Genomic DNA, 55,811 nt, shown 5'->3' with positions numbered 1-55,811 from the left:
CCTCATTCAGCTGCTGCGAGGCACCGGCCAGGCCCACCGGCTGGAATCGACCATCGGCAACATCGCCGGTGTGCTCCTGGCCGTGATGGGGTCCGGCTGGGTTGCAGCGGACCGGCTGGCCGGTACCGACGGCAGTCCGGCGGGCCTGACCATGGCGGCCGCCGGCATCGTGGCGGCCCTGGCCGCCAGCCTTATTCCAGTGCCGGACCGGATCGCAGCACCGCTGGGCGTCGCCGCGGGCGCCCTCGCCGGGGCGCTGGCCGGGGTCCTGCAGCCCGAGGCCGATGTTCCCGCGTTGTCAGCAGCCCTGATGGGTGCCGTGGGCGCCGCCGTGATCATGGCAGTGCGCCGGCTGGTCCTCTCCCGCGACATCACCACCCGCCGGGGCCGGCTCGCCCTGGCCCTGGCGCCGATTCTCGCGCTGGGCTCCGTGGTGTATTTCCTGGCCCGGCTCCTCGTACCCTGACCCCTGCCGGATTGCCGCGCGTTCCGGTTTCCCGGCACGGGGATGTCATGGGAGATGTCATGCGGGATGCCACCGGGATGTCATGGAAGGAAACGCCCGCGGCTGCGGGTTAGGATGTAGCTATGGATCCGCTCTTAGCCCTCGAAATCTTCTTTCTCGTTCTGCTCGGCATCACCGGCGTCGGCATGGCAGCATTCGCCGGCCTAGTCGTCAGCCGCCTGTATAAAGGGCAGAAGTAACCCCCTCTCAGCAACCCGAAGGAACAGGTCAGCGCCATGCCCATGGAGATTCCCACCGATCTGACCCCTGAACTCGTGCCGTTGTCCTGGCTGCTTGGCACCTGGGAAGGCTCCGGCCGGCTCGGGGAGGGCGAGGCAGACTCCGAGTACTTCTCGCAGCGTGTCACCTTCAGCCAGAACGGCCTGCCGTACCTGAAGTATGAGGCCGAAAGCTGGCTCACCGACGAGGAAGGCACCGTTCTGCGGCCACTCGCGGTCGAGACCGGCTTCTGGGCGCTGGACCGCCCGCTGAACGACGCCGACGGCGGCCCCGGGCTCACCCCCGCGGACATCGTCCCGGCCCTGCGCAGCGCCGACGAGGTTGAAAAACTCCGCAACGACACCGGCGGCTTCGACATCACGGCCACCATCGTCCATCCCGGCGGCATCGCTGAGCTGTACTACGGCCAAATCAAGGGCCCGCAGATCTCTCTGACCACCGACATGGTGATGCGCGGCGTGAATTCCAAGGAATACACAGCCGCCACGCGCATCTTCGGGCTAGTCAACGGGGACCTGTACTGGCGCTGGGACGTGGCCGAAGGCGGCAACGCCCTGACGGCCCATGCGTCCGCCATCCTCAAGAAAAACTCCTGAGACACCTTTTGCCCGGCGGAATAGCCGCACCCGCAAGGACGTTGCACCCGTTATGACTTATCGAAGCCCCCTCCTGTCCCGCCACGGTGCGGTGGAAGCCGGAGGCCTGGATGCCGGCGTCGCCGCACACTACGGCGATCCCCTGCGCGAACAGCGGGAACTGGCCCGCGGCAACGCCGTCGTCGACCTGTCCCACCGCGGAGTGGTCACCGTCAGCGGCCCGGACCGGCTGAGCTGGCTGAACACGCTCTCCTCGCAGAACGTCAGCAGCCTGCAGCCCGGAATGAGCTCGGAACTGCTGCTGCTGAGCGTCCAGGGACGGATCGAGCATGACGCCCGGATCCTCGACGACGGCGACACCGCCTGGCTGATCGTGGAAGCGGCGGAAGCTCCGGTCCTGTCCGCCTGGCTCGAACGGATGAAGTTCATGCTTCGGGTGGAAGTGGCGGATGCCAGCGCCGAGTGGGCCGTGGCAGCCTCGGTGGCACCGGTCCCGGCGTGGGAGCAGTACCTGTGCTGGACTGATCCCTGGCCGAACATCGGGCCCGGAGGCTTTGCCTATACCGGGGTGCCGGAGGATGCCCATCCCGGCCGCGACCGCCCCTGGCACGAGTACCTGATTCCTGCCGCCGAGCTGGAACCGGCCGTGGAGGCCTCCGGCCGGACGCTGGCCGGCACCATGGCTTCCGAGGCCCTGCGGATAGCCGCGTGGCGCCCGCGGCTCGGCGCCGAGACCGACGACAAGACGATTCCGCACGAGCTGGACCTGATCCGGACTGCGGTGCACCTGGCCAAGGGCTGCTACAAGGGCCAGGAGACCGTGGCCCGGGTGCACAACCTTGGCCACCCGCCGCGCCGCCTCGTGTTCCTGCAGCTGGACGGCTCCCAGCACACCCTGCCGGCGCCCGGCAGCGAAGTGCTGCTGGGGGAGCGGAAGGTGGGCACCGTGACCTCAGTGGCCCAGCACTATGAGATGGGCGCGGTGGCGTTGGCCGTGGTGAAGCGGTCAGCGGATCCTGCCGCCCCGCTGATGGTGAACGACGGCGGCGAGCCCTACGCCGCCGCACAGGAGATCATCGTGGCGCCCGACGCCGGGCAGGTCGTCGGCCGGGCCGGCGGCTTCCTTCGCCCGCCACGGGCATAGCCGCATCCAGCGGCAAAGACGTCAGACCAACACACCCTTCAGAGGAGATCCATGATGACCCCGGAACCCCGTCCAGAGATTGACGACGACATCATTGAACTGGCGGGTCTGGTGTTCGACGCTGCGCGGGCCGGCGATACGGACGGGATCCGGAGTTTTCTGGACGCCGGCGTGCCGGTGAATCTCACCAACGGCTCCGGTGACACCCTGGTGATGCTGGCGTCCTACCATGGCCACGAGAACCTGACTGCCCTGCTGGTGGAACGGGGCGCCGATGTGAATACGCAGAATGACCGGGGCCAGACCCCGCTGGCGGGTGCTGTATTCAAGGGCTACACCGGGATCTTCCGCATCCTGCTGGAAGGCGGAGCGGACCCGGACGCCGGCTCACCCAGTGCACGTGATACGGCAGGCTTCTTCAAGCGGCAGGAAATGCTGGATCTGCTGCCATAACCCCGGCCGGGGCGGCGCCTAGGCGGAGAGCTGGACCTCGGAACGGATGCCGGCGGCGACAAATCCGGCGCCGGCAGCGGTCCTGGCAGCGCCAATGTTGTCCAGCGGTGCCCGGTACTGCGGAATCAGGCCTTCCGCCATGGCCTCTTCGACTGCGACTGAGGTGGCGTAGCGTCCCAGGCCCCGGCGCCTCGCGTCCGGCGCGGTGAGCGTACTGATGTCCGCGAGTATCCCGTCCCGGATGCTGTAACCGGCTCCGGCCAGCGGCACCGGTTCCTCAGCGCTGTCATCCACCACGATGAACAGCGTTTCCTTGCCGGACAAGCCGGCTGCAGCGACGTCGTCGGGCGGGCACCGGCGCTCCAGCTGCACCGCGAGCGCCTGGTCCTCGGCCACCGCGACTTCGTCGGCAGGCTCCACCGGCCCGGGGAAGGAATCGGCGAAACAAAGGCGCTCCGAGCCGACGGTACGCCCGCCGTACTCCATCGAGAGGCTGGCGAGCGCGGTGTGCCGGCTGAGCTCCTCGGTGCTCTTGCCGCGGGCGCGGTCCGCCGCCCACTCGGGCCCGCAGAACACCTCCCGGCCGAACAGCCGCACAAAGGACACCCGCCGCGACTGTTCCTGCACACTGTAAATGCGGCTGCCTCTCCCGGTTTCGGCAAGCGCATCATCGGCCAGGCCGAGGCGGCGGGACCAGGCGAGCTGGATGATCGCAATCGTTCCCGGATCCAAGTTCATACGTTCCAAACTACACCGGAGCGCTCCCCGGCCCGCGAAGTCAGCCGAAGAGGATGGAGGCTTCGTCGTAGCGGTGCTTGGGGACCGTTTTCAGGTTGTCCAGCGCCTTTTCAAAGCCCACGTGGACGATGTCGGTGCCGTTCAGGGCCACCATGGTGCCCCAGAGCTTGTCGATGACGGAGTCGATGGCGGCCATGCCCAGCCGGGTGGCCAGCACGCGGTCATACGCCGTCGGAACTCCGCCGCGCTGGATGTGTCCCAGCACCGTGGCGCGGGTCTCGATCCCGGTTCGGGCCTCGATTTCCGGGGCAAGCAGTTCGCCGATGCCGCCCAGCCGCGGCCGGCCGAAGGCATCCAGGCCGCGTTCGGAGTGCGGGGATTCCATGTCGGTGGTCACGAATCCTTCGGCGACGACAACGAGCGGTGCACGGCCGCGGTCACGGGCCTGAGTGACCCATTCGGCGATCTGGTCCAGGCTCTGCGGGTTCTCCGGGATCAGGATGGCGTGGGCGCCGGCTGCCATCCCCGAGTGCAGTGCAATCCAGCCCACGTGGCGGCCCATGACCTCGGCCACCATGCAGCGGTGGTGGGATTCACCGGTGGTCCGCAGCCGGTCGATCGCCTCGGTGGCGATCTGCACGGCGGTATCAAAACCGAAGGTGTAATCGGTGGCATCCAGATCGTTGTCCACAGTCTTGGGCACGCCGACAATGTTCAGGCCGGCATCGGTGAGCCGCTGCGCCGCTGCGAGGGTGCCTTCGCCGCCGATCGCGATGATCGCGTCGATTCCCAACCGGTCCATTGTCGCCTTGATCTTCTCCGGACCGCCGTTGGGGCCATCGAAGGGATTGGTCCGGGAGGTTCCCAGAATGGTTCCGCCCTGCTTGGAAATGCCGCGGACACTGGCGCGGGGCAGATCGATGATGTCGCCGTCGACCACGCCGCGCCAGCCGTCCAGGAACCCAACGAACTCCTGACCATGGATCTTGATCCCCTTCAGGACGGCTCCGCGGATGACTGCGTTGAGTCCGGGGCAGTCGCCCCCACTGGTTAGGATGCCGATCTTCATGATTAACCTCTGGTTCCGTTGCGGGGCTGGTGGATCCTCAGCCTCGATTCTAGCCACCCCCGCCCGCCGGCCACTGCAGGACGGTGCTCTGCGGAGCCGCGGAGCCGGGAATGGGCAGCTAGCGCCTGTTGATCAGGCGTTCCAGGGCAATGCTGCCGTCGGTCTTCGGCAGCAGCAGCCAGGCGGCGAGGTAGGTCCAGACACCCACAAACGGCAGGAGGAAGCTGAGCAGGACGGCTATCCGGACCACGGCGACATCCCAGCCGAAGTGCTGGGCGACGCCGGCGCAAACGCCGCCTGCCCAGCCGTTGGTCCTGCGGACGGGGGAGGAATGCAGAATGCTAAAGAATCGGTTCATGGTTTCAGCTTGCCTCTTCGAATCGAAGTTGGAGGGCGGTTCCGCCCGGGGTGAAAAAGTTACTGCGCTCCGCTGTTCCGTCCCCCGTTTCGTCCGCTGTTCCGTCCCCCGTAGGCGCTGACCGCGCCGCCGACGAGCAGGGCTGCGCCGGTGCCGAGCGTCAGCCCGAGCAGGACGACCAGCGGGTCGAACGCTATGTCGGTCAGCAGCCAGGCCAGGACCAGGAGGCCGGCGGCCGTGAGGAGCAGGCCCCACACTATGGTGCTGGTCCGCGGACGAATACGGATATCCGGTGGAGGTGGTGACGGTGGGGATGCGCCGCTGGACGCTGCCACTGAAGCTTTGACCCAGGCCGCCCGGGCCGCGCTTGTTAACGCAGCACAGCACGCGGGCGGACCGGTCTCCGTCTATGTGGAGTGCACGGCGGACCGCGCCGAGATTTTCATCCGCGACCGCGGGACAGGTTTTGATCCGGACACAGTGCCCCCGGACCGGACCGGCTCGGCGTGCGTGAGTCCATTGTGGGACGCATGAGGCGCAACGGGGGCACCGCCCTCATCCGCAGCGGACCGGAGGGGACGGAAGTGCGGCTGGCGCTGCCGCTGTCCCTGCCCGGGGCGGAAGCGGGCACCAACACCAACCAGGCATCGGAGCATCCATGACAAGCACCACCACCATCACCGGCGAAGGCATCAATGTTGTAGTCGTTGATGACCACGCCATCTTCCGGTCCGGGCTGAAAGCGGACCTGGACGGCAGACTGCGGGTTGTCGCGGAAGCGGACACCGTGGAGTCGGCGATCGCCGCGATCCGCGCCCACCGCCCCGCCGTCGTCCTCTTGGATGTGCACCTGCCCGGCGGGGACGGCGGCGGCGGCGCGGAAGTGATCGCCGGCTGCCGGGATCTGCTGGGCAGCACCCGTTTCCTGGCACTCAGTGTTTCGGACTCGGCGGAAGACGTGGTGACGGTCATCCGCGCCGGTGCCCGCGGCTACGTCACCAAAACCATTTCGGGAGCGGAGATCTCCGACGCCGTGGTCCGGGTTGCCGGGGGAGACGCTGTGTTCTCACCGCGGCTGGCGGGATTTGTCCTGGACGCGTTCGGCACCGGCACCGTGGCCGCAGTCGATGACGAGTTGGACCGGTTGTCGGCCCGGGAACTGGAGGTGATGCGGCTGATCGCCCGCGGCTACAGCTACAAGGAAGTGGCCCGGGAACTTTTCATCTCCGTAAAAACGGTTGAAACCCACGTGTCCGCGGTACTGCGCAAGCTCCAGCTATCCAGCAGGCATGAGATCAGCCGGTGGGCCGCCGACCGCCGGCTGCTCTAGGGCAGCAGGCGGCCGGGAGGAGCACACGGTGCAGCTACTGGGCCCGGCCCAGAAATTCCTGCAGCCGGGACATGCCTGCCGCCAGGTCCTCGTCGCCGAGGGCGTACGACAGGCGGAGGTAGCCCGACGGCCCGAATGCCTCACCGGGGACCACCGCCACCTCCACCGTCTCCAGGATCAGTGCGGCCAGCTCCGCTGAGGTCTGCGGCCGCACCGGCCCGTTGCTGCCCGGGAATTCCCGCCCGAGGAGTCCGCGGACATCGGCGTAGGCATAGAAGGCGCCCTCCGGCATGGGGCAGACGACCCCGTCAATCGAGTTCAGCGCCGAGACCATGGCCTTGCGGCGGCGGTCGAAGGCAGTCTTCATGTCCTCGACGGCGGTCAGCGGCCCCGACACTGCGGCCAGCGCTGCCATCTGGGAGACGTTGGCAACGTTGGAGGACAGGTGCGACTGGAGGTTGGTGGCCGCCTTGATGACGTCGGCGGCGGCGATCATCCAACCCACGCGCCAGCCGGTCATGGCGTAGGTCTTGGCCACGCCGTTGAGCACAACCACCCTGTCGCCCAGCTCGGGCGCGGCGGTCGCGATGGAGGTGAACTCCACGCCGTCGTACGTCAGGTGCTCGTAAATTTCGTCGGTGACCACCCACAGGCCCTGCTCGGCTGCCCACCGGCCGATCGCCGCGACCTGCTCGGCGGGGTAGACGGCGCCGGTGGGGTTGGAGGGGGAGCAGAAGAGCAGCAGCTTGGTCTTGTCGGTGCGGGCGGCCTCGAGCTGCTCCACGGTCACCATGTAGCCCTGCTCGGGGCCGGCGAAAACCTCGACGGGAACCCCGCCGGCGAGCCGGATGGCCTCGGGGTAGGTGGTCCAGTACGGGGCGGGCAACAGGACCTCGTCGCCGGGATTCAAGAGGGTGGCGAAGGCCTCGTAGACGGCCTGCTTGCCGCCGTTGGTAACCAGGATCTGCGACGGCTCCACTGAGTAGCCCGAGTCACGCAGGGTTTTCGCCGCGATGGCCGTCTTCAGCTCCGGCAGGCCGCCGGCGGGGGAGTAGCGGTGGAAACGGGGGGTCCGGGCGGCCTCGACGGCGGCGTCGACAATGTACTCCGGGGTGGGGAAGTCCGGTTCGCCGGCCCCGAAGCCGATCACGGGGCGTCCGGCGGCCTTGAGGGCCTTCGCCTTGGCATCTACGGCAAGAGTGGCGGATTCTGCGATGGAGGCGATGCGCTCTGAAATACGGCCGGTGGAAGGCATGACGTTCCCGTCTGTGGTTGCGGTGGCGTGTTCCCTCCCAGTTTAGGTGCAGGGGCAGGTCCCGGCCGTTTCTTGCGGTCGGGGCGGCGCCGGAATCAGCGCGGAAAGAGCGCCGGAAGGTCGGCGCAGCGCGCCGCGATTCGGCGGGATCCGGCCGGGAAAATGACGCCGCAGCGCACCCCGGGCGGCCCGGTTCGACGGAACCGGAAACATTGAGTAGACTAGACCTTCGGTGTTGAAGTCTCGACACTGGTTCGTGCCCGTCGCCGGTTCGCTGACGAGGGGCATTACCGGTAGAGTTGATTTCCTCCATAGGGTAGTGGCGCAATTGGTAGCGCAGCGGTCTCCAAAACCGCAGGTTGCAGGTTCGAGTCCTGTCTGCCCTGCGCACGGCTGTCATCACGACAGCTCAGCAGTCCTTCATGAAGCAGCAGTCCCAGCACGCGCTGCGACTGTGAACCGAACAGATGAGTGAGGCGAAAGGTGACCGAGACAGCTGCCAGCAGCTCCAAGGGACACCCCTCCAGCGGGCCCAAGAAGCGCGGCTTCTTCGCGGCCATAACGCTCTTTCTGCGTCAGGTTGTTGCTGAACTGAAAAAGGTGGTTACCCCCACCCGCAAGGAACTGCTGAGATACACCCTCGTGGTCCTGGCCTTTGTGGTCGTGATGATCGTTATCGTGACAGTTCTGGATTTTGTCTTTGGTGCAGGAGCACTGTGGATCTTCGGTGAAGGCAGCGGCGAGAGCTAGCGCCCTGCCTGTGTTCCGCCCCAAGGGCAGGAACCGCAGGCCTTTGAGCTAGTGACAAACCCCATAGAGCTCTGAAGAAGAAAGCAGGAATCTACGTGTCCGAGCAAGAACTCGAATCACAGATCAATGACGAAACCGCTGATCTGGATGCCGAGGATGAAACGACCGCAGCGGACGCCGCCGAGGCCACCGCTGAGGGCGATGTGACGGCAGAAGACGCCGATACCGCCGATGAGGCCGTGAACTCTGATTCCGCAGACTCCGAAGACTCAGTCTCCGACGACTCCGCATCTGAAGGCTCCGCAGAAGATGATTCTGCAGAAGAGCCCGAGGAAGATCCCGCAGAGGCCTTCAAGGCCAAGCTGCGCCGCCAGGAGGGTGACTGGTACGTCATCCACTCCTACGCAGGTTACGAAAACCGCGTCAAGGCAAACCTCGAGACCCGCATCCAGACCCTGGACATGGAAGAGAACATCTTCGAAATCCAGGTTCCGATGGAGGAAGTCGTCGAGATCAAGAACACGACCCGCAAGATCGTCAACCGGGTGCGCATCCCCGGTTACGTTCTGGTCCGCATGGAACTGACCGACGCGTCCTGGGGCGTTGTCCGGCACACTCCCGGCGTCACCGGCTTCGTGGGCAACGCCCACAACCCGGTGCCGCTGAGCCTCAAAGAGGTTTACTCCATGCTGGAGCACACAGTGGTTTCCCCGAAGACCGAAGCCGGCAAGCCCGCGCAGGAGTCTTCGAACTACGCAGTGGACTTCGAGGTCGGCGAGCCCGTAACGGTCAACGAAGGCCCGTTCGAGACGCTCCAGGCCACGATCTCCGAGATCAAGCCCGAGTCCCAGCAGCTGGTGGTCCTCGTGACCATCTTCGAGCGCGAGACTCCGGTGACCCTTGGCTTCGGCCAGGTCACGAAGCTGCAGTAGCACAAAGACTTCGTTGTCTGCAGGTCCGCTTTACCCTGCCGGCAGCGTCCGGCCGCCACGCCATGGCGGCCACCAACCCGGACGGACGCTCCTGTTCCCCGGGAACATAATTTAGAGAAGGACCCTTTCATGGCCCCCAAGAAAAAGGTCACCGGCCTCATCAAGCTGCAGATCAACGCAGGTGCCGCCAACCCGGCTCCTCCGATTGGTCCGGCACTTGGCCAGCACGGTGTCAACATCATGGAATTCTGCAAGGCGTACAACGCTGCAACGGAATCCCAGCGCGGCAACGTCATCCCCGTGGAAATCACGGTCTACGAAGACCGTTCCTTCACCTTCATCACGAAGACTCCTCCGGCTGCCCAGCTGATCAAGAAGGCTGCCGGCGTCGCCAAGGGTTCCGCAACCCCGCACACCACCAAGGTTGCCAACCTGACGCAGGCCCAGGTCGAAGAGATCGCCACCATGAAGATGGAAGACCTCAACGCCAACGACGTGAAGGCTGCCGCCAAGATCATCGCCGGCACCGCCCGCTCCATGGGTATCACCGTAGAAGGCTAATCAGCCCGCACTTCCGGAAAGCGGGTCCGCCCGCCGACCAAACATTTACACTCATAAAAAGCTGATCGTGCCATCGGGCACGACGGCGTGTGGCAGGGCCGAGCGCGGTCCGACAGACCACGACTGCACAAGGAGAAAAAGCAGATGGCAAAGCGCAGCAAAGCATATGAAGCAGCTGTAGCCAAGATCGATGCGGACAAGCTGTACGCACCGGTTGAGGCTGTAGAGCTGGCGAAGGCAACCAACCCGTCCAAGTTCGATGCGACTGTAGAGGTTGCCTTCCGTCTGGGCGTTGACCCCCGCAAGGCCGATCAGATGGTCCGCGGCACGGTCAACCTGCCCCACGGTACGGGTAAGACCGCCCGCGTCCTGGTTTTCGCAACGGGCGAAAAGGCAGAGCAGGCTATTGCAGCCGGCGCTGACTTCGTTGGTTCCGATGACATGATCGAAAAGGTTGCAGCAGGCTGGGTCGACTTCGACGCCGCCGTTGCCACCCCGGACATGATGGGCAAGGTCGGCCGCCTGGGCCGTGTCCTGGGCCCGCGTAACCTGATGCCGAACCCGAAGACCGGCACGGTTACGCCGAACGTCGCCAAGGCTGTCACCGACATCAAGGGCGGAAAGATCGACTTCCGCGTCGACAAGCACTCCAACCTGCACTTCATCATCGGCAAGGTGTCCTTCGATCAGCAGAAGCTGGCCGAGAACTACGCTGCAGCCCTTGAAGAAGTTCTGCGCCTGAAGCCGTCCGCTTCCAAGGGACGCTACATCCAGAAGGCAACCGTCTCCACCACGTTCGGCCCGGGCATCTCCGTGGACCCGGCCGTGACCAAGGTACTTGCCGACGCGTAATTGGTTTTAGGCCTAACCGGCCCCAAGGGACGCTGGCCGTCCCGAATCCGCTGAAGGCGGCCGCAGCTTTTCGCTGCGGCCGCCTTTTGCGTATCTGCAGGCACTTCCGGCAGGATGTGAGCCATGACTCAAACGGTCCCCGTGATATCCCCGCTCGTCATTCCCTCAAGCCTGGACCCGGGGGATCCTGCCGCCGCGGACTTTATAGCCGCGGGCCAATTGCTGAACGACCACATGCTGGAGCTGTGGGGCAACACCGACTTCCATGACTCGCCTGCAACGCAGCTGGCCGGGTGCCGCCCCTCGCCGGTGCGGCGGCGGGTGCTGCTGGCCGCCCGCTCCGGCAGGGAGATTCTGGGGCTGGCGACGCTGAGCCTGCCGCTGGCCGACAACACGCACTCCGCCTCGGTGAAAGTGGTGGTGGCACCGCAGGCACGCCGGGCGGGGCTCGGTTCGCGCCTGTACGCAGCAGTCGAGCAGGCGGCGGCAGCCGGAGGCCGAAGGACGATCCTGAGCGAGACGGACCATCCGGAGCGGCCCGCTGCGGGCAGCGGCGGCACGCTTGCACCGAAAAGCGGAGCGGGCAGCATCCCCGCCGACGCTGCCGCTGTCTTCGCCTCGAAAAGCGGCTTTAGCCTGGAACAGGTGGAGCGGATCAGCAGGCTGGATCTGGCGGCAACCGCCGTCGGGCAGGAAGCGCTTGACGCCGCGGCAGCCGCGGCCGGTGCCGACTATGGTCTCGAATTCTGGCGCGGTGCGTGCCCGGAGCGCCTCGTGGACGCGTATGCGCGGCTGAAACAGACGATGAGCGTGGCTCCGCCAATGGCCGGCTTGGATGTCGAAGAGGAACAGTGGGACGCCGCCCGCGTCCGGGAGGCCGAGCGGAAGGCGCTGGACATGGACGCCGAGGTGCTGGTCAGTGCGGTGCGGCACCTTCCCACCGGAGCGCTGGCCGGGCACACGGTGCTGATGGTGTTCAACAGCAATCCGGCGGTCGCCTTCCAGGACGACACACTGGTTCTCCGGGAGCACCGGGGCCACCGGCTCGGCATGCTGCTCAAGGCCGCGAACCTGGTCCGGCTGCGGGAAGAGCTGCCGGAAACCGCCCGGATCTGGACGTGGAATGCAGCCGAGAACGAGCACATGCTGGCCATCAATGACGAGCTTGGCTTTCAGCCGGCGGGTTATTCGGGGGAGTGGCAGAAGGTGATCGGCGGCGCTTCCTGACGCCGCGCCGCCCGGCCGGACCGGCCCTGCGCAGGGGATTTGGCCGGGCGGTGATTCTCCCGTACTCTGGATATACCAAAGACCGTCGGTCGATGTGCTTTCAATCCCATCCTTAGCTCCCGGAACTCCAGGCGCGCGGGTGGACCTCGGTTGATCGGACATCCGAAAGTCCCTTCAGAGGGCGGCCTGCGCAGGTGAACGAACTCAGCAAACGGTACGCTTATGCGTTACCACTGCTCAGCCCCGTGCATCTGCCCGGGGCGTTTTTTATGTTCGGGACCCGATCCACCGGCACTATTCCCCGGAAGGAGGGTTAGATGGCAACGCCAACAAAGGTAACGGCTGTTGAAGAAATCGTCACCGATTTCAAGGATTCAACTGCTGCCGTCCTAACCGAATACCGCGGGCTCACCGTTGCACAGCTCAAGGAGCTGCGTCGTTCGCTCGGCCAGGACACCAAGTACTCGGTCGTCAAGAACACCCTGACTGGCATTGCAGCCAAGGAAGCCGGCATCGACGCGTTCGACGGCCAGCTTGCCGGACCTACTGCAATCGCCTTCATCAAGGGTGACGCAGTTGCAGCTGCAAAGAGCCTGACGGATTTTGCCAAGACCAACCCGCAGCTCATCATCAAGACCGGCGTTTTCGAGGGCAACAACCTCGACGCAGCCGGTGTTGCCGCTTTGGCTGCTCTTGAATCCCGTGAGTTCCAGCTCGCACGCGTCGCCGGTGTCCTCAAGGCACCGATGTCCATGCTGGTCCGCTCGGTAGATGCACTGCGCCTGAAGCTCGACGAGGGCACCGAATCTGCTCCCGCTGCGGAAGAGGCTCCGGCCGCCGCAGAAGAAGCTCCGGCCGCAGAAGCAGCCACCGAAGAGTAATCGCTCTTCCAATCCACACTCCGGTGCCGACGCACCACATAGGTGCCCGCGCACCACTTATAGGAAGGACGCCACACCATGGCGAAGCTGACCAACGAAGAGCTCATTGCAGCCTTCAAGGAACTGTCCATCATCGAGCTTTCTGATTTCGTGAAGCTCTTCGAAGAGACCTTCGACGTTACCGCTGCTGCTGTTGCAGTTGCCGGTCCCGCCGGTGGCGCTGCCGAGGCCGAGGAAGAGAAGACTGAATTCGACGTCATCCTCGAAGCCGCCGGCGACAAGAAGATCGCAGTGATCAAGGAAGTTCGTGCCCTGACTTCCCTGGGCCTGAAGGAAGCCAAGGACGTTGTCGACAGCGCCCCGAAGGCTGTCCTGGAAGGCGCTACGAAGGAAGCCGCAGAGAAGGCAAAGGACGCCCTCGAGGCTGCCGGCGCCACGGTTACCGTCAAGTAGTAGTTTTTTCCTTCCGCAGCTTTCCGCTGCGGAGAACAGAAAGACCCCGTTCCTTGGAACGGGGTCTTTCTGCGTTTCGGCCCGGAGCCGGGTGGATCAGGACAGTTCGCGGTAAAGCAGCAGCGCTTCGCCCTGGCCGCCGCCGCCGCACAGGGCAACCGCCGCCCGGCCGGAGCCGCGGCGCATCAGTTCATGGGCGGCCGTCAGCGCCAGCCGGGCACCGGAAGCACCGATGGGGTGGCCCAGCGCGATCGCGCCGCCGTGAAGATTGCACTGGTCCAGGTCCATGCCGAGCTCATTCAGGGACTGGACGGCCACCGCGCCAAAGGCCTCGTTGATTTCGATGAAGTCCAGGTCCGCGGCGTTCCACCCCGCCCGGTCCAGGGCGGCGAAGACGGCGTTGGCCGGCTGGGAGTGCAGGGTGTTGTCCGGGCCGGCCACCTGGCCCGGAGCGCCGACGACGGCGAGCACGTCGAGCCCGTTTTCCTCCGCATAGGTGCGGGTCGTGAGAATCAGGGCCGCGGCGCCGTCGGACAGCGGGGACGAATTTCCGGCGGTGATGGTGCCCTCGGGGTCAAAGGCCGGTCGGAGGCCGGCGAGCGTGTCCGAGGTGGTGCCGGGCCGGACCCCCTCGTCGGAGGTAAGCACCAGGGGCTCGCCCTTGCGCTGGGGAACGGTGACCGGCACGATCTCGGTGTCGAACACACCGGAGGCCATGGCTGCGGCGGCCCGGCGGTGGGAAGCGGCGGCGACTTCGTCCTGTTCCAGCCGCTTGATCGCCAGCTTGGTGTTGCCGCGCTCGGTGGAAACCCCCATGGACTCGTTGTCGAAGGCATCGGTCAGGCCGTCGTGGGCCACCGAGTCGAGCGCCGAAATGTTTCCGTAGTTCCAGCCCTGGCGGGACCCGGGCAGCAGGTGCGGGCCGCGGGTCATTGATTCCTGGCCCCCGGCAACCACCACGGTGGCCTCGCCGCCCCGGATCAGCCGCGCGGCGTCGATCACCGCAGCCAGACCCGAGAGGCACACCTTGTTGATGGTGACGGTTGGGACGTTCCAGCCGATGCCGGCCTTGATGGAGGCCTGCCGGGCCGGGTTCTGGCCGCAGCCGGCCTGGACGACGTGCCCCATGATGACCGCGTGCACGTCGGCGGCCGGAACACGGGCCTTTTCCAAGGCTCCGGCAATGGCGAAGGCGCCGAGTTCAACAGCGGTGAAGGAGGCGAGCTGGCCGTTCAGGCGGCCCTGCGGGGTGCGGGCTCCGCCAACGATGACCACATCGGTTCCGGCTGCTGCTTCTTGGCCTGCGGGTGCCTGGTCTGGGCGGTTGCTCATGGCGGGAATCCACTTTCGTCGTTGAATGTTGGGTGCGGCCGGCGGTGCACCAGGCACCTGCCCGGCATCCGCTGGGACGGCGGGCACGGATCGAGCGCTGGAACTAGGGTACGCCAACCGGCGGGGCGGAGGAGAGTGTCATCACACCGCGGGGAGGCCTTGCGCACCACCTGGACGTGCGATCCGCGCATCGTGCGGTAAGATATCTGTATCCGAAGCGTCAGCGGTGCGCCGGTGTTGCCTGTAGCTCCCCGTTCCACGGTGATCTGGTTGATCGAATTCTCTCGAATCCAGACACGGTCCGGCGGGTCGAGCGAAGCAGGGGTTGCGGTACCGGGTAGACTTGTCTGCCCGCAATGCCCTATAGTTAATATTTGCTTCCCTCTCTTAACCTTCAGCCTTCATATAGCGGTGGGCTTTGTCCTGTGCCAGGCCGCGTCTTCGCGCGCCCGGCAGGATGCAAGGACGCACGCGGACCAGGTCCGCTCTGTGCAGAGAAGGAGGCGCGAAACACGCCTGAAGGTCTGTGGAAGGATCCCTCTTGGTCGCCTCGAGCACCTCTAATAATGCAACCGCTAACATCCCGGAGAACATCGCTCCCCGGATTTCATTCGCAAAGATTCACGAACCGCTTGACGTTCCCAATCTTCTTGCCCTGCAGACCGACAGCTTTGACTGGCTTGTCGGCAACGAGCGCTGGAAGGCGCGCGTAGAAAAGGCCAAGCAGACCGGGGAACAGGGCATTGCCACCACCTCCGGCCTGGCCGACATCTTCGAGGAAATCTCCCCGATCGAAGACTTCCAGGGCACCATGTCCCTGAGTTTCACCGAGCCGGAATTTGCCGACCCGAAGTACACCATGGCTGAGTGCAAGGACCGGGACGCAACCTACTCGGCCCCGTTGTACGTTAAGGCCGAGTTCATGAACAACAACACGGGCGAAATCAAGCAGCAGACCGTGTTCATGGGCGACTTCCCCCTGATGACAGACAAGGGAACGTTCGTCATCAACGGCACCGAGCGTGTCGTTGTTTCCCAGCTGGTCCGTTCGCCGGGTGCCTACTTCGAGCGCACCGCGGACAAGACCAGTGACAAGGACATCTACACCGCGAAGATCATTCCTTCCCGCGGTGCATGGTTTGAACTGGAAATCGACAAGCGCGATCAGGTCGGCGTTCGCCTTGACCGCAAGCGCAAGCAGTCAGTTACCGTCCTGCTCAAGGCCCTGGGCTGGACCGAAGGCCAGATCCTGGAGACCTTCGGCGAGTACGACTCGATCCGCGCCACCCTGGAGAAGGACCCCACGGAAACCCGTGAGGATGCCCTCCTGGACATCTACCGCAAGCTCCGTCCGGGCGAGCCGCCCACGGTTGAGGCTGCCCAGACCCTGCTGGACAACCTGTACTTCAACCCGAAGCGCTACGACCTGGCCAAGGTTGGCCGTTACAAGATCAACCGCAAGCTGGGCATCGACAAGCCGCTGACGGATTCCGATGCTTCGGTCCTGAACAACGAAGACATCGTTGCGATGATCAAGTTCCTCGTAGCCCTGCACGCCGGCGAGAAGACCGTACCGGGCAAGCGCAACGGCGACGACGTGGACATCCGCGTCGAGGTTGACGACATCGACCACTTCGGCAACCGCCGCATCCGCGCCGTCGGCGAGCTCATCGAAAACCAGATCCGTACGGGCCTGTCCCGCATGGAGCGCGTTGTGCGTGAGCGCATGACCACTCAGGACGTCGAGGCCATCACGCCGCAGACCCTGATCAACATCCGGCCCGTCGTGGCAGCGATCAAGGAGTTCTTCGGAACCTCCCAGCTCTCGCAGTTCATGGACCAGAACAACCCGCTCGCCGGACTGACGCACAAGCGCCGCCTGTCCGCGCTGGGCCCGGGTGGTCTGTCCCGTGACCGTGCAGGCATGGAAGTCCGAGACGTTCACCCCTCGCACTACGGCCGCATGTGCCCCATCGAAACCCCTGAAGGCCCGAACATCGGCCTGATCGGTTCGCTGGCGTCCTACGCCCGGATCAACGCGTTCGGTTTCATCGAAACCCCGTACCGCAAGGTCATCGACGGCGTCGTCACGGACCAGGTTGATTACCTGACCGCCGACGACGAAGTTGAGCGCACCATTGCCCAGGCAAACGCTCCGCTGCGCGAAGACCAGCACTTCGCCGAGGACCTCGTCCTCGTCCGTGCCCGCGGCGGTTCCGGCGAGCCGGTTCTCGTTGAGCCCAACGGTGTGGAATACATGGACGTCTCGCCGCGCCAGATGGTGTCGGTGGCCACCGCCCTGATTCCGTTCCTGGAGCACGATGACGCCAACCGCGCCCTCATGGGTGCGAACATGCAGCGCCAGGCAGTGCCGCTGCTCCGTTCCGAGCGCCCCGTTGTGGGTACCGGCATGGAGAAGTACGCCGCCGTTGACGCCGGTGACTCCGTTACCGCCGTCAAGCCCGGTGTCGTCACCGAGGTCTCCGCTGATCTCGTCACCGTGATGAACGACGACGGCACTGATTCCAGCTACCCGATCATGAAGTTCGCGCGCTCCAACCAGGGCAACGCGTACAACCAGCGGGTACTGGTCTCCGAAGGCGCACGCGTCGAGGTCAACAGCATCATCGCCGACGGTCCCTCCACGGACCAGGGCGAGCTGGCTCTGGGTAAGAACCTGCTCGTGGCATTCATGTCATGGGAAGGCCACAACTACGAAGATGCCATCATCCTCTCGCAGCGCATGGTGTCGGACGATGTCCTGACCTCCATTCACATCGAGGAGCACGAAGTCGATGCCCGCGACACCAAGCTTGGTGCCGAGGAAATCACCCGTGACATCCCCAACGTGTCGGAGGAAGTGCTCTCCCAGCTGGACGAGCGCGGCATCATCCACATCGGTGCCGAGGTTGAAGCCGGCGACATCCTGGTTGGCCGCGTCACCCCCAAGGGTGAAACGGAACTGACCCCGGAAGAGCGCCTGCTGCGCGCCATCTTCGGTGAGAAGAGCCGCGAAGTCCGCGACACCTCGCTGAAGGTCCCCCACGGCGAGTCCGGCACGGTCATCGGTGTCCGCATCTTCGACCGTGACAACGACGACGAGCTGCCCCCGGGCGTCAACCAGCTGGTGCGCGTCTACGTGGCGCACAAGCGCAAGATCACGGACGGCGACAAGCTGGCCGGCCGCCACGGCAACAAGGGCGTCATCTCCAAGATCCTGCCGATCGAGGATATGCCGTTCCTGGAAGACGGAACCCCCGTCGACATCATCCTGAACCCGCTGGGTGTTCCGGGTCGAATGAACGTCGGCCAGGTCCTGGAAATCCACCTCGCGTGGGCTGCCAAGCAGGGTTGGAAGATCGAGGGAGAGCCGGATTGGGTCAAGAACCTGCCGTCCCTGCCGCGTGAATCCGGTCCCACCACGGTCGCCACCCCGGTGTTCGACGGCGCCAGTGAAGACGAAATCACCGGCCTGCTCGACTCCACCAACGTGACCCGTGACGGCAACCGCCTGATCGGTGCCTCGGGTAAGGCGAAGATGTTCGACGGCCGCTCCGGCCAGCCGTTCCCGGAGCCCATCTCGGTGGGTTACATGTACATCCTGAAGCTGCACCACCTTGTCGACGACAAGATCCACGCACGCTCCACCGGCCCGTACTCCATGATCACGCAGCAGCCGCTGGGTGGTAAGGCACAGTTCGGTGGCCAGCGCTTCGGTGAAATGGAAGTCTGGGCCCTGGAAGCGTACGGCGCTGCCTACACGCTGCAGGAACTGCTGACGATCAAGTCGGATGACATCCATGGCCGCGTGAAGGTCTACGAGGCCATCGTCAAGGGCGAGAACATCCCGGAGCCCGGCGTTCCGGAGTCCTTCAAGGTGCTCATCAAGGAAATGCAGTCGCTCTGCCTGAATGTGGAAGTCCTCTCCACCGAGGGCAACACGATTGAAATGCGTGACTCGGATGAAGAAGTCTTCCGGGCCGCGGAAGAACTGGGTATTGATCTGTCCCGCGCAGAGCCCAGCTCCGTAGAAGAGGTTTAGCCGAGCCGGCCGGTCCGCTTTTCGCGGGCCGGCCTCCGGCAGCCCCTTCCCGTACCCGAGACATTCAGATTTAGAGAACAAGAGAGAACAGGGACCCATGTCCAACGATTCCACGTTCGGCCTTATGCGAATCGGCCTTGCCACTGCGGATGAAATCCGCGGTTGGTCTTACGGCGAGGTCAAGAAGCCGGAAACCATCAACTACCGAACCCTGAAGCCGGAAAAGGACGGTCTTTTCTGCGAAAAGATCTTCGGTCCTTCCCGCGACTGGGAATGCTACTGCGGTAAGTACAAGCGCGTGCGCTTCAAGGGCATCATCTGTGAGCGCTGCGGCGTCGAGGTCACCCGTGCCAAGGTGCGCCGCGAACGCATGGGCCACATCGAGCTCGCCGCTCCCGTGACCCACATCTGGTACTTCAAGGGTGTTCCGTCCCGTCTGGGCTACCTCCTGGACCTGGCACCGAAGGACCTCGAAAAGGTCATCTACTTCGCTGCCTACATGATCACCTCGGTCGACGAAGAGAACCGCCACGCCGAACTGCCGAACCTGCAGGCCGAGCACGACCTGGAGCGCAAGCACCTCGTCGACCAGCGCGACTCCGACATTGCCGCCATCGCCAAGGATCTTGAAGGCGAAATTACCCGCCTCGAGGGCGAAGGCGCCAAGGCCGCCGACAAGAAGAAGGCCCGCGACTCCGCCGACCGCCAGATGGCCAAGGTCCGCCGCGACGCCGACAACAACATCGAGCGCCTCGAGCAGGTCTGGGAACGCTTCAAGAACCTCAAGGTCGGCGACCTCGAGGGCGACGAAGGCCTCTACCGCGAACTGCGCGACCGCTACGGTCTGTACTTCGAAGGCTCCATGGGTGCCGAAGCCATCAAGCAGCGCCTTGAGGACTTCGACATGCAGGCCGAGTCCGAGCTGCTGCGCGACATCATCCAGAACGGCAAGGGCCAGCGCAAGACGCGCGCCCTGAAGCGCCTGAAGGTTGTCAACGCGTTCCTGACCACGACCAACAGCCCGCTGGGCATGGTCCTGGACGCCGTCCCGGTGATCCCGCCGGAACTGCGCCCGATGGTTCAGCTCGACGGCGGACGTTTCGCAACGTCCGACCTCAACGACCTGTACCGCCGCGTCATCAACCGCAACAACCGCCTGAAGCGCCTGCTGGACCTCGGTGCCCCCGAGATCATCGTGAACAACGAAAAGCGGATGCTCCAGGAAGCTGTTGACTCCCTGTTCGACAACGGCCGCCGCGGCCGTCCGGTCACCGGACCGGGCAACCGTCCGCTGAAGTCGCTGTCCGACATGCTCAAGGGCAAGCAGGGCCGCTTCCGCCAGAACCTCCTGGGTAAGCGCGTTGACTACTCCGGCCGTTCCGTCATCGTTGTCGGCCCGCAGCTGAAGCTGCACCAGTGCGGTCTGCCCAAGCAGATGGCCCTGGAGCTCTTCAAGCCGTTCGTGATGAAGCGCCTGGTTGACCTCAACCACGCGCAGAACATCAAGAGCGCCAAGCGCATGGTCGAGCGTTTCCGCCCGCAGGTCTGGGACGTGCTGGAAGAGATCATCACCGAACACCCGGTGCTGCTCAACCGTGCACCCACCCTGCACCGCCTGGGTATCCAGGCATTCGAGCCGCAGCTGGTTGAAGGCAAGGCCCTTCAGCTGCACCCGCTCGTCTGCGGCGCATTCAACGCCGACTTCGACGGTGACCAGATGGCAGTGCACCTGCCGCTGAGCCCGGAGGCCCAGGCCGAGGCACGCATCCTGATGCTGTCCTCGAACAACATCCTGAAGCCCTCGGACGGCCGTCCGGTGACCCTGCCCTCGCAGGATATGATCATCGGCCTGCACCACCTCACCACCAAGAAGGAAGGCGTTGCAGGCGAAGGACGGTTCTTCACCTCACCGTCCGAAGCCCTGATGGCGTACGACCTTGGCGAGCTGGACCTGAACGCTCAGATCAGCATGCGCCTGGACGGCTTCGTGCCCTCCGCCGACCGTCCGGCTCCGGAAGGCTGGGTCGAAGGCACTCCCGCCCTCATCCAGACCTCCCTGGGCCAGGTCATCTTCAACCAGACCCTGCCGGCGGACTACCCGTGGGTTGAGAAGGTTGCAGACAAGGGCCAGCTGTCCACGATCGTGAACGACCTGGCCGAGCGCTACCCGAAGGTCATGACGGCGGCAACGCTGGATAACCTGAAGGACGCCGGTTTCTACTGGGCCACCCGCTCGGGCGTTACCGTTGCCATCTCCGACATCTCCGCGCCGATCGACAAGCCGGCCATCATGGAGGTTTACGAAGCACAGGCCGCCAAGGTTGAAGTGCAGTACGGCAAGGGCCTGATCGCCGAAGACGAGCGCCGCCAGGAGCTCATCGACATTTGGAACAAGGCAACCAACGAGGTTGCCGCGGCCATGCGTGCGAACATGCCCAAGGAAAACAACATCAACCGCATGGTGTCTTCGGGTGCCCGCGGTAACTGGCTGCAGGTCCGGCAGATTGCCGGTATCCGTGGCCTGGTGGCCAACCCGAAGGGCGAGATCATTCCCCGCCCGATCAAGTCCTCGTACCGCGAGGGCCTGTCGGTGCTGGAGTACTTCATCGCCACCCACGGTGCCCGTAAGGGTCTTGCCGATACCGCTCTGCGTACCGCCAACTCGGGTTACCTGACCCGTCGTCTGGTGGACGTTTCCCAGGACGTCATCGTCCGCGAGGAAGACTGCGGCACCGAGCGCGGCCTGAACGTGACCATCGCGGTTCCGGACTCCAACGGCGAACTGCAGCTGCACGAAGAGGTCGAGAACTCGGCGTACGCCCGTACGCTGGCCACCGACGTCACCGATGGCCAGGGCAACGTCCTGGCCAAGGGCGGCGACGATGTGGGCGACGTCCTCATCGCCAAGCTGTTCGAAGCCGGCGTCACGGACATCAAGGTCCGCTCCGTACTCACCTGCGAGTCCGCCGTCGGTACCTGTGCGCTTTGCTACGGCCGCTCCCTGGCCACGGGTAAGACCGTGGACATCGGCGAGGCCGTGGGCATCATTGCCGCTCAGTCCATTGGTGAGCCGGGTACCCAGCTGACCATGCGTACCTTCCACACCGGTGGTGTTGCTTCCGCGGAAGACATCACCCAGGGTCTGCCCCGTATCCAGGAGCTCTTCGAAGCACGTACCCCCAAGGGTGTTGCTCCGATCTCCGAGACCGCGGGCCGGGTCACCATCGAAGAGTCCGACCGCCAGATGCGTCTGGTTGTCACTCCCGATGACGGCTCCGAGGAAATCGCGTACCCGGTCCTGCGCCGTGCCCGCCTCCTGGTTGCCGACGGCGACCACGTCGAGGTTGGCCAGCAGCTGGTCTTCGGTGCGGTGGATCCCAAGCAGATCCTCCGTATCCTCGGCCCGCGCAAGGCACAGGAATTCCTGGTGGACGAAGTCCAGCGCGTGTACCGCAGCCAGGGCGTAGGCATCCACGACAAGCACGTGGAAGTCATCGTCCGCCAGATGCTGCGCCGCGTGACCGTGATCGAGTCCGGCGACTCCGACCTGCTCCCCGGTGAGCTGGCCGAGCGCCGCCGCTTCGAGAACGAGAACCGCCGCGTGGTCTCCGAGGGCAAGAAGCCGGCCTCCGGCCGTCCCGAGCTCATGGGTATCACCAAGGCATCGCTGGCGACCGAGTCCTGGCTGTCCGCTGCTTCCTTCCAGGAAACCACCCGCGTCCTGACGCAGGCGGCCATGGAAGGCAAGAGCGATCCGCTGCTCGGCCTCAAGGAAAACGTCATCATCGGTAAGCTGATCCCGGCCGGAACGGGCCTGCCCCGTTACACCGAGGTCACTGTCGAGCCGACCGAAGAAGCAAAGGCCAATCTGTTCACCGGCCCGAGCGCCTTCAGCGACTTCGACTACGCCGGAGTGGACGGCGGCCTGAGCCCCGAGTTCCACGCCATCCCGCTGGATGATTACGACATGGGCAGCGACTTCCGCTAACCAGCAACGCTTCGTCCCGGTTTCGCCCGAAACCAGCCTGAAGCAAGGGAAGGTCCCGCACCGTTTGGTGCGGGACCTTCCGCGTTAAGCGGACTGCCGCTCACGCTGTGCCAGACTTTCAGAATGGCCAATTCCCCCTCCGGCGACTCCATGACCAGCCGGATCGTGCGCATCATCAGCGCGTTTGACGGGACGCACCCCGCAATGTCCGTCGCCGCGCTGTCCCGGCGCGCCGGCCTGCCGCTTTCCACGACGCACCGGCTGGCAACCGACCTGGTGGCCCACGGCCTGCTGCAGCGCGAGCCCGGGGGAGGCATCCGGCCGGGCATCCGGCTCTGGGAACTGGCCAGCCGCAGTGCCAGCGCCCTGGACCTCAGGGCGGTCGCCATGCCGTTCATGGAGGACATCCAGGCCGTGGTGCGCCAGCACACCCAACTGTCGGTGCTGCAGGACGACGAGGTGCTCTTTATCGAACGGCTGTCCAGCCGCGGGTCGGTCCTGAACCGGGCCCGGGTCGCCAACCGGCTGCCGCTGCACATCTCCTCGTCCGGGATGGTGATGATGGCGCACTCGCCACGGCATGTCCAGGAGGCCTACCTCGGGCGGAGCGCCGCCGGAGCCGGGCAGGACGCCGCACCCTCCGGCGACGGGCTGAGGCAGCAGTGGGCCGCGATGCGCCAGTACGGATACGCCAGCCTGCCCGGGATCGTCGTGCCCGAAACCACCGGCATCGCCGTTCCCGTTTTCGACGCCGCCGGCAACGCCGTCGCCGCCATCGGCGTGGTGGTGCCCACCGGCGCCGAAAATCCCGCCGCCACGGTGCCCGCGCTGATGACGGCGGCTCGGGGGATCACCCGCGGGCTCGGGGTGGGCTCCGCCCATGCCGGGCCGCACCACAACGCAACCTTTCCCATTCAATGAGAACCGCTTAGCAGTGCCCCTGTGCCGCCGCTCACACTGGAAGACAGTTCCAATCGGTCGTCATCCAAGGAGTACTGCATGGGCGCAGCGCGCACTGTCCTGAAAACCACTGTCGGCATTGTGGGCGGCGGCCCCGCAGGGCTCATGCTGTCCCACCTCCTGGCCTCCGCCGGGATCGACAACATCGTGGTTGAAAAGCGGGACCACGAGGCCATCCGGACCACGCACCGTGCGGGGATCCTGGAACACGGATCCGTGCGCATGCTGACGGAGGGCGGCGTGAGCAACCGGGTCCTCACCCACGGCCACCGGCATGACGGCATCGACCTGCGCTTCGGCGGCGTCAGCCACCGTTTGGATTTCCAGGACCTGGTGGGGGAGTCAGTATGGCTCTATCCGCAAAACGAGGTATTCGTGGACCTGGCCGCCGCTCGGGACCGCGACGGCGGCGACGTGCGGTACGCAGTCTCCGGCACCGAGGTCCTTGACCTGCTGACCGGCACCCCCAAAATCCGCTTCACCGACGCCGACGGCGCCGAGTTCGAGATCCACTGCGAGATCCTGGTGGGGGCTGACGGCTCCCAGGGCGTCTGCCGGCGGTCCATTCCCGCTGAACACCGCCGGGACAACTTCATCGAGTACCCCTTCGCCTGGTTCGGGATCCTCACCGAAGCGCCCCCGAGCGCACCGGAACTGATCTATGCCAACTCGGACCGGGGTTTTGCCCTGATCAGCCAGCGCAGCGACACCGTCCAGCGCATGTACTTCCAAGCGGATCCGACCGAAGACCCCGATGCCTGGACCGAAGACCAGATTTGGAACGAACTGCAGCAGCGCGTGGACGGTCCTGACGGCTTCGAACTCAAGCGCGGCCCCATCTTCGAAAAGACGCTCCTGAAATTCCGCAGCTACGTCTGCGAACCGCTGCGCTACGGCAACCTGTTCCTGGCCGGCGACGCCGGACACACAGTGCCGCCGACCGGCGCCAAGGGGCTGAATCTCGCCCTGGCCGACGTCCGGGTCCTCTTCGAAGCCATTGAATCCTTCTGCGCCGGCAACGGGGCCGGGCTGCTGGACGGCTACAGCGACCGCGCGTTGGAGCGGGTCTGGCGCGCCCAGAACTTTTCCTACTGGATGACGTCGATGCTGCACACCCGCACGGATGCCAGCGATTTCGAGCGCAAGCGGGCGCTGGGCGAGCTTGCCGGCGTCGTCGCCTCCCGCCACGGCAGCGCCTATCTCGCCGAGGCCTACACGGGGTGGCCGGGCAATCCGTAACAATTGTTCGCATCCTGAACATCTGTACACAAAGTGAACAATCCCGTAGGGTAGTGACGACCTCGGAGTGCCCGGCGGTCCGGGCAGGAAAAGGTTCCGTTGAAAGGAAAAACCATGGAGATCGAAGAAGATCAGTTTCAGGACAGCCATGTCATCACAGGGCCGGATTCCGCTCAGGCGTCGCAGGATGAAATCACTGCGGAGATCCGGGAGATCCACGGCGCCTACGGCAAGGGCGTAGCCGACGGCCGGCCGGAGGAAACCCAGCCCCGGCGGGATTTCACGCCGTACCGCAGCTCCATCCTGCGCCATCCCACCAAGGACCTGCACCACGCTGACCCCGAAACCATCGAGCTGTGGTCACCGGCGTTCGGCCATCAGGACGTCCACGCGCTGGAGAGCGACCTGACCATCCAGCACAACGGCGACCCCCTGGGCGAGCGCATCATCGTTCGCGGCCGTGTCCTTGACGGCAGCGGCCGGCCGGTGCGCAACCAGCTCGTGGAAGTCTGGCAGGCGAACTCCGCCGGCCGCTACATCCATAAGCGCGACCAGCACCCGGCCCCGATCGATCCCAACTTCACCGGCGTCGGCCGCTGCCTGACCGACGACGACGGCGGCTACCAGTTCACGACGATCAAGCCCGGCCCATACCCGTGGAAGAACCACTACAACGCCTGGCGTCCGGCGCACATCCACTTCTCGCTGTTCGGCACCGACTTCACCCAGCGGCTGGTGACCCAGATGTACTTCCCCGGCGATCCGCTCTTCACGCTGGATCCGATCTATCAGTCGATCACCGATTCCAAGGCCCGTGACGCACTCGTCGCCACCTACGACCACAACGTGACGGCGCACGAATGGGCCACCGGCTACAACTGGGACATCGTGCTCAGCGGCAGCAACCGCACCTGGATGGAAGAAGAGGACGCAGAGTAATGAGCGAGCAGAAGCTTCAGCCCACCCCGGCGCAGACCGTCGGCCCCTTTTACGGTTACGCGCTGCCCTTCGAGAGGGACAGCCAGCTGCTCGCTCCGGGCCTTCCCGGTTCGATCCGGCTGCACGGCACCGTCCGCGACGGAGCCGGCGAAACCGTTCCCGACGCGCTGCTCGAAATCTGGCAGGCAGATGCCGCCGGCAACATCTCGCAGGAACCCGGATCGCTCGTGCGCGACGGCTACACCTTCACCGGCTGGGGCCGGGCTGCCGTTGACGGGGCGGGCCACTACACGTTCACCACCGTCAACCCCGGGGCGACGGAGGACGGGGCGGCGCCGTTCATCTCGCTGCTCATTTTCGGCCGCGGGCTGATGAACAAGCTCCACACCCGGATCTACCTGCCGGAGAACGAAGAGGCGCTGGCCCGCGACCGGCTGCTGTCCTCGCTGCCGCCCGAGCGGCGCTCCACCCTGATCGCCGCCCGCGAAGCCGACGGCGGGCTGCGGTTCGACATCACGCTGCAGGGCGACGGCGAAACCGTCTTCCTCGCCTACCCCGAGGCATAGCGCATGAACGGCACGCACGGCGACGATAGAGGCCACGGCGACAGCGCAGACTACGGACTGCTGTCCCCGGCGTGGGCCGGCACCCGGGGTGCCGCGCTGACCGGCGACCGCCAGCTGCTGCAGGCGATGCTCGACGTCGAACTGGCCTGGCTGCACGTCCTGGCCGACGCGGGGATCGTGCCGGCGTCGGTGCCCGGCGCCGTCGCTCCGGCCTGCCGTGCGGACCTGTACGACCCGGCAGCCCTTGCCGCACGGTCCGCCGGGGGCGGCAATCCGGTGATTCCGCTCCTGGCCGACCTGCGCGCCCGGGTCCGGAAGGAAGACCCCGCGGCGGCTGCCGCCGTGCACCTGGCCGCCACCAGCCAGGACATCCTGGACACCGCCCTGATGGTGATGGCGGCACGCTCGCTGCAGGTCATCCGCGAGGACGCCGGCCGGACCATGTCGGCGCTGGCGGCCCGCGCCGTGGAACACCGCGGCACGCTCTGCGTGGCCCGGACCCTGACCCAGCATTCGCTGCCGTCAACCTTTGGCCTGCGCGCTGCGCAGTGGCTGCACGGTTTCGGCTCCGCCGCAGCCGCGCTGGACACCGCGGCGGCCGGACTGCCGCTGCAGTGGGGCGGTGCTTCCGGAACCCTGGCGGCCCTGCGCACGGCGGTGGACGGCAGCTCTTCGGCGGCGGCGCCGCTGGAGCTCAGCGACGCCCTGGCCGCCCGTCTGGGCCTGGCCGCTCCCGTGGCACCCTGGCAGGGCAACCGGCTGCCGGTCACCGGACTCGGCGCAGCACTGCAGGACCTGCTCTCCGCAGCCGGAAAGATCGCCAACGACGTGCTGCTGATGAGCCGGCCCGAAATCGGCGAGGTCTCCGAACCCCGTGCGGCCGGCCGGGGCGGTTCCTCGGCCATGCCGCAGAAACAGAACCCGGTGTTGTCGGTGCTCGTCCGCAGCGCAGCCCTCGCCGGACCCGGATACGGAGTCCAGCTGCAGGCCGCCGCCGGCACCGCCGACGACGAACGCCCCAGCGGCTCCTGGCACGTTGAATGGCAGGCGCTGCGCTCCCTGCTGCGCCTGGCCGCCGGGGCCGCGGAGAAACTGGCCGAACTGGCCGAGGGTTTGGACGTCCATCCCGAAGCGCTGCAGCGGAACCTCTCCGCCGCCGGACCGCTGGTGGTCAGCGAACGCCTGATGGCCACGATCGCACCGCTGCTTGAGGAGACCGGCCGCCCCGGCAGCGGCAAGGCCCGCCTGCAGGAGCTGGTCTCGGCCTCACTGGCCGGCGGTGAATCCCTGGCCGGGCTGCTGCGCGGCGCTGTTCCGGTGCAGGTGCTCTCCGACGCGGAGCTGTCGGCGCAGCTGGAACCGGCCAACTACCTCGGCGAATCCGATGCCCTGATCGACCGCATTGTCAGTGCCTACCCGGGAAGGAGCTCGTTGTGAGCATCCCCGTCATCAAAGCCAGCCGGCTCAGCTACGCCGGACCCGCAGCGCCCGTCCTGGTGGCCGGGCCGTCCCTGGGCACCTCCGGAACGGCCCTGTGGTCAGCAACGGCAGCGGCCCTCCCGGAATTCACCGTCATCGCCTGGGACCTGCCCGGGCACGGGACCAGTCCGGCAGCCACGGACGGATTCACCGTGGCGGAACTGGCCGACGCCGTCGCCGCCCTGGTGCAGGAAGCGCGCAACGCCGGTGACATCGGCCCGGGGCAGGGCGTCTGCTACGCCGGGGTGTCCCTGGGCGGGGTTGTCGGACTGCAGCTGGGCCTGGACCACGGCAAGGACTTCGAGGGGCTGGCCATCCTGTGCTCCGGGGCAAAGATCGGCGAACCCGAGGGCTGGCTGGACCGGGCTGCGACGGTGCGGAACCAGGGCACCCCCGCCGTGCTGACCGGCTCGGCCCAGCGCTGGTTCGCCCCCGGCTTCATCGAGCGCGAAAAGGAGGCAGCGACCGCGCTGCTGCACTCGCTGCAGGACGCAGACCGCTTCTCCTACGCGTACTGCTGCGAAGCCCTGGCCGGCTTCGACGTCCGCGAGCAGCTCGGCGACATCACCCTGCCGGTGCTTGCCGCGGCCGGCGCCGCCGACGAGGTGACGCCGCCGTCGTTTGCCGAGTTCATCGCCAACGGCACCCCCAACGGAACCAGCGCCGTCGTCGACGGCGCCGCACATCTGCTGCCGGCCGAGAAGCCGGCGGAAACCGCTGAACTCCTGCGCCGCTTCTTCGGCGCCGCGCACCAGGAAGGACTGTAGGACACCGTGATCGAGAATGCAGGCAAAACCCAGCAGGACGTGTACGACGAAGGCATGGCGGTGCGCCGCGAAGTGCTCGGGGCGGCTCACGTCGACCGGGCGAACGCCGCCAAGGACGATTTCACCTCGGACTTCCAGGACCTGATCACCAAGTACGCCTGGGGGAGCATCTGGACCCGCCCCGGCCTGCCGCGGACCATGCGCAGCGCGATCACGCTCACGGCGCTGATTGCGCACGGGCACATGGAGGAATTCGCCATGCACGTCCGGTCAGCGCTCACCAACGGGCTGAGCCGGGACGAGATCAAGGAAATCATCCTGCAGTCAGCCATCTACTGCGGCGTGCCGTCGGCCAACTCGGCGTTCAAGGTGGCCCAGGGCGTTTTCGCCGGGATTGACGCCGAAACCATGTCAGAGGAGACACGATGAACCAGGCCTATATTTACGACGCCGTCCGCACCCCGTTCGGCAAGTTCGGCGGCGCCCTGGCCGGCGTGCGGCCCGACGACCTCGGGGCTCAGGTCATCCGCGCCGCGGTCTCCCGCGCCCCGGGCCTGGATCCGGACCGGATCGACGAGGTGGTCTTCGGCAACGCCAACGGCGCCGGTGAGGAAAACCGCAACGTCGCCCGGATGTCCTCCCTGCTGGCGGGCCTGCCCACGTCGGTGCCGGGCACCACGGTGAACCGGCTGTGCGGATCCTCGCTGGACGCCGCGCTGATTGCCTCCCGGCAGATCAACACCGGCGAAGCGGACCTCATGCTGATCGGCGGCACCGAGTCCATGAGCCGCGCGCCCTGGGTGCTGCCCAAGAATGAGAAGCCCTATCCCGCGGGCAACCAGACGCTCGCCTCCACCACTCTCGGGTGGCGCCTGGTGAACCCCGCCATGCCGGCCGAGTGGACGGTCTCCCTGGGAGAAGCCACCGAACAGCTGCGGGAGAAATACGGCATCAGCCGTGAACGGCAGGACGAGTTCGCGGCGCACTCGCACGTCCTCGCCGCCAAGGCCTGGGATGAAGGCCGCTACGACAACCTGACCGTCGCCGTCGACGGCGTGGACCTGGCCCGGGACGAATCCATCCGTGCCGGATCGACAGCGGAGAAACTGGCCACGCTCAAGACCGTGTTCCGTCCCGTCTCCGACGACGCGTCCGGCGGCACCGTCACCGCCGGCAACGCCTCCCCCCTGAACGACGGCGCCTCCGCGGCCTGGCTGGGCAGCGACGCTGCCGCTGACCTGCTGGGCCTGGCCCCGCTGGCCCGCATTGCAGGACGAGGCGCCGCCGCGAACGAGCCGCAGTTCTTCGGGTACGCCCCGGTGGAGGCGGCCAACCTGGCACTGAAGCGCGCCGGCATCGGCTGGGGCGATGTGGCCGCCGTCGAACTCAACGAAGCCTTCGCCGCACAGTCCCTGGCCTGCCTGGACGCCTGGGACATCGATCCGGCCATTGTTAATGCCTGGGGCGGCGCCGTCGCCATCGGTCATCCGCTCGGAGCCTCCGGCGCCCGGATCCTGGGCACGCTGGCACGCCGGCTGGAAGCCTCCGGCGAGCGCTGGGGCGTGGCCGCCATCTGCATCGGCGTGGGCCAGGGCCTGGCCGTCGTCCTGGAAAACACGAAGAACTAGCGGAGGAGAACCGTGCTCAACATTGTGCAGGACGTCGACCAGGCCGTAGCGCCGATCCACGACGGAGCCACCGTCATGATCGGCGGGTTTGGCCAGGCCGGGCAGCCCGTCGAGCTGATTGAAGCACTGCTGCGCCAGGGGGCAAAGGACCTGACGGTGGTGAACAACAACGCCGGAAACGGGGAGCACGGCCTGGCCGCGCTGATCGGCGCCGGCCGGGTGAAGAAAATCATCTGCTCTTTCCCGCGCCAGGCCGACTCCCAGATTTTCGACGCCAAGTTCCGCGCCGGGGAGATCGAGCTCGAGCTGGTGCCGCAGGGCAACCTCGCGGAACGCATCCGCGCCGCAGGCGCCGGCATCGGCGGGTTCTTCACTCCCACCGCCTTCGGCACCCCGCTGGCCGAGGGCAAGGAAACCCGGATGATCGACGGCCGGGGCTACGTTTTCGAGTCTCCGCTGCAGGCGGACTTCGCGCTGGTCAAGGCACTGCGGGGCGACGCCGCCGGGAACCTGGTCTACCGCAAGACCGCCCGCAATTTCGGCCCCATCATGGCGGCCGCCGCGAACAACGCCATTGTCCAGGTCCGCGACCTGGTGCACATCGGAGCATTGGACCCCGAGGCGGTCGTGACCCCCGGAATCTACGTCAACACGCTGGTCCGCGTGGAACAGGAACAGGAGCCGGCAGCAGCATGAGCAACCGCATCGAAGACACACAGGCCGTGACCGACCACAGCGCCCGCCTGGACAAGAACCAGCTCGCCGAACTGGTTGCCCGGGACATCGCGCCGGGTTCGTTCGTGAACCTGGGCATCGGCCAGCCCACCCTGGTGTCGAACTACCTCCTGCCGGAGCAGAACGTTACCCTGCACACCGAAAACGGGATGCTGGGCATGGGTCCGGAGGCCCGCGGGGACGAGGTTGACGGTGACCTCATCAATGCCGGCAAGATTCCCGTCACCGAGCTGCCCGGAGCTGCCTACTTCCATCACGCCGATTCCTTCGCCATCATGCGCGGCGGACACCTCGACGTGTGCGTCCTGGGAGCCTTCCAGGTCTCGGCCTCCGGGGACCTGGCCAACTGGCACACCGGTGCGCCCGACGCCATCCCCGCCGTCGGCGGAGCCATGGACCTGGCCACCGGCGCCAAGGACGTGTACGTCATGATGTCCCTGTTCACGCGGGAGGGCGTCAGCAAGCTGGTTTCGGAATGCACCTATCCGCTGACCGGCGTCGGTTGCGTAACCCGCGTCTACACTGGTGAGGCGGTCTTCCTGCTTGAGGACGACGGCGTGCATGTGCGGGAAACCCACGGCGTCAGCTTCGAGGAGCTTGCGGCCGGCATGGACATTCCGCTGATCCGTGATCCGGGCGTCGAATAGGCGTTCCCGGCACTCGTTCCTTTAAGGGAGATATGACCGAGACTCCGGCCCCCACCGGCCAGTATGTGCAGTCGCTGGCCCGCGGGCTCAGCGTCATCCGGGCCTTCGACGCCGAACACGTCCGGATGACCCTGAGCGAGGTCTCACGCCGCACCGGACTGACCCGCGCCACGGCCCGCCGGTTTCTGCTGACGCTCGAGGAACTCGGCTACGTGCGCACCGATGGACGGAACTTCGAGCTCACCGCCCTGGTGCTGGCGCTGGGTTACTCCTACCTCTCAGGCCAGACCCTGCCGCAGCTGGCCCAGCCGCTGCTGGAGGATCTCTCCCGCAAGGTCTCCGAGTCGACCTCGGCGTCCATCCTGGACGGTGAGGAGATCGTCTATGTGGCCCGCATCCACACCCGCCGCCTGATGCGGGTGGGCATCGCCGTCGGCACCCGGTTCCCGGCCTATGCCACGTCCATGGGCCGTGTCCTGCTGGCGGGTCTTTCGGAACCGGCACTCGAGAAGTACCTGGCCGAGGTGCGGCTGGAACCGTTCACGGACCGTACTGTCACGGACCCCGGAGCCCTTCGGGACGAGGTGCGCCGGGTTCGGGAAGCCGGGTGGGCAGTGGTTGACCAGGAACTGGAATCCGGGCTGCGGTCCGTTGCCGTTCCGGTCCGCGGAGCCGGGGGAGAGGTGGTGGCCGCAATCAACACCTCCATGCAGGCAACCCTGGGCGCCGGGGAAGGTACGCTGGAAGAAGCTGTTGCGTCAGTGCTGCCGGCCCTCCAAGAGGCCTCGGAGAAGATTACCGCCGCACTTGCCGCCCGCGGCTGGGCCTGAAGCCCGCCGGCCCTCCCGGGGCCGAGAGTGACTTAGGGCGCACCTGCGGGACGCAGGGCTTAAGTCTGCTAGACTGATAATCAATTGTTTGTGTGGCAGTGGATGAAGGACGCTCACGGAATCCCCTCGGGATCCCGGTGCGGCGGGCCTGTTTCCGGGTTGCAGGGTTCCTGTGCAACGAATGCCACACTTTTGCACGCCTACGGTCGCTTCCGCGAGAGTATCGGAACTTCTCGGGGGCATTGCGGCAACGACGACTTAAAGCGCATCGCCTCGGCTGTTCCGACAGCTGACAGCGGGGCGGAGCAACCAAGAGAATTACACTCTCGAGAAAAAACGGAGAACACGAAAGTGCCTACGATTCAGCAGCTGGTCCGCAAGGGCCGGTCACCCAAGGTCTCCAAGACCAAGGCTCCCGCCCTTCAGGGAAGCCCCATGCGCCGTGGTGTTTGCACCCGCGTTTACACCACCACCCCGAAGAAGCCGAACTCTGCGCTCCGTAAGGTTGCCCGCGTGCGCCTCAACGGCGGCATTGAAGTAACCGCTTACATTCCCGGTGTAGGTCACAACCTGCAGGAACACTCCATCGTCCTCGTTCGCGGCGGTCGAGTGAAGGACCTGCCCGGTGTTCGTTACAAGATTGTTCGCGGCGCACTGGACACCCAGGGTGTCAAGAACCGCAAGCAGGCTCGCAGCCGTTACGGCGCGAAGATGGAGAAGAAGTAATATGCCCCGCAAGGGTCCGGCCCCCAAGCGGCCGCTAGTACTGGATCCCGTTTACGGCTCCCCTCTGGTCACTCAGCTGATCAACAAGGTTCTCGTTGACGGCAAGAAGTCCACCGCAGAGCGCATCGTTTACGGTGCACTTGCAGGCGCTCAGGAGAAGACCGGGGGAGACCCCGTTGCAGCCCTGAAGAAGGCCATGGACAACATCAAGCCGAGCCTTGAGGTCAAGTCCCGCCGCGTCGGCGGTGCCACCTACCAGGTTCCCGTCGAGGTCAAGCCGGGCCGTGCAACTGCACTGGCACTGCGCTGGCTGGTTGGCTACTCCAAGGCCCGCCGCGAGAAGACCATGACCGAGCGTCTGCGCAACGAGATCCTGGATGCGTCCAACGGTCTCGGTGCTGCAGTGAAGCGCCGCGAAGACACCCACAAGATGGCTGAATCCAACAAGGCCTTCGCTCACTACCGCTGGTAAAAAGCCTGGCCGACGGCGGCCACTCCTGAAGGCCCTGTATCCCGCTGCGGCGGGGTGCAGGGCCCAAAGCAGATAAACGCAGTCGAACCGGCAAACACCAAATAAGGGAGAAACCGTGGCACTTGACGTGCTTACCGACCTGAACAAGGTCCGCAACATCGGCATCATGGCCCACATTGATGCCGGCAAGACCACCACCACCGAACGCATCCTGTTCTACACCGGTGTCAACCACAAGATCGGCGAGACGCACGACGGCGCCTCCACGATGGACTGGATGGCACAGGAGCAGGAGCGGGGTATCACCATTACCTCCGCAGCAACCACGTGCTACTGGGACAACAACCAGATCAACATCATCGACACCCCGGGTCACGTTGACTTCACTGTCGAAGTTGAGCGGTCCCTGCGCGTGCTCGACGGCGCCGTAGCCGTTTTCGACGGCAAGGAAGGCGTGGAGCCGCAGTCCGAGACTGTCTGGCGCCAGGCCGACAAGTACAACGTCCCGCGCATCTGCTTCGTCAACAAGATGGACAAGCTCGGCGCTGACTTCTACTTCACCGTTGACACCATCATCAACCGCCTTGGTGCCAAGCCGCTGGTTATCCAGCTGCCCATCGGTGCCGAGAACGAGTTTGAGGGCGTTGTCGACCTCGTCGAAATGCGTGCCCTGACCTGGCGCGGCGACTCCAAGGGCGATGTGCTCATGGGCGCCAAGTACGAGATCGAGCCCATCCCGGCCGATCTTCAGGAAAAGGCAGAAGAATACCGCGCTGCGCTGATCGAGGCTGTGGCCGAGGCCAGCGACGAGCTGATGGACAAGTACCTCGAAGGTGAAGAATTCACCCTCGAGGAAATCAAGGCCGGCATCCGCCACCTGACCATCAACTCGCTGGTCTACCCGGTGCTTTGCGGCTCGGCGTTCAAGAACCGCGGCGTACAGCCGATGCTTGACGCCGTCGTCGCCTACCTGCCGAACCCGCTTGACGTGCCGAACATCAAGGGCCACGACATCCGCGACGAAGAGATCATTCTCGAACGCGCCGCTGATGCCAACGCTCCGTTCTCGGCCCTGGCGTTCAAGGTTGTGACGCACCCGTTCTTCGGGCGTCTGACCTACATCCGCGTGTACTCCGGTCACGCTGCTTCCGGTGCTCAGGTCATGAATGCGACCAAGCAGAAGAAGGAGCGCATCGGTAAGCTCTTCCAGATGCACGCCAACAAGGAAAACCCTGTTGACGAGATCACGACGGGCCACATCTACGCCGCCATCGGCCTGAAGGACACCACCACGGGCGACACCCTGTGCGACCTTCAGAACCCGATCGTGCTGGAATCCATGAGCTTCCCGGAGCCCGTGATTTCCGTGGCCATCGAGCCGAAGACGAAGGGTGACCAGGAGAAGCTTTCCACGGCCATCCAGAAGCTCTCCGAAGAGGACCCGACCTTCCAGGTTTCCCTCGACGAAGACACCAACCAGACGATCATCGCCGGTATGGGCGAGCTGCACCTGGACATCCTGGTTGACCGCATGCGCCGCGAATTCCGCGTCGAAGCAAACGTGGGCAAGCCCCAGGTTGCTTACCGCGAAACCATCAAGCGCGCTGTGGCCAAGCATGACTACACGCACAAGAAGCAGACCGGTGGTTCGGGCCAGTTCGCAAAGGTCCAGATCGCTCTCGAGCCGCTGGATACGTCGGAAGGCGTATTCTACGAGTTCGCCAACAAGGTCACCGGTGGCCGTATTCCGCGCGAATACATCCCCTCCGTTGACCAGGGTATCCAGAGCGCCCTCACCGAGGGTGTGCTCGCCGGTTACCCCGTGGTCGGCATCAAGGCAAGCCTGCTTGACGGCGCCTACCACGATGTTGACTCCTCGGAAATGGCGTTCAAGATCGCCGGACGACAGGCTTTCAAGGAAGCCGCCCGCCTGGCGAACCCTGTCCTGCTCGAACCGCTGATGGATGTTGAAGTCCGCACCCCTGAGGAATACATGGGTGAAGTTATCGGTGACATCAACTCCCGCCGCGGCCAGATGCAGTCCATGGAAGACGCCGCAGGCGTCAAGGTCATCCGCGCCCACGTGCCGCTGTCCGGCATGTTCGGGTACATCGGCGACCTGCGTTCAAAGACGCAGGGCCGCGCCGTGTACTCCATGTCGTTCAACAGCTACGCAGAGGTCCCGAAGGCAGTAGCCGACGAGATCATCCAGAAGGTGCGCGGCGAATAAAAACCCTGGCTGGTGTTCCGGGAAATCCCGGAACACCAGCCGTGTGCAGCGGGCCAAGGCTCCGGCCGGAAGCCCGCTGCATAGCCAGACTGAGCGGCCTCGCCAGGCTGCTGCGGAAATACGGCAATTTCATCAAATAAACAGCCCCCAGTAGACTTACATCAGTTTCAGCAGCGAGAAGCGCTGTTGAAGATTGAGTCTTCAACCTTTCTAGGAGGAACCCGTGGCGAAGGCAAAGTTCGAGCGGACTAAGCCGCACGTCAACATCGGCACCATTGGTCACGTTGACCATGGTAAGACGACGTTGACCGCTGCCATTTCGAAGGTACTTGCTGACAAGTACCCTGATCTGAATGAAAAGCGCGATTTCGCTGCTATCGACTCTGCACCTGAAGAGCGCCAGCGCGGCATCACCATCAACATCTCTCACATCGAGTACCAGACCGAGAAGCGCCACTACGCACACGTAGACGCCCCCGGTCACGCTGACTACATCAAGAACATGATCACCGGTGCAGCTCAGATGGACGGCGCGATCCTCGTGGTTGCCGCTACCGACGGCCCGATGGCACAGACCCGCGAGCACGTTCTGCTCGCCCGCCAGGTTGGTGTTCCCTACCTGCTGGTCGCACTGAACAAGTCCGACATGGTCGACGATGAGGAACTTCTGGACCTCGTTGAAATGGAAGTTCGCGAACTGCTGAGCTCCCAGGAATTCGACGGCGACAACGTTCCCGTCGTGCGCGTCTCCGGCCTCAAGGCTCTCGAAGGCGACCCCAAGTGGGTTGCAGCCGTCGAAGAGCTCATGGAAGCCGTTGACGAGAGCGTTCCGGACCCGATCCGCGACAAGGACAAGCCGTTCCTGATGCCGATCGAGGACGTCTTCACGATCACCGGTCGTGGAACCGTTGTCACGGGCCGCGCCGAGCGCGGTACCCTCGCCATCAACTCCGAGGTCGAGATTGTCGGCATCCGTCCGGTCCAGAAGACCACGGTTACCGGTATCGAGATGTTCCACAAGCAGCTTGATGAAGCATGGGCCGGCGAGAACTGTGGCCTCCTGCTTCGCGGTATCAAGCGCGAAGACGTAGAGCGTGGACAGGTCATCGTGAAGCCGGGTTCCATTACCCCGCACACCGACTTCGAAGCCAACGTCTACATCCTGTCCAAGGATGAAGGCGGACGCCACAACCCGTTCTACTCGAACTACCGCCCGCAGTTCTACTTCCGCACCACGGACGTAACCGGCGTTATCACCCTGCCGGAAGGCACGGAAATGGTTATGCCCGGCGATAACACTGAGATGACCGTAGAGCTCATCCAGCCCATCGCCATGGAAGAAGGCCTCGGCTTCGCTATCCGCGAAGGCGGCCGCACCGTTGGTTCAGGCCGTGTCACCAAGATCATCAAGTAATTTCCTTACTTGCTGACTCTTCGGTGAGTTGCCGGTCCCAGCGGCCGGTCACGAACTGAAAAGAAGTCCCCGCTGCCACTGGCAGCGGGGACTTCTTGCATTTCCGGCCCGTTCGCGGCGGCCGTCTGCCCAGATCGCCGTCTGTCCACAGTGTGAGCCGGACCCCGTGAAATTCTCCTGCCGCCCCTAGGATGTGGAACAAGCTGCAGTCGGTTACCGGGGGTTCTCAAGCAATGGGCACATTCTTATTGGCGGTGGTGCTCATATTGACGGGCATCGGATTCGCCATCGGCTGGTTCTCCCGCGGTGCCGTCTCGCCGCGGAAATCTGCAGCCGCAACCGCCGACCCCGCGGCGGCGTCCGACGCCGTTCCCCGGGCATATGACGACGGGTTCCGGGCCGGCTACCGCAGTGCTGCGGCTGCGGCTGCGGCGGGTACAGGGCAGCGGGAGAATGCTCCGGCACCGTTGACCGTCCCGGCACCGGTGACCGCCCCTGCACCTGTGACCGCCCCGTCATCCTTTGCCGCCCCGCCGCAGGCGCCGGTTCCTGACGCCCCGCCGTCGACCCCGCCGCTGCCCGGACTTGCCGCGCCGGACGGCGCCTGGTTCGAGGAGAACGCCGGGCCGCCCGTCCCGGCCCCTGTCCCGCCGGCCGGGCCCGCACCGGTTCAGCCGCCGTCGGCGGAGGAACTGGCCAAGCGGGCGGCTGAGGAGGAGGCCGGCAAACGACGCCGGGACCTGCGGAACATCAACATCACGCTGTACGCCGCCTGCCTGCTGCTCGTTGCCGCGGCGTCGCTGTTCATTGGGCTGGCCATCCCGGAGGGTGCCCGGTTCGCCGGCGTTACCGTGGTGGCGGGCCTGTTCTACGCCGGCGGGCTGGTGGTCCATGCCCGGAGCCGGCGGCTGCGTCCTGCTGCCGTTGCCTTTACCGGTACCGGACTGGCCCTCATCCCGGTGGTCGGGCTGGCCCTGCACAACCTCGTACTTCGCGATGCACCCTCGGCATGGCTGGTGACGTCAGTGGTGGGCACCGCGGCCTACGCCTATGCTGCGGCCCGGCTGGACAGCCGGGTGGTGGCCTACCTCTCCATGACGTTCCTGCTCTCCACGGCGCTTGCGTCCGGGGCCTCCATGCGGTCCGGGATCATGTGGTATTTCCTGTTTACCGTCCTCCTGGCCACCGCCGTGTCGCTGGTGGCCTTGCGCCGCCCCGCATGGCTCGGAAACATCTATCTGAACGCCTTTATCCAGTCTCACCGCTTTCTGGTCCCGGCGACGGCGGGGGTAGCCCTTCTGACAGCCGTGGAACTGGGCGGCTGGCAGTTCTCCCTTCTCTTCCTGGCCTTCTCCTGCTACTACGCCGTGGTCTTTCTGCAGGCCCGCCGCAAGGAACGGCTGCTCAGCAGCTACGGCTTTCGGGCTGCGGCCACAGCCGGCCTGACGGTTCTCGCCTACAAGATGACCGACGACACCGCGGCAGCCGTTCTCGCCTCATCGCTGCTCCTGCTCGTGCAGGCCGCCGGCCTGCTGGCCCTGCGCCGCCGATATTCGGCGCTGGGCGGCAAACGGTTTTTTGTCACTGACTATGTGCTCGTGAGCGTGCTGCAGATACTGGCCGGACTCGCCGCAGGCCAGTCCGCGGCGGGGCTGCTGCCGGGAGGCAGCACCAGTGCGATCCTGTTCACCGCAACTGCCGTGATGGTGCTGCTGACGTGCATGGCCGGGGCATCGAGGATCACGGTTATCCCTGACGCCGCTCCGGCCGGTGCAGCCCTGCTGGGATTCCTGGCCCGGCTCAACGGAGAGACGGGCACGCTGTGGCCGGCGGTTGTCCTGGGTGTGCTGCTGACCGGCTATTACAGCGTCCGAGCAGGGCGCAGTTCCGGTCCGGCGAAGGAGGACCTGCTGCTGTGGGTACGGGGAACAGCGGTCGTGCTGGTTGCCGTGGGTTCGATGGCGGTCCTGGAAACCGCAGGAGCGGGTGCCCGGGAAGCCTGGACACGGTCTCTGCTCTGGACGGGTGCCGCCGTGATGCTCAACCAGCTCCTTTCCGTGTTCCTGCTGAACCGCGCAGCGCCCGCTGGCACGGCACCATCCACCCGCCGGGAAGTTCCGGTGATGGCTGCGGCGGCCGGGTTGGCGGCGCTGCTGGCGCTGTGGCTGCGGTTTACGGAGCACCCGGAGATCACGCTGACGCTGTGGGTCCTGTTCTCCGCCCTGTCGGTAAATGCGGTGACTTCCCTGGTGCTGCGCCGGTTCTTTGAGGAACGGTCCTGGCTGGAATGGATGGGCCCGGCCGGCTTCGCCGCGGCTGCCCTCGTGGGCGCCGGCGTGCTGGGCGTGCGCGGCTACGAAGTCGTGACCGGTGCCGCGCTGGCCTACAGCGGGCTCATGGCGGTGCGCCTGGCACGGGTTGGCCGCCGGGGCGGCTACTTGCTGGCCGGGCAGGTGCTGCTGACCATCCTGCTGGCCCTGGCGGCGGCGGACCTGGACTTCACGGTGCATGAAATGTTTGTTGCCGCAGCTCTCTCCGTGGCTCTGCAACAGGTGCTGCGCATCCTCCTGCAGGACCGGTTCGCCGGAGCGGGTATGGGGCAGCTGGTAACCACGGCCCAGTGGGGAAGCACCGGCGTGCTGGTGCTCCTCCCGCTGGCCTACGAGGCGCTGGCAGCCCGTCCGCTGCCCTGGATGCAGCCTCTGCTCCTGGCCATAGCGGCCGGCAGCGCACTGTTCATCCAGATGTCGGTGGTGGGGCGAAGGGCCGCAGGCAGGCCGGTGCCGTTCCCGAACGGTTCGCTGGCGGCGGCCGCAGCACTGGTGACAGCGCTGACGGTCTGGCTGCGGCTGGCGGAAGCTCCGCAAACCACCTTGACGGTGGGGGCGTTGTTCGCGGCGCTGGCAGCCAATGTGCTGACGACGCTGGTTCTGGGACGGTTCGTCCCGGAGAAATCCTGGCTGCAGTGGATTGGTCCAACAGGTTTTGCCGCTGCCGGCGTGGTCGGCGCCGGCCTGCTCGGGATCCGCGGCTATGAGACGCTCACGGCGGCTGCGCTGGGATACTGCGGCTTCATGGTGGTCCGCGGTGCCCGGGCCGGCTGCCGCGGCGGTTATCTGCTGGCGGGGCAGGTCCTGCTGACAATCCTGACAGCCCTGGTGGCGGCGGACCTGGAGTTGACCGTCCACGGCACGTTTATTGCGGTGGCCGTCTCCGTGGCCGGGCAGCAGGTTGTGCGGACATTGCTGCAGGGCCGGTATGCCGGCGCGGGGTTGCGGCAGCTGGGCAGGGCTGCGCTCTGGGGGAGCGCGGGGGTGCTGGCGCTGCTGCCCCTGATATATGCCGCCGCCGCCGACGGCGATGCCCGGCGCTGCGTCGTCGTGATAACGCTGTCCCTGCTGCTGGGCATGGCGGCGACGGTCAGCGTGGCGGACCGGGACGCCGCAATCCTGTATTCCGCCGTTTATGCGCTGGGCATGCTGCCGGTCGTCCTGACAAGCGTGTTTGGCTTCGGCGACTCCGGAACCCCCCTCAACGGGTCCTCGGACGTACCGGCACCGCTGAGCCTGGCCGCTGCCGGTGTTCTTTTGCTGGTGTTCGCTGCGGTTGCCCTGGCCGCGGAAACCCGCAGCGCCATCGGCGCCGCCGTCCGCAATCCGCTGCTTGCCGGCGGGGCGCTGTACTGCGTGCTGGCATTGTCCCTGGCCGGGCTGGACGGGAACAGGCTGCTGACGGGGCTGGGCATCCTGTTGCCTTCCGCGGGCTTCCTGGTCGTCTCCTTTACCCGGAGGCTTCCATGGCTGACCGCCGTGACCGTGGTCCTGGTTCCCGTTGCAGCCTTCATCATCCAGTCCTGGCTCGTCCGGGACGTGCTCGCGACTGCGCCACACGACGCAGCCGCCCGGCTGTCGTCCGGATTCGCGGCCGCACTGCTTCTCTATGCGGCGGGATACGTGCTGTCCGTCCTGCCGCGGACCGCCGGCACTGTGCTCCGCCAGGGCATCCTCGGCTCGGGAGCCGCCATCATTGCCGCGGGAGCCGGCATCTCCGCCATGCCGTCCGAACATGTTTCAGCCGTGTACGGATCGGTGGTCCTCGCCGCCGCCCTGGCAGCTGCGGTGCGGGAGTTTCCGCGGGCGTGGCGGGAGACGGCCGGAGAAGCCGCAGCGCTGGTGGCCGCGCTGTCCGTTCAGCGGATCATTTGGTACGCCGTCGACGGCGCCGGTTGGTTCTGGTTCCTGCAGTACTGGGTGGTGGTCCTGGCCGCCCTTGCCGCCTACGAGTACCGGCGGGGCCGCGGACAGCGCGGCACTGCCGTCCTGGCCGCGTCGGCTGGGCTGCTTTCCTGCACGGGTGTCAGCAGCATTGTCAGCGCAGATGCCACCGAGCAGGTGTGGGCGCTGGTGGCCCATGCCGGGCTTTTGGGGTTCGGCGTCCTGACCAACAGGCGCCTGTTCACTGTGTGGGGAGCAGCGGGCGTGGCCCTGGCGGTGCTCTGGTACCTGCGCGGCTATACGTTCCTGCTCCTGGCACTGCTCGCGGCGGCACTGATCTCGCTGGCGGTTTGGCGCCTGACCCGCGTACGCGCCGACGCCGCCGGGGAGACCGGAAGCTAGGGCGCCGGCCGGCTGGTCTATTATCAACAGATGGAATTATTGATTATTCTCGCTGTGGTCGTGGCCGTTGTCGGCACCGTTGCGTGGGGCAGGCGGCATTTCCGCCGCGAGATCGACCGTGCCAAGCGCATTCGACGGTCCAACCGCGGAGACAGGCCCTAGGAGCCGGGGCGCCGCGCGGATCCCGCGGTTTTCCGTGGGTCGGGCGCTGCGCTAGACTGGATACCGTTGACTTGCCGGTGATTGCTGAACCGATCATTGCGTGATCGATGAATTGCCGGAAACTTTGAACAACGGAACATGCTGCAGGCGCCGCGGAGCATCGCGGCCAGCCAGTCGCAGGCGGCCGCCGGATTGGCGGAATCGCCGTGATTCTGGCAGACTGGAGAAGTTGTTCAAGCGCTTTTGTGCCCACATATGCTCGTTCGGCCGGTTCAACCGGCAGGCAGCACATGATGAGATGTCGTCCCGGTCAGGATAATGCCTGACGCAGGGTCGAGTCCTTCAGGGGAAAAGCCCATATATAACCCGCCCCCAATCTTGCCCTGGGTCTCGCAGATGAAGAATCCGCGACACGCCCGAGCGCGGGGGTCGGAGCCTCGGCAGGGTGAGGAACCCGGATTTATCCGGATTCAGTCTGTTGGAGGAGTGCCAGGCCGTAAAGGCAGCTAGGTACAAAAACTGTACAGAGAGCAATACTCGAAGAAAGAGGCACGACGCCATGGCGGGACAAAAAATCCGCATCCGGCTGAAGTCGTATGACCACGAGGTCATCGACGTATCAGCACGGAAGATCGTTGAGACGGTCACGCGTGCAGGCGCAACGGTAGTAGGCCCCGTGCCGCTGCCCACGGAAAAGAACGTGTACTGCGTTATCCGTTCGCCGCACAAGTACAAGGACAGCCGCGAGCACTTTGAAATGCGCACGCACAAGCGTCTGATCGACATCATTGACCCCACGCCTAAGGCCGTTGATTCGCTCATGCGTCTCGACCTGCCGGCAGACGTGAACATCGAAATCAAGCTGTAGGGGGGGAGCGGATACTTATGTCTACTTCACTTACACGCCAGGTCAAGGGCCTTCTGGGCACCAAGCTGGGCATGACCCAGGTCTGGGACGAGAACAACAAGCTCATCCCCGTCACCGTCGTTCAGGCTGACTCGAACGTCATTACACAGCTGCGCAACGCGGAAAGGGACGGCTACACGGCCGTTCAGATCGGCTACGGCCAGATCGACCCGCGCAAGGTGACCAAGCCGCTGGCCGGCCACTTTGAAAAGGCAGGCGTTACGCCTCGCCGTCACGTTGTCGAACTGCGCACCTCTGACGCCGACACCTACGAGCTGGGCCAGGAACTCTCTGTTGAGATTTTCGAAGCCGGCCAGAAGGTCGACGTCACCGGAACCTCCAAGGGCAAGGGCTTCGCCGGTGTCATGAAGCGTCACGGCTTCCACGGCGTCGGTGCCTCCCACGGTGCACACAAGAACCACCGTAAGCCCGGTTCCATTGGTGGCGCATCCACCCCGGGCCGCGTCTTCAAGGGTATGCGGATGGCTGGCCGTATGGGCGCCGTCCGCCACACCACAATGAACCTCACGGTTCACGGTGTGGATGCCGAGAAGTCGCTGCTGCTGATCAAGGGTGCCGTTCCCGGCGCCCGCGGCCAGGTCGTCCTCGTACGCACCGCCGTGAAGGGAGCTTAGTCTCATGGCTAACGAAACCACTGTTGAATTCCCCGCAGCGCTCTTCGACGTTCAGACGAACGTTCCTCTTCTGCACCAGGTAGTAGTTGCTCAGCTTGCAGCTGCCCGCCAGGGTACGCACAAGACGAAGACCCGCGCAGAGGTCTCCGGTGCAGGCCGCAAGCCGTTCAAGCAGAAGGGTACCGGCCGCGCCCGTCAGGGTTCCATCCGTGCTCCTCACATGACCGGTGGTGGCGTCGTCCACGGACCGACACCCCGCGACTACAGCCAGCGCACCCCCAAGAAGATGATTGCCGCCGCACTGCGCGGGGCTCTCTCCGACCGGGCACGCAACGGCCGCATCCACGTGCTGGAAACCCTGGTAGCCGGCGAAACGCCGTCGACCAAGGCTGCACGCGATTCGCTGCGTTCACTTTCCGACCGCAAGAACATGCTCGTTGTCATCGAGCGCGCCAATGATGTTGCTGCACTGTCCGTGCGCAACCTCACCGATGTTCACGTGATCTACGTAGATCAGCTGAACACCTACGACGTGCTTGTTGCCGATGACGTGGTCTTCACCAAGGCTGCCTACGACGAGTTCGTCGGCAAGAACACTGTCAAGGAGGACGCCAAGTGAGCGCGACCACCGCTAAGGACCCTCGCGACGTGGTGCTGGCACCCGTCGTTTCGGAAAAGAGCTACGGCCTGATCGACGAAGGTAAGTACACCTTCCTGGTCGACCCCCGCTCCAACAAGACCGAGATCAAGCTGGCCGTGGAGAAAATCTTCTCCGTCAAGGTCGACTCGATCAACACCATCAATCGTGCCGGTAAGCGCAAGCGGACCAAGTTCGGATGGGGACAGCGCAAGAACACCAAGCGCGCCATTGTCACCCTGAAAGACGGCACAATCGACATCTTCGGCGGTCCGCTCAGCTAGGGCGGAGACCACTTTAACGAGGAAATAAATAATGGGAATCCGTAAATACAAGCCGACTACACCGGGCCGTCGCGGCTCGAGTGTCGCCGACTTCACCGAAATCACGCGGTCGACGCCGGAAAAGTCGTTGGTACGCCCGCTGCCCAAAAAGGGTGGACGTAACAACACCGGTAAGATCACGACCAGGCACAAGGGTGGTGGACACAAGCGTCAGTACCGTCTGATCGACTTCCGCCGCCACGACAAGGACGGCGTCGACGCTCGCGTTGCCGAGATCGAATACGATCCGAACCGTACCGCTCGCATTGCACTGCTGCACTACGTTGATGGCACCAAGCGTTACATCATCGCCCCGAACAAGCTCAAGCAGGGCGACCACGTAGAGGCCGGCGCCGGCGCTGATATCAAGCCCGGCAACAACCTGCCCCTGCGCAACATCCCCGTGGGTACCACCATCCACGCCGTTGAACTGCGTCCGGGCGGCGGTGCCAAGATGGCCCGCTCCGCCGGTGCATCGGTTCAGCTTGTTGCCAAGGAAGGCCGCTTCGCCCAGCTGCGTCTGCCTTCCGGCGAAATCCGCAACGTCGACGCGCGCTGCCGCGCCACCATCGGCGAGGTCGGCAACGCCGAGCAGTCCAACATCAACTGGGGTAAGGCCGGCCGTATGCGCTGGAAGGGCGTACGCCCGACCGTCCGCGGTGTCGCCATGAACCCGGTCGACCACCCGCACGGTGGTGGTGAAGGTAAGACCTCCGGTGGACGCCACCCGGTCAACCCGAATGGTAAGCGCGAAGGCCGCACACGCCGCCCCAATAAAGAGAGCGACAACCTCATTGTGCGTCGCCGTCGTTCCGGCAAGAACAAGCGATAGGAGCCTGGAAACATGCCACGCAGCCTGAAGAAAGGCCCCTTCGTCGACCAGCACCTGTTCCTTAAGGTAGCGGCCGAAAACGAAAAGGGCACCAAGAACGTCATCAAGACGTGGTCCCGTCGTTCGATGATCATCCCCGACATGCTCGGGCACACGATCGCCGTACACGATGGACGTAAGCACATTCCGGTGTTTGTCACGGAGTCGATGGTCGGGCACAAGCTCGGCGAATTCGCCCTGACGCGGACATTCCGCGGCCATGTGAAGGACGACCGCAAGGGCAAGCGCCGCTAGGCGCTGCTCTTTCGGCAGAAGACGAGAGAAGGAAAGCAATGGAAGCCAAGGCAATTGCGCGTCATATCCGCGTAACGCCTATGAAGGCCCGGCGCGTCGTCAACCTTGTTCGTGGCAAGCAAGCGAATGAGGCAATGGCAATTCTGAAGTTTGCCCCCCAGGCAGCATCGGAGCCGGTACTTAAGGTAGTTCAGTCGGCCATGGCCAACGCACGTGTCCTCGCGGACCGTGACGGCGTGGCCTTCGACGAGGGTGACCTCTTCATCAGCGATGCATTCGTTGACGAAGGGCCCACCATGAAGCGGTTCCAGCCCCGTGCACAGGGCCGCGCATACCGCATCAACAAGCGGACCAGCCACGTCACCGTGGTTGTTGCAACCCCCAAGATCGAGGAGGAACGCTAAGTGGGACAGAAGGTTAACCCGCACGGGTTCCGACTCGGCATTACCACTGACCATGTGTCGCACTGGTTTGCTGACAGCAACAAGCCGGGCCAGCGCTACAAGGACTTCGTCCGCGAGGACATCAAGATCCGCCAGCTCATGTCTACGGGTATGGACCGCGCCGGCATCGCCAAGGTTGAGATCGAGCGCACCCGCGACCGTGTCCGCGTGGATATCCACACGGCCCGCCCGGGTATCGTTATCGGCCGCCGCGGCGCCGAAGCAGACCGCATCCGCGGCGAGCTGGAGAAGCTCACGGGCAAGCAGGTTCAGCTGAACATCCTCGAGGTCAAGAACCCCGAGATGGAAGCTCAGCTTGTTGCCCAGGGCGTTGCTGAGCAGCTCTCTTCCCGCGTGGCTTTCCGCCGTGCGATGAAGAAGGCCATCCAGTCCGCACAGCGTGCCGGCGCCAAGGGTATCCGTATCCAGTGCTCCGGTCGTCTGGGCGGCGCTGAAATGAGCCGTTCCGAGTTCTACCGCGAAGGCCGTGTGCCCCTGCACACCCTCCGCGCGCAGATCGATTACGGTTTCTTCGAAGCCAAGACCACCTTCGGCCGCATCGGCGTGAAGGTCTGGATCTACAAGGGCGACGTCACCGCTAAGGAACTGGCTGCACAGCAGGCTGCTGCACCGTCCCGCGGCCGCTCCAGCGACCGTCCGGGCCGCGGCCCGGCCGACCGCGGAGACCGCGGCGGCGAGCGTCGTCGTCGTCCCGAGCGTGGCGACAAGGCCGCCGCGCCTGCTGTTGCAGAGGCTCCGGCCGCTGAGGCAGCTGCCCCCGCAGCAGAAGGAGGACAGGCTTAAATGCTTATCCCACGTCGAGTCAAGTTCCGTAAGCAGCACCACCCGGGTCGTTCCGGCGCTGCAACCGGCGGCACTGCAGTCAGCTTCGGCGAGTGGGGCATCCAGGCTTTGACGCCTGCGTATGTCACCAACCGCCAGATTGAAGCTGCCCGTATTGCCATGACGCGCCACATCAAGCGCGGCGGAAAGGTCTGGATCAACATCTACCCGGACCGTCCGCTGACGAAGAAGCCTGCCGAAACCCGCATGGGTTCCGGTAAGGGTTCTCCGGAGTGGTGGGTTGCAAACGTCAAGCCGGGCCGGGTTCTCTTTGAGATCTCCGGTGTAAGTGAAGAGGTAGCTCGTGAGGCCCTGCGCCTGGCGATCCATAAGCTGCCGTTGAAGGCACGCATTGTGCGTCGCGAGGGTGGTGAATAGAAATGGCAATTGGTTCAAAGGAACTGGCACCGAAGCAGCTGGATGGCTTCGATAAGGACCGTCTCGTCGAGGAACTTCGCAAGGCCAAGGAAGAACTGTTCAACCTCCGCTTCCAGTCCGCAACCGGTCAGCTGGAAAGCCACGGCCGTCTGCGCGTAGTGAAGCGCGACATCGCACGCATCTACACGGTGCTGCGTGAGCGCGAGCTGGGGATTCGTCCCGAGGTCGTTGCTCCCGTCGAGGAAGCAGCTCCTGCAAAGGCAGCGAAGAAGTCCAAGAAGAAGGCTACCGAGTCTGAAGCTCCGGCCGAGGTCGCTGAGGATGATGCCAAATGAGTGAAAACAAGAATGAGGCAGCAGTGACAACTGACGCAAACGGAGCCGATGCCCGCGGGTACCGGAAGACCGCACGCGGCTACGTGGTCTCTGACAAGATGGAAAAAACCATCGTTGTTCAGGTTGAAGACCGCGTCAAGCACGCCCTGTACGGAAAGGTGCTTCGCCGCACCTCGAAGCTCAAGGCCCACGACGAGCAGAATGCTGCCGGCGTTGGAGACCTCGTGCTGATCGCCGAAACCCGGCCGCTCTCCGCTACAAAGCGGTGGCGCCTGGTCGAGATCCTCGAGAAGGCCAAGTAACTAAAGCAGTACATCCGGCCGGCCCGCCGGTGAGCCGCTCCCAGTAGGGAAAGGCTCGCCGGCAACCGCCCACCGGCGACAGGGCCCCGGCCGCGTTATCATCCGATTTCGCATCCGGGGCCCTTTCGCGATAAACTTGAAATCTTGTCTGTGCGGTGCGGAAGTGTGTCCAGTTTTGGGCGCGGCATCCTCACCGCCGCATGAGACAAAAGCCCGATAATCTTGTTCGGCACGTTGCCGCGGTCCGCCGCGGTGCAGCCCCCAGCGGGGGAGTGCTGAGTACCAGTATTACGGGGTCCACCCATATCCGTTCCGCCAGGCTCAGTTCTGAGAACCGGCGCGACGACAGGAGTTATAAGTGATTCAGCAGGAGTCGCGGCTTAAGGTCGCCGACAACACTGGTGCCAAGGAAATCTTGACCATCCGTGTTCTCGGTGGATCCGGACGTCGCTACGCAGGCATTGGCGACACCATTGTTGCCACCGTCAAGGATGCAATTCCCGGCGGCAACGTCAAAAAGGGCGATGTGGTTAAGGCCGTCATCGTTCGCACCAAGAAGGAACGCCGTCGCCAGGACGGTTCCTACATCAAGTTCGATGAGAACGCTGCAGTGATCTTGAAGAATGACGGAGACCCCCGTGGTACCCGCATCTTCGGCCCGGTCGGCCGCGAGCTTCGCGACAAGAAGTTCATGAAGATCATTTCGCTGGCTCCGGAGGTGCTGTAGTCCATGGCAAAAATCAAAAAGGGTGACCTCGTTCAGGTCATCAGCGGTGCAACTGCTGCCCGCGGCGGAGACCGCGGCAAGCAGGGCAAGGTTCTGAAGGTTTACACCGACACGAACCGCGTCCTGGTTGAAGGCGTCAACACGGTCAAGAAGCACACCAAGGTCGGCCAGTCCTCCAAGGGCTCGAAGACCGGTGGCATCGAGATTGTCGAAGCTCCCCTCCACGTTTCCAACGTCGCAATCGTTGACCCGGAAACGAAGAAGCCGACCCGCGTTGGCTACCGTCAGGAAATCGTCGAAAAAGACGGCCGTGAGCGCACTGTGCGTATCCGCGTCGCCAAGGGCTCTGGGAAGGACCTCTAATGACTGAGACCGTCACCAAGACCGTCCCCCGTCTGAAGACCCGCTACGCAGCGGAGATCAAGAAGACCCTGCAGGACGAATTCAACTACGCTAACGTCAACCAGGTTCCCCGCCTTGTCAAGGTGGTTGTGAACATGGGTGTTGGAGATGCCGCTAAGGACTCCAAGCTCATTGACGGTGCAGTCAAGGACCTGACCCAGATCACGGGTCAGAAGCCTCAGGTCACGAAGGCCCGCAAGTCGATCGCACAGTTCAAGCTGCGCGAAGGCATGCCCATCGGCTGCCACGCAACTCTGCGTGGAGACCGCATGTGGGAATTCGTCGATCGCCTGGTTACCCTGGCGCTGCCGCGTATCCGCGACTTCCGCGGCCTGAACGGCAAGCAGTTCGACGGCAACGGCAACTACACGTTCGGTCTGACCGAACAGTCGATGTTCCACGAAATCGATCAGGACAAGATTGATCGCGTTCGCGGCATGGACATCACCGTGGTTACCACCGCAAAGACCGATGACGAGGGACGCGCGCTGCTGAAGGCGCTCGGCTTCCCGTTTACATCCGAAGATTAATTACTACGTAACAGGTCCGACGGACCTCTCCTCAGGTGCGCCTGAGTCGGAGCTCCGCAGGAAACCGTTACGAGGGAGGGCAAGAGCCCAATGACAATGACAGATCCTGTCGCAGACATGCTTACGCGTCTGCGCAATGCAAACTCGGCATATCACGATACCGTGTCCATGCCTTACAGCAAGCTCAAGGCGCGCGTCGCTGACATCCTGAAGGCCGAGGGCTACATCGCCGGCTGGAAGGAAGAAGAGGCCGTCGTCGGCAAGAAGCTGACCCTTGATCTCAAATTCGGTCCGAACCGCGAGCGTTCCATCGCCGGCGTGCGTCGTATCTCCAAGCCCGGTCTGCGCGTTTACGCAAAGTCCACCAACCTGCCGCGCGTTCTCGGTGGTCTGGGAATCGCAATCCTGTCGACGTCGTCAGGTCTCCTGACCGACCGCCAGGCCGCCAAGAAGGGTGTAGGTGGGGAAGTCCTCGCCTACGTCTGGTAGCAGGGAAGGGAAAGAAAAATGTCACGTATTGGACGTCTGCCCATCCCGGTTCCTGCCGGAGTAGAAATTGCCGTTGACGGCAACCTCGTATCCGTCAAGGGTGCCAAGGGCGAGCTGAGCCACACTGTGCCCAGCCCGATCACTGTCACGCTCGACGACAGCACCATCACCGTTGCCCGCCCGAACGACGAGCGCGAATCCCGTGCCCTTCACGGCCTGACCCGCACCCTGATCAGCAACATGATCACCGGTGTGACCGAAGGCTACAAGAAGGACCTGGAAATCGTCGGCACCGGTTACCGCGTGCAGGCCAAGGGAGCGGACCTCGAGTTCGCCCTGGGCTACAGCCACCCGGTTCCGGTCACGGCACCCGATGGCATCACGCTTACCGTCGTGGGTCCCACGAAGGTCACAGTGTCCGGCATCGACAAGCAGCAGGTGGGCGAGGTTTCGGCCAACATCCGCAAGCTGCGCAAGCCCGATCCCTACAAGGGCAAGGGTATTCGTTATGCCGGCGAGATTGTCCGCCGCAAGGTCGGAAAGGCTGGTAAGTAACCATGGCCATCAGCATTAATAAGAAGCGCAATTCCAAGAGCAAGTCGGCTGCGCGTAACCGCCGCCAGCTTCGCATCCGCAAGCGGATCTCCGGTACCGCGGCTCGTCCGCGCCTGGTTGTTAACCGCTCGGCCCGCCACGTATTCGTCCAGGTTGTCGATGACATCCGCGGCGTTACCGTGGCATCGGCTTCCACCATGGAAGCCGACCTGCGCGCACTGGAAGGCGACAAAACCGCCAAGTCCAAGCGTGTTGGCGAGCTCGTTGCAGAGCGTGCGAAGGCTGCCGGCGTAGAAGCCGTTGTCTTCGACCGCGGTGGCAACCGCTACCACGGCCGCATCGCGGCCGTTGCTGACGGCGCACGTGAAGGTGGGCTGTCACTGTGACCGAGGTTAACAAGGAAAAGGAAAACCAGGTGACTGAAGCTACAGCTGCGCAGGCAACTGAGACCAAGGACGCCGCAGCTCCCGCCACTGACGACCGCCGCGGCGGCCGCAAGGGCGAGCAGCGCTCCGACCGTGGAGGCCGCGGCGAACGCGGTGGCCGCGGTGGCCGCGACGGCGGACGCAACGATGAGAAGGACAAGTTCATTGAACGCGTCGTGACCATCAACCGCGTTGCCAAGGTCGTCAAGGGTGGTCGTCGCTTCAGCTTCACCGCCCTGGTAGTTGTCGGTGACGGCAACGGTATGGTCGGTGTTGGTTACGGCAAGGCCAAGGAAGTTCCCTCCGCTATCGCGAAGGCCGTTGAAGAAGCCAAGAAGACTTTCTTCCGCGTCCCGCGCATCGGTGGAACCATTCCCCACTTGGTCCAGGGTGAAGCTGCTGCAGGCGTCGTCCTGCTGCGTCCGGCTTCCCCGGGTACCGGTGTTATCGCCGGTGGTCCGGTCCGCGCCATTCTCGAATGCGCCGGAATCCACGACGTTCTGTCCAAGTCGCTCGGGTCCTCCAACGCCATCAACATCGTGCACGCCACGGTTGATGCGCTGAAGCGCCTCGAAGAGCCTCAGGCAGTGGCTGCACGCCGCGGCCTGCCGCTGGACGAGGTTGTGCCTGCCGCGATGCTCCGCAACATGCAGAAGGCAGGTGCCTGATGACTACTCCGAAGAACGTTGCCGTCAGCACGGCAAAACTGAAGATCACTCAGATCAAGTCCACCATCGGTGGTAAGCAGAATCAGAAGGACACGCTGCGCTCATTGGGCCTGCGACGCATCGGTGCTACCACCGTTCGCACCGCAGACGCCGTGACCGTTGGCATGATCAACACGGTTCCGCACCTCGTGAAGGTTGAGGAGGCGAATTAACATGGCCGAAGAAAACAACAACGAACACGCGCTGAAGGTTCATCACCTGCGTCCGGCACCCGGTGCCAAGACGGCCAAAACCCGTGTTGGCCGCGGTGAAGGTTCCAAGGGTAAGACTGCAGGCCGCGGTATGAAGGGCACCAAGGCCCGTTACCAGGTCAAGGCCGGTTTCGCCGGTGGCCAGCTGCCGCTGCACATGCGTCTGCCGAAGCTTCGCGGCTTCAAGAACCCGTTCCGTGTCGAGTTCCAGGTTGTAAACCTGGACAAGATCTCGGAGCTGTTCCCCGAAGGCGGCGAGATCACGGTTGCTGATCTGGTTGCCAAGGGCGCCGTTCGCAAGAACCAGCCCGTCAAGGTTCTGGGCACCGGCGACATCACCGTCAAGGTGAATGTCACGGCCGATGCCTTCTCCGCCAGTGCGGCAGAGAAGATCGCTGCAGCAGGCGGAACGACAACGGCGCTCTAAGCACCGTGTCCGTTTCGCGCAACGACTTTCGGCGGCCGGGCAACCGGCCGCCGGCAGTCCGCTGCGCTGCTCTCAGAACGACGACTAAACTCCTGGCGGGCCGCCTGTCGGCCCGCCGGGGGTTTAGTTTGTTTTAAGGCACTACCCCGCCGCGGGCTTCGTTAACGTTCTACGGGGTCAGAGCGGCTAGACTCTGTTTTTGTTACCAGTCCAATCGGACTCACCTACTTCAGATCTCATTCAGGAGGACGCTTGCTTAGCGCTATTGGCCGGGCTTTCCGGACGCCAGACCTGCGACGCAAGCTGTTGTTTACGCTGGGAATCATCACTATCTTCCGCATGGGTGCTTTTATCCCGGCCCCGGGTGTTGACTACGGCAATGTGCAGCAGTGCTTGGCTCTGGGTGCCACCTCGGGTGGCCTCTACGAATTCGTTAACCTCTTTAGCGGCGGCGCCCTGCTGCAGGTCTCCATCTTTGCCCTGGGCATCATGCCGTACATCACCGCCAGCATCATTGTTCAGCTGCTGCGCGTCGTGATCCCCCACTTCCAGGCACTCTATGACGAAGGCGCACAGGGCCAGTCGAAACTGACGCAGTACACCCGGTACCTGACCATCGCCCTGGGCCTGCTCAACGCCACCACCGTCGTCTCGCTGGCCCGCACCGGAGCGCTGTTCAACAACGCCTGCTCCGTGCCGATCATCCCGGACGACAACATCATCACGGTCCTGCTGCTGATCATCACGTTGACCGCCGGTACCGGCCTCATCATGTGGATGGGTGAACTGGTCACCGAAAAGGGTGTCGGCAACGGCATGTCGCTGCTGATCTTCACCTCGATCGCCGCCGGTTTCCCGAGCTCCCTCGGAGCCATTCTCAGCGCCCAGGGCTGGACGGTGTTCCTGGCCGTCCTCGCCGTCGGCATCCTGGTGGTCGCCCTCGTGATCTTCGTTGAGCAGTCCCAGCGCCGGATTCCGGTGCAGTACGCCAAGCGCATGGTCGGTCGGAAGACGGTAGGCGGCACCAACACCTACATTCCGATCAAGGTGAACATGGCCGGCGTGATTCCTGTGATCTTCGCTTCCTCGATGCTTTACCTGCCGTCGCTGATTGCCCAGTTCAACACGCCCTCCACCGGCACCCCGCCGGAATGGGTCGTCTGGATCAACAACTACCTCACCAGCGGCGACCATCCGTTCTACATGGCGCTCTACTTCCTGATGATCGTGTTCTTCACGTACTTCTACGTGTCGATCACGTTCAACCCGGAGGAAGTCTCCGAGAACATGAAGAAATACGGCGGCTTCATCCCGGGCATCCGGGCCGGCCGCCCCACCGCCGAATACCTGCAGTATGTGCTCTCCCGCATCACTCTGCCCGGCGCTCTCTACTTGGGGTTTGTAGCCCTGATTCCGCTAATCGCCCTGGTACTGGTCGGAGCGAATGCGAACTTCCCGTTCGGCGGAACCTCGATCCTCATCATGGTTGGTGTGGGACTCGAAACAGTCAAACAAATTGACGCGCAACTGCAGCAACGTCACTACGAAGGGTTATTGCGATGACAAGAATGCTCATTATCGGGCCTCCCGGCGCCGGTAAAGGAACACAGGCCGCCCGGATCTCGGACCGGCTTGGTGTCACTGCAATCTCCACGGGCGACATCTTCCGCGCCAACGTCAAGAACGAGACGCCGCTGGGCCTGGAAGCCAAGAAGTACATCGACGCCGGAAACTTCGTGCCGGACAGCGTCACCAATGACATGGTGCGCGCCCGGCTGCTCGAAGACGACGTCGCCGACGGCTTCCTCCTGGACGGCTACCCGCGCACCGCCGCGCAGGTCGAAGAACTCGACGACATCCTGGCCAGCAAGGGCCAGAAGCTCGACGTCGTCCTGCAGCTGACCGCCGACGACGAAGAGCTCGTGGAACGCCTGCTGAAGCGGGCCCAGATCGAAGGCCGCGCCGACGACAACGAAGACGTCATCCGGCACCGCCTGGGCCTCTACAAGGCCCAGACCGCCGACGTCGTCGCCAGCTATGACCAGCGCGGCATCGTGGCTCGGGTCGACGGGCTGGGCGGCATCGACGATGTCACCGAGCGCGTCATGGAAGTCCTCAAGGATATTAGCTAAAGAGTTAGAAGAGATATGTTCGGCCAGCCTCGAATTGAATACAAAACCAACGCGCAGATGCGCACCATGCGGGAGGCCGGGCTCGTTCTGATCCGGGCCCTCGATGCGGCGGTTGACGCCGCGGTGGTGGGGGCAACCACCGCGGATGTCGATGCGGTTTTCGCCGCGGTGCTTCGGGAAGCGGGGGCAACCTCGAATTTCCTCGGCTACCACGGGTATCCGGCCACCGTCTGCGTGTCAGTGAATGAGGAAGTCGTTCACGGCATTCCGGGGGAGCGCATCCTCAAAGACGGGGACATCCTCTCCATCGACGGCGGCGCCGTCGTTGGCGGATGGCATTCGGATTCGGCACGCACGGTGATTGTCGGCACCGCTGATCCCGAGGACCAGCGCCTGTCCGAGGTCACCGAAGCGGCCATGTGGCACGGCATTGCCGCCGCCGCCAAGGGCCGTTTCGTGGGCGAGATCGGTGCGGCCATTGACGACTACGTCTCCAGCGTTCCCGGCAAGCCGCTGGGAATCCTGGAGGACTATGTCGGCCACGGCATCGGAACCGAAATGCACCAGGCACCGGATGTGCTCAACTACCGGACCTCGCACAACGGTCCGAAGCTGCGGCCCGGGCTGTGCCTGGCGATCGAGCCGATGCTGGTCCGCGGCAAGATTGAAACGCTCACGCTGGAGGACGACTGGACGGTGGTGACCACCGACGGCTCGCGCGCCTCCCAGTGGGAGCATTCGGTCGCGATTCACGACAAGGGAATCTGGGTCCTGACTTCGCCCGACGGCGGTGCCTCCCGGCTCGCGCCGCTGGGCGTCACGCCGGTCCCCATTCCCTCGGACTGAGATGACCGGTCCCGTGGTGCTGCCGGCCTTCCCCGGATCGGCGGAACGATTTAACATATCGGGACCCTTCGAGTAGAGTTATCTGTTGGTTGTCTCTACATTCGTGCCCTTTTCCAAGCATGTGCGCCGTGTCAAAACGGTTCCTGCGCGGTAGATGCGCAGGAAGCACCGGGGAGAACCACAGACAAAAACCGCCCTTCGAGCATACGAGGGGCACAGACGTTAGCGGAGGATATGGCCAAGAAAGACGGCGTCATTGAGATTGAGGGCTCGGTCAACGAAGCCCTGCCCAACGCGATGTTCCGCGTTGAGCT

At 64.7% G+C, this 55,811-nt stretch carries 62 protein-coding genes and 1 tRNA gene (2 of these 63 running past the window's edge); 57 read left to right on the top strand and 6 right to left on the bottom strand.

Translation table 11 applies throughout. From position 1 onward, the window contains the following. The 4 genes from QNO00_RS05825 to QNO00_RS05810 all read left to right on the top strand — a co-directional run. Nucleotides 1–466 carry the 3' portion of a hypothetical protein gene (locus QNO00_RS05825; RefSeq protein WP_229964852.1) on the top strand. 281 nt of this gene lie to the left of the window's left edge, so 466 of the gene's 747 nt are visible here — the last part of the coding sequence; the start codon falls outside the window, past its left edge; its stop codon occupies nucleotides 464–466. A 275-nt stretch (nucleotides 467–741) separates the two neighbouring features. Then, nucleotides 742–1,341, top strand: coding sequence for a heme-binding beta-barrel domain-containing protein (locus tag QNO00_RS05820; protein WP_229964853.1), 600 nt, complete (start codon nucleotides 742–744; stop codon nucleotides 1,339–1,341). 52 nt (nucleotides 1,342–1,393) lie between these two features. Next, nucleotides 1,394–2,485: a CAF17-like 4Fe-4S cluster assembly/insertion protein YgfZ gene (gene ygfZ, locus QNO00_RS05815; RefSeq protein WP_284023900.1), complete on the top strand. Its 1,092-nt coding sequence runs from the start codon at nucleotides 1,394–1,396 to the stop codon at nucleotides 2,483–2,485. 54 nt (nucleotides 2,486–2,539) lie between these two features. After that, on the top strand, nucleotides 2,540–2,938 hold the full coding sequence (locus QNO00_RS05810) for an ankyrin repeat domain-containing protein (RefSeq protein WP_229964855.1): 399 nt from the start codon (nucleotides 2,540–2,542) through the stop codon (nucleotides 2,936–2,938). 18 nt (nucleotides 2,939–2,956) lie between these two features. Here QNO00_RS05810 and QNO00_RS05805 read toward each other — a convergent pair whose 3' ends face one another. From QNO00_RS05805 to QNO00_RS05790, 4 genes are all read right to left on the bottom strand, one after another. Next, entirely contained in the window at nucleotides 2,957–3,676 is a 720-nt protein-coding gene (locus QNO00_RS05805; RefSeq protein WP_229964856.1) for a GNAT family N-acetyltransferase, read from the bottom strand. A gap of 40 nt (nucleotides 3,677–3,716) precedes the next feature. After that, nucleotides 3,717–4,745, bottom strand: coding sequence for a 6-phosphofructokinase (locus QNO00_RS05800; protein WP_229964857.1), 1,029 nt, complete (start codon nucleotides 4,743–4,745; stop codon nucleotides 3,717–3,719). A gap of 118 nt (nucleotides 4,746–4,863) precedes the next feature. Then, a complete protein-coding gene (locus QNO00_RS05795) occupies nucleotides 4,864–5,103 on the bottom strand; it encodes a PspC domain-containing protein (RefSeq protein WP_229964858.1) in 240 nt (79 codons plus the stop codon). Between the two features lie 59 nt (nucleotides 5,104–5,162). Further along, nucleotides 5,163–5,360, bottom strand: coding sequence for a hypothetical protein (locus QNO00_RS05790; protein WP_284023899.1), 198 nt, complete (start codon nucleotides 5,358–5,360; stop codon nucleotides 5,163–5,165). A 273-nt stretch (nucleotides 5,361–5,633) separates the two neighbouring features. Here QNO00_RS05790 and QNO00_RS17300 point away from each other — a divergent pair, with 273 nt between their 5' ends. Both QNO00_RS17300 and QNO00_RS05780 read left to right on the top strand, forming a co-directional pair. Further along, nucleotides 5,634–5,765 (top strand): hypothetical protein, encoded by a 132-nt coding sequence (locus QNO00_RS17300; RefSeq protein ID WP_349643467.1) that lies wholly within the window; start codon nucleotides 5,634–5,636, stop codon nucleotides 5,763–5,765. Continuing rightward, on the top strand, nucleotides 5,762–6,433 hold the full coding sequence (locus tag QNO00_RS05780; RefSeq protein ID WP_284023898.1) for a LuxR C-terminal-related transcriptional regulator: 672 nt from the start codon (nucleotides 5,762–5,764) through the stop codon (nucleotides 6,431–6,433). The genes QNO00_RS17300 and QNO00_RS05780 overlap by 4 nt, the downstream gene beginning before the upstream one ends. Nucleotides 6,434–6,467: 34 nt before the next feature. Here the strand turns inward: QNO00_RS05780 and QNO00_RS05775 are convergent, their stop codons facing one another. Beyond that, complete coding sequence (locus QNO00_RS05775; RefSeq protein ID WP_284023897.1) at nucleotides 6,468–7,688, bottom strand: pyridoxal phosphate-dependent aminotransferase; 1,221 nt, start codon at nucleotides 7,686–7,688, stop codon at nucleotides 6,468–6,470. 313 nt (nucleotides 7,689–8,001) lie between these two features. Here QNO00_RS05775 and QNO00_RS05770 point away from each other — a divergent pair. The 8 genes from QNO00_RS05770 (at nucleotide 8,002) to rplL (ending at nucleotide 13,344) form a co-directional block, all read left to right on the top strand. Continuing rightward, a tRNA-Trp gene (locus QNO00_RS05770) sits at nucleotides 8,002–8,074 on the top strand. Nucleotides 8,075–8,171: 97 nt separating this feature from the next. Then, complete coding sequence (gene secE / locus QNO00_RS05765; RefSeq protein WP_229964862.1) at nucleotides 8,172–8,438, top strand: preprotein translocase subunit SecE; 267 nt, start codon at nucleotides 8,172–8,174, stop codon at nucleotides 8,436–8,438. Nucleotides 8,439–8,533: 95 nt separating this feature from the next. Further along, on the top strand, nucleotides 8,534–9,370 hold the full coding sequence (gene nusG / locus QNO00_RS05760; protein ID WP_229964863.1) for a transcription termination/antitermination protein NusG: 837 nt from the start codon (nucleotides 8,534–8,536) through the stop codon (nucleotides 9,368–9,370). A gap of 129 nt (nucleotides 9,371–9,499) precedes the next feature. Further along, nucleotides 9,500–9,931: a 50S ribosomal protein L11 gene (rplK, locus tag QNO00_RS05755; RefSeq protein ID WP_229964864.1), complete on the top strand. Its 432-nt coding sequence runs from the start codon at nucleotides 9,500–9,502 to the stop codon at nucleotides 9,929–9,931. Nucleotides 9,932–10,075: 144 nt separating this feature from the next. Beyond that, on the top strand, nucleotides 10,076–10,783 hold the full coding sequence (gene rplA / locus QNO00_RS05750; protein ID WP_229964865.1) for a 50S ribosomal protein L1: 708 nt from the start codon (nucleotides 10,076–10,078) through the stop codon (nucleotides 10,781–10,783). A gap of 123 nt (nucleotides 10,784–10,906) precedes the next feature. Next, nucleotides 10,907–12,010: a GNAT family N-acetyltransferase gene (locus QNO00_RS05745; RefSeq protein WP_284023896.1), complete on the top strand. Its 1,104-nt coding sequence runs from the start codon at nucleotides 10,907–10,909 to the stop codon at nucleotides 12,008–12,010. Between the two features lie 317 nt (nucleotides 12,011–12,327). Next, nucleotides 12,328–12,891, top strand: a complete 564-nt coding sequence (rplJ, locus tag QNO00_RS05740; protein WP_229964867.1) for a 50S ribosomal protein L10 — start codon at nucleotides 12,328–12,330, stop codon at nucleotides 12,889–12,891. 78 nt (nucleotides 12,892–12,969) lie between these two features. Continuing rightward, nucleotides 12,970–13,344, top strand: a complete 375-nt coding sequence (gene rplL, locus QNO00_RS05735) for a 50S ribosomal protein L7/L12 (protein ID WP_229964868.1) — start codon at nucleotides 12,970–12,972, stop codon at nucleotides 13,342–13,344. A 96-nt stretch (nucleotides 13,345–13,440) separates the two neighbouring features. Here rplL and QNO00_RS05730 read toward each other — a convergent pair whose 3' ends face one another. Further along, a complete protein-coding gene (locus tag QNO00_RS05730) occupies nucleotides 13,441–14,676 on the bottom strand; it encodes an acetyl-CoA C-acetyltransferase (RefSeq protein WP_284023895.1) in 1,236 nt (411 codons plus the stop codon). Between the two features lie 541 nt (nucleotides 14,677–15,217). Here QNO00_RS05730 and rpoB point away from each other — a divergent pair. From rpoB to infA, 43 genes are all read left to right on the top strand, one after another. Further along, complete coding sequence (gene rpoB / locus QNO00_RS05725) at nucleotides 15,218–18,718, top strand: DNA-directed RNA polymerase subunit beta (protein ID WP_229964870.1); 3,501 nt, start codon at nucleotides 15,218–15,220, stop codon at nucleotides 18,716–18,718. Nucleotides 18,719–18,815: 97 nt separating this feature from the next. After that, nucleotides 18,816–22,706 carry a DNA-directed RNA polymerase subunit beta' gene (locus tag QNO00_RS05720; RefSeq protein ID WP_229964871.1) on the top strand — a complete coding sequence of 1,297 codons (3,891 nt, stop codon included), beginning with the start codon at nucleotides 18,816–18,818 and terminating at the stop codon, nucleotides 22,704–22,706. A 123-nt stretch (nucleotides 22,707–22,829) separates the two neighbouring features. Further along, nucleotides 22,830–23,627, top strand: coding sequence for an IclR family transcriptional regulator (locus QNO00_RS05715; protein ID WP_229964872.1), 798 nt, complete (start codon nucleotides 22,830–22,832; stop codon nucleotides 23,625–23,627). 78 nt (nucleotides 23,628–23,705) lie between these two features. Beyond that, complete coding sequence (locus QNO00_RS05710; RefSeq protein ID WP_284023894.1) at nucleotides 23,706–24,905, top strand: 4-hydroxybenzoate 3-monooxygenase; 1,200 nt, start codon at nucleotides 23,706–23,708, stop codon at nucleotides 24,903–24,905. 114 nt (nucleotides 24,906–25,019) lie between these two features. Next, entirely contained in the window at nucleotides 25,020–25,844 is an 825-nt protein-coding gene (gene pcaH, locus QNO00_RS05705; protein WP_229964874.1) for a protocatechuate 3,4-dioxygenase subunit beta, read from the top strand. Further along, nucleotides 25,844–26,410, top strand: a complete 567-nt coding sequence (pcaG, locus tag QNO00_RS05700) for a protocatechuate 3,4-dioxygenase subunit alpha (RefSeq protein ID WP_229964875.1) — start codon at nucleotides 25,844–25,846, stop codon at nucleotides 26,408–26,410. The genes pcaH and pcaG overlap by 1 nt, the downstream gene beginning before the upstream one ends. Nucleotides 26,411–26,413: 3 nt before the next feature. Continuing rightward, complete coding sequence (locus QNO00_RS05695; RefSeq protein WP_284023893.1) at nucleotides 26,414–27,847, top strand: lyase family protein; 1,434 nt, start codon at nucleotides 26,414–26,416, stop codon at nucleotides 27,845–27,847. Next, nucleotides 27,844–28,656, top strand: a complete 813-nt coding sequence (locus QNO00_RS05690; protein WP_229964877.1) for an alpha/beta fold hydrolase — start codon at nucleotides 27,844–27,846, stop codon at nucleotides 28,654–28,656. The genes QNO00_RS05695 and QNO00_RS05690 overlap by 4 nt, the downstream gene beginning before the upstream one ends. A gap of 6 nt (nucleotides 28,657–28,662) precedes the next feature. Further along, nucleotides 28,663–29,085 carry a 4-carboxymuconolactone decarboxylase gene (gene pcaC / locus QNO00_RS05685; RefSeq protein WP_284015517.1) on the top strand — a complete coding sequence of 141 codons (423 nt, stop codon included), beginning with the start codon at nucleotides 28,663–28,665 and terminating at the stop codon, nucleotides 29,083–29,085. Next, nucleotides 29,082–30,284, top strand: coding sequence for a thiolase family protein (locus QNO00_RS05680; protein WP_284023892.1), 1,203 nt, complete (start codon nucleotides 29,082–29,084; stop codon nucleotides 30,282–30,284). The genes pcaC and QNO00_RS05680 overlap by 4 nt, the downstream gene beginning before the upstream one ends. A gap of 12 nt (nucleotides 30,285–30,296) precedes the next feature. Continuing rightward, nucleotides 30,297–30,980, top strand: coding sequence for a 3-oxoacid CoA-transferase subunit A (locus tag QNO00_RS05675; RefSeq protein WP_284023891.1), 684 nt, complete (start codon nucleotides 30,297–30,299; stop codon nucleotides 30,978–30,980). Next, nucleotides 30,977–31,666 (top strand): 3-oxoacid CoA-transferase subunit B, encoded by a 690-nt coding sequence (locus QNO00_RS05670; protein WP_284023890.1) that lies wholly within the window; start codon nucleotides 30,977–30,979, stop codon nucleotides 31,664–31,666. The genes QNO00_RS05675 and QNO00_RS05670 overlap by 4 nt, the downstream gene beginning before the upstream one ends. Before the next feature lie 32 nt (nucleotides 31,667–31,698). Next, nucleotides 31,699–32,496: an IclR family transcriptional regulator domain-containing protein gene (locus QNO00_RS05665; RefSeq protein WP_284023889.1), complete on the top strand. Its 798-nt coding sequence runs from the start codon at nucleotides 31,699–31,701 to the stop codon at nucleotides 32,494–32,496. A gap of 351 nt (nucleotides 32,497–32,847) precedes the next feature. Next, entirely contained in the window at nucleotides 32,848–33,222 is a 375-nt protein-coding gene (rpsL, locus tag QNO00_RS05660) for a 30S ribosomal protein S12 (RefSeq protein ID WP_104052742.1), read from the top strand. 1 nt (nucleotide 33,223) lies between these two features. Then, nucleotides 33,224–33,694 (top strand): 30S ribosomal protein S7, encoded by a 471-nt coding sequence (rpsG, locus tag QNO00_RS05655; RefSeq protein WP_104052741.1) that lies wholly within the window; start codon nucleotides 33,224–33,226, stop codon nucleotides 33,692–33,694. A gap of 115 nt (nucleotides 33,695–33,809) precedes the next feature. Then, the gene (gene fusA / locus QNO00_RS05650; RefSeq protein WP_229964882.1) at nucleotides 33,810–35,924 is read left to right on the top strand and encodes an elongation factor G; all 2,115 of its coding nucleotides are present in this window, start codon (nucleotides 33,810–33,812) and stop codon (nucleotides 35,922–35,924) included. A gap of 223 nt (nucleotides 35,925–36,147) precedes the next feature. Continuing rightward, a complete protein-coding gene (gene tuf, locus QNO00_RS05645; protein WP_229964883.1) occupies nucleotides 36,148–37,338 on the top strand; it encodes an elongation factor Tu in 1,191 nt (396 codons plus the stop codon). 233 nt (nucleotides 37,339–37,571) lie between these two features. Beyond that, entirely contained in the window at nucleotides 37,572–41,954 is a 4,383-nt protein-coding gene (locus QNO00_RS05640) for a hypothetical protein (RefSeq protein WP_284023888.1), read from the top strand. Between the two features lie 30 nt (nucleotides 41,955–41,984). Further along, the gene (locus QNO00_RS05635) at nucleotides 41,985–42,116 is read left to right on the top strand and encodes a hypothetical protein (protein ID WP_269439121.1); all 132 of its coding nucleotides are present in this window, start codon (nucleotides 41,985–41,987) and stop codon (nucleotides 42,114–42,116) included. Nucleotides 42,117–42,675: 559 nt separating this feature from the next. Then, entirely contained in the window at nucleotides 42,676–42,984 is a 309-nt protein-coding gene (gene rpsJ / locus QNO00_RS05630) for a 30S ribosomal protein S10 (RefSeq protein ID WP_003803825.1), read from the top strand. 17 nt (nucleotides 42,985–43,001) lie between these two features. After that, nucleotides 43,002–43,658 (top strand): 50S ribosomal protein L3, encoded by a 657-nt coding sequence (rplC, locus tag QNO00_RS05625; protein ID WP_229964885.1) that lies wholly within the window; start codon nucleotides 43,002–43,004, stop codon nucleotides 43,656–43,658. Nucleotides 43,659–43,662: 4 nt separating this feature from the next. After that, a complete protein-coding gene (rplD, locus tag QNO00_RS05620; protein WP_229964886.1) occupies nucleotides 43,663–44,277 on the top strand; it encodes a 50S ribosomal protein L4 in 615 nt (204 codons plus the stop codon). Next, entirely contained in the window at nucleotides 44,274–44,579 is a 306-nt protein-coding gene (gene rplW, locus QNO00_RS05615; RefSeq protein WP_104052736.1) for a 50S ribosomal protein L23, read from the top strand. The genes rplD and rplW overlap by 4 nt, the downstream gene beginning before the upstream one ends. A gap of 31 nt (nucleotides 44,580–44,610) precedes the next feature. Next, nucleotides 44,611–45,450 (top strand): 50S ribosomal protein L2, encoded by an 840-nt coding sequence (gene rplB / locus QNO00_RS05610; RefSeq protein ID WP_152219783.1) that lies wholly within the window; start codon nucleotides 44,611–44,613, stop codon nucleotides 45,448–45,450. A 12-nt stretch (nucleotides 45,451–45,462) separates the two neighbouring features. Continuing rightward, on the top strand, nucleotides 45,463–45,744 hold the full coding sequence (rpsS, locus tag QNO00_RS05605; protein WP_104052734.1) for a 30S ribosomal protein S19: 282 nt from the start codon (nucleotides 45,463–45,465) through the stop codon (nucleotides 45,742–45,744). Nucleotides 45,745–45,782: 38 nt separating this feature from the next. After that, on the top strand, nucleotides 45,783–46,148 hold the full coding sequence (rplV, locus tag QNO00_RS05600) for a 50S ribosomal protein L22 (protein WP_229964887.1): 366 nt from the start codon (nucleotides 45,783–45,785) through the stop codon (nucleotides 46,146–46,148). Further along, a complete protein-coding gene (gene rpsC, locus QNO00_RS05595) occupies nucleotides 46,149–46,991 on the top strand; it encodes a 30S ribosomal protein S3 (RefSeq protein ID WP_229964888.1) in 843 nt (280 codons plus the stop codon). Further along, nucleotides 46,992–47,408 (top strand): 50S ribosomal protein L16, encoded by a 417-nt coding sequence (gene rplP / locus QNO00_RS05590; protein ID WP_229964889.1) that lies wholly within the window; start codon nucleotides 46,992–46,994, stop codon nucleotides 47,406–47,408. Between the two features lie 2 nt (nucleotides 47,409–47,410). Next, nucleotides 47,411–47,743, top strand: a complete 333-nt coding sequence (rpmC, locus tag QNO00_RS05585; RefSeq protein ID WP_229964890.1) for a 50S ribosomal protein L29 — start codon at nucleotides 47,411–47,413, stop codon at nucleotides 47,741–47,743. Beyond that, nucleotides 47,740–48,045, top strand: coding sequence for a 30S ribosomal protein S17 (gene rpsQ / locus QNO00_RS05580; RefSeq protein ID WP_229964891.1), 306 nt, complete (start codon nucleotides 47,740–47,742; stop codon nucleotides 48,043–48,045). Before rpmC ends, rpsQ begins: the two co-directional genes overlap by 4 nt. A gap of 358 nt (nucleotides 48,046–48,403) precedes the next feature. Further along, the gene (gene rplN / locus QNO00_RS05575) at nucleotides 48,404–48,772 is read left to right on the top strand and encodes a 50S ribosomal protein L14 (RefSeq protein WP_055239356.1); all 369 of its coding nucleotides are present in this window, start codon (nucleotides 48,404–48,406) and stop codon (nucleotides 48,770–48,772) included. A gap of 3 nt (nucleotides 48,773–48,775) precedes the next feature. Continuing rightward, entirely contained in the window at nucleotides 48,776–49,135 is a 360-nt protein-coding gene (rplX, locus tag QNO00_RS05570; RefSeq protein WP_210228071.1) for a 50S ribosomal protein L24, read from the top strand. Continuing rightward, nucleotides 49,135–49,704 carry a 50S ribosomal protein L5 gene (rplE, locus tag QNO00_RS05565; protein ID WP_152219770.1) on the top strand — a complete coding sequence of 190 codons (570 nt, stop codon included), beginning with the start codon at nucleotides 49,135–49,137 and terminating at the stop codon, nucleotides 49,702–49,704. The genes rplX and rplE overlap by 1 nt, the downstream gene beginning before the upstream one ends. A 90-nt stretch (nucleotides 49,705–49,794) precedes the next feature. Next, nucleotides 49,795–50,193: a 30S ribosomal protein S8 gene (gene rpsH, locus QNO00_RS05560; protein WP_152219769.1), complete on the top strand. Its 399-nt coding sequence runs from the start codon at nucleotides 49,795–49,797 to the stop codon at nucleotides 50,191–50,193. Nucleotides 50,194–50,211: 18 nt separating this feature from the next. Then, complete coding sequence (gene rplF, locus QNO00_RS05555; RefSeq protein ID WP_284023887.1) at nucleotides 50,212–50,748, top strand: 50S ribosomal protein L6; 537 nt, start codon at nucleotides 50,212–50,214, stop codon at nucleotides 50,746–50,748. 2 nt (nucleotides 50,749–50,750) lie between these two features. Then, nucleotides 50,751–51,134, top strand: a complete 384-nt coding sequence (gene rplR, locus QNO00_RS05550; RefSeq protein ID WP_229964893.1) for a 50S ribosomal protein L18 — start codon at nucleotides 50,751–50,753, stop codon at nucleotides 51,132–51,134. A gap of 29 nt (nucleotides 51,135–51,163) precedes the next feature. After that, nucleotides 51,164–51,841 carry a 30S ribosomal protein S5 gene (gene rpsE, locus QNO00_RS05545; protein WP_210228079.1) on the top strand — a complete coding sequence of 226 codons (678 nt, stop codon included), beginning with the start codon at nucleotides 51,164–51,166 and terminating at the stop codon, nucleotides 51,839–51,841. Further along, nucleotides 51,841–52,053, top strand: a complete 213-nt coding sequence (rpmD, locus tag QNO00_RS05540; protein WP_229964894.1) for a 50S ribosomal protein L30 — start codon at nucleotides 51,841–51,843, stop codon at nucleotides 52,051–52,053. The genes rpsE and rpmD overlap by 1 nt, the downstream gene beginning before the upstream one ends. A gap of 1 nt (nucleotide 52,054) precedes the next feature. Beyond that, complete coding sequence (gene rplO / locus QNO00_RS05535; protein WP_229964895.1) at nucleotides 52,055–52,519, top strand: 50S ribosomal protein L15; 465 nt, start codon at nucleotides 52,055–52,057, stop codon at nucleotides 52,517–52,519. Nucleotides 52,520–52,771: 252 nt separating this feature from the next. Further along, entirely contained in the window at nucleotides 52,772–54,082 is a 1,311-nt protein-coding gene (gene secY, locus QNO00_RS05530; RefSeq protein ID WP_284023886.1) for a preprotein translocase subunit SecY, read from the top strand. Next, the gene (locus tag QNO00_RS05525) at nucleotides 54,079–54,651 is read left to right on the top strand and encodes an adenylate kinase (protein ID WP_229964897.1); all 573 of its coding nucleotides are present in this window, start codon (nucleotides 54,079–54,081) and stop codon (nucleotides 54,649–54,651) included. Before secY ends, QNO00_RS05525 begins: the two co-directional genes overlap by 4 nt. 15 nt (nucleotides 54,652–54,666) lie before the next feature. Then, nucleotides 54,667–55,497, top strand: a complete 831-nt coding sequence (gene map / locus QNO00_RS05520) for a type I methionyl aminopeptidase (RefSeq protein ID WP_284023885.1) — start codon at nucleotides 54,667–54,669, stop codon at nucleotides 55,495–55,497. A gap of 234 nt (nucleotides 55,498–55,731) precedes the next feature. Then, nucleotides 55,732–55,811: the 5' end (the start) of a translation initiation factor IF-1 gene (infA, locus tag QNO00_RS05515; protein ID WP_055239372.1), read on the top strand. It continues 142 nt past the right edge of the window; only the first 80 of its 222 coding nucleotides appear in the window; its start codon is at nucleotides 55,732–55,734; its stop codon lies beyond the right edge, outside the window.

The organism is Arthrobacter sp. zg-Y1219, assembly GCF_030125545.1.
In the GTDB taxonomy this organism is placed as follows: Bacteria; Actinomycetota; Actinomycetes; order Actinomycetales; family Micrococcaceae; genus Arthrobacter_B.
Note: the sequence above shows the minus strand (reverse complement) of the source record. Positions and strands in the feature narration are given on the sequence as shown.

Bases quoted from the DNA above. Each gene is read 5' to 3' on its own strand.
- QNO00_RS17300 (WP_349643467.1), top strand. From the start codon at position 5,634: ATGAGGCGCAACGGGGGCACCGCCCTCATCCGCAGCGGACCGGAGGGG.
- rplD (WP_229964886.1), top strand. From the start codon at position 43,663: ATGGCTAACGAAACCACTGTTGAATTCCCCGCAGCGCTCTTCGACGTT.
- rplV (WP_229964887.1), top strand. From the start codon at position 45,783: ATGGAAGCCAAGGCAATTGCGCGTCATATCCGCGTAACGCCTATGAAG.
- rplJ (WP_229964867.1), top strand. From the start codon at position 12,328: ATGGCAACGCCAACAAAGGTAACGGCTGTTGAAGAAATCGTCACCGAT.
- QNO00_RS05525 (WP_229964897.1), top strand. From the start codon at position 54,079: ATGACAAGAATGCTCATTATCGGGCCTCCCGGCGCCGGTAAAGGAACA.
- rpsS (WP_104052734.1), top strand. From the start codon at position 45,463: ATGCCACGCAGCCTGAAGAAAGGCCCCTTCGTCGACCAGCACCTGTTC.
- rpsJ (WP_003803825.1), top strand. From the start codon at position 42,676: ATGGCGGGACAAAAAATCCGCATCCGGCTGAAGTCGTATGACCACGAG.
- rpsQ (WP_229964891.1), top strand. From the start codon at position 47,740: ATGAGTGAAAACAAGAATGAGGCAGCAGTGACAACTGACGCAAACGGA.
- rpsG (WP_104052741.1), top strand. From the start codon at position 33,224: ATGCCCCGCAAGGGTCCGGCCCCCAAGCGGCCGCTAGTACTGGATCCC.
- rpsH (WP_152219769.1), top strand. From the start codon at position 49,795: ATGACAATGACAGATCCTGTCGCAGACATGCTTACGCGTCTGCGCAAT.
- rpmC (WP_229964890.1), top strand. From the start codon at position 47,411: ATGGCAATTGGTTCAAAGGAACTGGCACCGAAGCAGCTGGATGGCTTC.
- map (WP_284023885.1), top strand. From the start codon at position 54,667: ATGTTCGGCCAGCCTCGAATTGAATACAAAACCAACGCGCAGATGCGC.
- QNO00_RS05810 (WP_229964855.1), top strand. From the start codon at position 2,540: ATGACCCCGGAACCCCGTCCAGAGATTGACGACGACATCATTGAACTG.
- QNO00_RS05635 (WP_269439121.1), top strand. From the start codon at position 41,985: ATGGAATTATTGATTATTCTCGCTGTGGTCGTGGCCGTTGTCGGCACC.
- QNO00_RS05820 (WP_229964853.1), top strand. From the start codon at position 742: ATGCCCATGGAGATTCCCACCGATCTGACCCCTGAACTCGTGCCGTTG.
- rplK (WP_229964864.1), top strand. From the start codon at position 9,500: ATGGCCCCCAAGAAAAAGGTCACCGGCCTCATCAAGCTGCAGATCAAC.
- QNO00_RS05730 (WP_284023895.1), bottom strand. From the start codon at position 14,676: ATGAGCAACCGCCCAGACCAGGCACCCGCAGGCCAAGAAGCAGCAGCC.
- rplA (WP_229964865.1), top strand. From the start codon at position 10,076: ATGGCAAAGCGCAGCAAAGCATATGAAGCAGCTGTAGCCAAGATCGAT.
- rplF (WP_284023887.1), top strand. From the start codon at position 50,212: ATGTCACGTATTGGACGTCTGCCCATCCCGGTTCCTGCCGGAGTAGAA.
- rplR (WP_229964893.1), top strand. From the start codon at position 50,751: ATGGCCATCAGCATTAATAAGAAGCGCAATTCCAAGAGCAAGTCGGCT.
- QNO00_RS05805 (WP_229964856.1), bottom strand. From the start codon at position 3,676: ATGAACTTGGATCCGGGAACGATTGCGATCATCCAGCTCGCCTGGTCC.
- QNO00_RS05665 (WP_284023889.1), top strand. From the start codon at position 31,699: ATGACCGAGACTCCGGCCCCCACCGGCCAGTATGTGCAGTCGCTGGCC.
- rplE (WP_152219770.1), top strand. From the start codon at position 49,135: ATGACTGAGACCGTCACCAAGACCGTCCCCCGTCTGAAGACCCGCTAC.
- pcaH (WP_229964874.1), top strand. From the start codon at position 25,020: ATGGAGATCGAAGAAGATCAGTTTCAGGACAGCCATGTCATCACAGGG.
- QNO00_RS05670 (WP_284023890.1), top strand. From the start codon at position 30,977: ATGAGCAACCGCATCGAAGACACACAGGCCGTGACCGACCACAGCGCC.
- QNO00_RS05745 (WP_284023896.1), top strand. From the start codon at position 10,907: ATGACTCAAACGGTCCCCGTGATATCCCCGCTCGTCATTCCCTCAAGC.
- rplP (WP_229964889.1), top strand. From the start codon at position 46,992: ATGCTTATCCCACGTCGAGTCAAGTTCCGTAAGCAGCACCACCCGGGT.
- rplC (WP_229964885.1), top strand. From the start codon at position 43,002: ATGTCTACTTCACTTACACGCCAGGTCAAGGGCCTTCTGGGCACCAAG.
- rplO (WP_229964895.1), top strand. From the start codon at position 52,055: ATGGCCGAAGAAAACAACAACGAACACGCGCTGAAGGTTCATCACCTG.
- QNO00_RS05640 (WP_284023888.1), top strand. From the start codon at position 37,572: ATGGGCACATTCTTATTGGCGGTGGTGCTCATATTGACGGGCATCGGA.
- QNO00_RS05795 (WP_229964858.1), bottom strand. From the start codon at position 5,103: ATGAACCGATTCTTTAGCATTCTGCATTCCTCCCCCGTCCGCAGGACC.
- QNO00_RS05775 (WP_284023897.1), bottom strand. From the start codon at position 7,688: ATGCCTTCCACCGGCCGTATTTCAGAGCGCATCGCCTCCATCGCAGAA.
- QNO00_RS05800 (WP_229964857.1), bottom strand. From the start codon at position 4,745: ATGAAGATCGGCATCCTAACCAGTGGGGGCGACTGCCCCGGACTCAAC.
- QNO00_RS05680 (WP_284023892.1), top strand. From the start codon at position 29,082: ATGAACCAGGCCTATATTTACGACGCCGTCCGCACCCCGTTCGGCAAG.
- rplX (WP_210228071.1), top strand. From the start codon at position 48,776: ATGGCAAAAATCAAAAAGGGTGACCTCGTTCAGGTCATCAGCGGTGCA.
- ygfZ (WP_284023900.1), top strand. From the start codon at position 1,394: ATGACTTATCGAAGCCCCCTCCTGTCCCGCCACGGTGCGGTGGAAGCC.
- rpmD (WP_229964894.1), top strand. From the start codon at position 51,841: ATGACTACTCCGAAGAACGTTGCCGTCAGCACGGCAAAACTGAAGATC.
- QNO00_RS05715 (WP_229964872.1), top strand. From the start codon at position 22,830: ATGGCCAATTCCCCCTCCGGCGACTCCATGACCAGCCGGATCGTGCGC.
- QNO00_RS05710 (WP_284023894.1), top strand. From the start codon at position 23,706: ATGGGCGCAGCGCGCACTGTCCTGAAAACCACTGTCGGCATTGTGGGC.
- rplB (WP_152219783.1), top strand. From the start codon at position 44,611: ATGGGAATCCGTAAATACAAGCCGACTACACCGGGCCGTCGCGGCTCG.
- QNO00_RS05720 (WP_229964871.1), top strand. From the start codon at position 18,816: ATGTCCAACGATTCCACGTTCGGCCTTATGCGAATCGGCCTTGCCACT.
- QNO00_RS05695 (WP_284023893.1), top strand. From the start codon at position 26,414: ATGAACGGCACGCACGGCGACGATAGAGGCCACGGCGACAGCGCAGAC.
- QNO00_RS05780 (WP_284023898.1), top strand. From the start codon at position 5,762: ATGACAAGCACCACCACCATCACCGGCGAAGGCATCAATGTTGTAGTC.
- pcaG (WP_229964875.1), top strand. From the start codon at position 25,844: ATGAGCGAGCAGAAGCTTCAGCCCACCCCGGCGCAGACCGTCGGCCCC.
- rplL (WP_229964868.1), top strand. From the start codon at position 12,970: ATGGCGAAGCTGACCAACGAAGAGCTCATTGCAGCCTTCAAGGAACTG.